Here is a 56,201-nt window from a genome sequence, read left to right as displayed (position 1 = left end):
CAGACAGGTAAGGCTTGGCCTGCATGCCGGTGAAGTTGACGGTGTAGTGATAACGGTAGGCGCGGCCGAGCTCGGGTTTGATAAACCACTTGTCGGTTTTCTTCGGCCCCGGATCCTTCGGCGTAAAGGTCAGCGTGCTCTTGAGATTGTCGTCGTACACTGCGGTGACCACGATATTGGCGATATCATACTTGGCCATGTCTTCGGTGACGAAGAACTCCGGCTGGATGTACTGATAGAACGGGTCGTGGAGATCGTACTCTTTGAAGTACTGATCCAACTCGGCTTCGCCGACGATTGAGCGTATCGACGGCAGCTGAGTTTGCGGGTAAATGGTGGAGGACACCACGGCGTTCTCTTCATATTCGCGGGTGAAGCTCTGAGTTTGCGAGATTTTGGACTGGAATTTTTCAAAGCTGCCGGCGTCGTTCAGCAAATTGAGACTCATATCGATGCCGGTTTGGCTGCTCAGGATCTGCTCGACCTGCTGTTGTCCCCAGTTCCGCAGACTTTCCTTCCATTTATCATAGGCGCCGGGTTCCATGCCCATCTCTTGCGCCGTCAACCCGATCCGCACGTCCACCTTGATCGCTTCCTTGGCGTAAAACTCCTGCTCGATCTTTTTCTCGTCGGCCGACCAGGTGTGGTAGTTGATGGTTTGCGCTACGGACTTGGCCTGCTCGCTGTTGTAGGTGACGATCACTTTGGCCGCCGACATGGAGGCATCCAGGGAGAGATCGAAGCGCACGCCGACGCTGGCGTTTTTATCGGTGCCTTTCAGTACCTGTTCAAACAGCGTGGCGCCTTCCCCGGTCAGCGACAGACTGAACACGGTATTGTTGTCGCCGAGACCGGAGGGGGACAGCGGCGTTGGGATCTGGCGATAGAACTTATCGTTGCCGTCGAGGATCAGCATGGCCTGCGCCGAGGTGTAGCGCGGTTGCATCAGTTCGATTTTCGCAGCGTCCGCCGGCATCAGTTCGCTGAGGAATTGGTCGTCGCCCTTGTTGCCGTCGTAGAGCGCGACAAACCGGTTGAGCTGTTCATCGCTCAGGCCGGTATTCTTCTGCGCCTGGTCCATCGCGGTCTTCTTGGTGTTGTTTTCCGGGTCCGCCTCATAGGCCTGTTTCGCCTTGATGTAGTCGACAATGAGTTTGGATTTTTTATCCAGAGGGCCGCCTTTTCTGCCAAGGCCGTTATACAGCTGCAGGCGGATGCGGTCTTTCATTTCCGCATTCGGCTGCGGCAGCTGCACGGTGAATTGCGCGTAGCCGCCTTGCGTATCTTCGCTGCGGTATTTGTAAAACATGAAGCTCGGCGTATTGGTATCCCGTTTGGCAAACACCGGGATCTCCGGCACCACATAGAAGGTATCCTTGCTGTCGCTGTCGCCGTAGCAGGTATACGCGTATTCCTTGACGCCCAAATACTCGTTGACGTCGATTTTTATCGATTGCTGCAAAGCGGTGGTTAACATAGGGCGGTCCTCTTGTTTATGTCACTTGTGGTATTGCAGTTTGATGGGGCCGGTGGTGGCCTGCAGGGGGCCGGAGTCGTAGTTTTTGGGGAATAGCGCCGCCGTTTTCCCTTGCCAGCGATAGTCCACCCGGCCGTTGAGGCCGGCGGCATGGGCGTTGATCCACCAGGTGGCCTGCCACTGCGCGGCGGAAAAGGCGAAGGTGAAGCTTTGTTTCTTGCCCTGGCCCGCCGGGAGATAGCTGGCGCTGCCGGAGATCGTTTTGAATTCGGCCTTCAGAGACTCGGCGTCGAACAGCAGGCTATAGAAACCCACATCCTGCGGCGTCAGCGCGATGGCGTTCTGCCACGCCAGCCGGCTCTCGAAGCGGGTGTAATCGGCGAAGGTCACCTTGAGTGCGATATCGCTCACCGCCGCTGTCGTTTCCAGCGTCACTGGCGGGAAGCTGGGCCATGCCATCGGCATCTGTTGATCTGCCCAGTGCAGCTCTATCGCCATGATATTGAAGCCTTTTGGATCAAATCCCAGGCTGACGGTGCAGCGTTGAGGCTCGATCGGCTTATCCGGCCTGCTGGGTTCCGGCAGGGGCGTCGCGGTAAAGGAGATGATGCCGTCGGCTGGCAGCCGATTGAGCAGTTCGGCAATGTCACGTTGCTGCTCCAGCAGATAGCGCTGGGGCACGGTGTCGTCGTATTCGATTTGGTAATTCAGCTTGTTGGTGATTTGTTCTGGCGACGAGATGTTGCGTAGCGTGTTGGCGATCAGCAGTGAGGCGGTGTTTACCAACGCCTGGCGAACGCGAGCTTTCGTCTGCTCTGAAGGCGCATTGTCGAACTGCGCTTGCACAATGACGACGCCGGCGTCGATTTGTTGGTTCAGCAGCCTGGCGATCGCTTCCGGTTGCCGTGCCTGCTCGTTGAAGGCCAGGGTGACAAACGCGACCCAATCGGCCTGCAAACGGGCATTGACGCGGCTGTCGACGCTGAATCGGTTGCGGGTGAGAAAATAGACCTGGTCTTTTGTTCCCTGGATCGCGCCCGCCAGCCGGCCAGACTCCTCATGGGTCAACGCCATTTTGGACTGTTCAAATTCGACGCTGTAGGCGGCAGTCGCCGGCCGTTGCGCGAAGTGCAGCCACAGCGATTGCTGGATCTCCTCCTGCTCCAGGGTGATGGTTTCCGGAGCGGGAACGAAATGGCGGCGGATATAGTCCTCGATCGCAGTCCTGTCGACCGGCAGCTTCGGTGCAATGAAGGTCGCCAGGCCACCGCCGGGGCTGGTCAGCAAATGCAACGAGCTGATCTTGCCGGCCGGCGTTTCCTGCACCACCTGCGGCGTATAGCTGCCGTAGGTGTAACAGCCGCTGGGGCGCGTTTGGTCGTGAAACGCCAGCGCGCGATCAAGAAGAAAGAAGTTTTGCAACGTACGTTGTGGATCCAATTCGTCGGTCATGGTGTATCACCCTTGATATCGATCGTTTGGTCGCCGGTGACATAAGGCGACCAGGGGCCAGTGGGAGTCTTGTAGCGGAAGCCGGCGGCGAAAATGGAGGTGACGTTCCATTTGTAGACGAAGCTCGGCTGCGAATGCGTAAAAGTGCGCTCGCTGGTGCGCTCGCTGTCCTGCGGCTGAAAACTCAATACGGCGCTGAGCAACTGCGGCGGCAGCCGAACGGTGATCGTCGCCTGTTGTGCGCCGAACTGCGGAAAACTGTAGGCGCCGATGGTGGCGTTTTGCACGATCGGGGCGGGTAACGGTACGGCGCCGCCGCCGGAAAGTGAGTAGGCGGTCGCTTCGGCAAAAGTAGGATCGCCCAAGATCGGTGCGCTGAAATAGGGCACCGATGCGCTGAGCGCCCACGTTTGGCGCCAGTCGGCGGAGTGATAGAGGCCGCCAAGTCGGCTTTGTTGGGCGAACGTTGGGTCGAGATATAGAGTCAGGAATCGGCAAGGCAGCGCGGCGTAATCCAGTACCAGGTTATCCTCGTCGTAGCGACGTTGTTCGCCTGGCAACGTGCGGTAAACGCCGTCTTGCGGGTAATTCACGCGGATCTGGTAGAAAAACGGCTGTGCATCCAGCGCACTGTTATGAAACTTGAAGGTTAACCAGGAGCGGTCGGGTCGCAGCGCCAGCGTTTGCGTTTGCTCGATCGGGTAGATATTGCCGGGCGGTACTGTCAGCTGAATATCGATCGAAACACCGGATTGCAACCCCAGCGGGTAGGCGTAAAAGACGTTGATCTCTCGCTCTCCCGCCGGCAGCGGCGGTGCGGTGCTGCGATGGATAATGGTATCGGGCGAAACTTTGGCGATCTGCTGCGCGGCGGCGAACGGATCCAGCGTGAAGCAAAGCGGCCGCTGAGTCAGCGCGACATTGGCCAGATCGCACCGGGTCCGGCCCGCATGCGGGGGCGGCGTCAGAAGGATCTGTGCCATATTGCCGGCGGCGGGACCGACAGATGGCGCACCGTACAGGTTGTATAGCCGATCGAGTAAAGCCTGACTGAGCAGCAGATCGCCGGCCGGATCGTTCGCCGGCGGCGGTGGGTCGATGTCGAGCGGCAAGCGGGTGAGGTTGCGGCTGAGGTAGAGGGTCAGCCCGTCGTAGGGAAAGACAATCCCGCTATCGCCCACGGCATGGGCGCCCTCCACGCCGGCGGCCAGGGCCAGGATCAGCGCACGGGCATCAAATTCCATCCGGTAGGCCAGACGCGGTGATACGCCTTCGACGAAACCGTCAAGACGCGCGTTGAAGCCTATCGTCTCATCGAGCAGGGTGCGCTCGATCAACTGAGTGCTTGTCGCATTGAGCAGAATGATGAATTGACTGCACTGTGCTGAATACCAGGTGGTGTCGTAGTGCCGGCCGTACAGATCGCTGTGGTAATCGATGGGCACGTCGAATCCCAGGCTGTCCGGCAAGACCGGCAGCGCCTTCACCGCGCAATCCGGATACTGTTGCTTAAATACTTGCAGGCTTTGTTCACCGGCGAACTGCAATTGCGTGGTGAAATTCAGCCAGCCGTAGAGGCTTTCGGTACTGTAGCTACGCACGATATCCAGCGAGAAAGCCAAAGGGTCGGCCGCCAGAATGCTGAGCGCCTGCGGATATAAATAATAGGCGTCGTTTTGCCGATATGCGGCGACGAAACGTTGATCATCGCAGATAATAATGCGCTGGAAGTCGGGATAGCCTTCATACATGATATTATTCGTCCGCTGCCTTGATCATATTGTGGTAATCCTGGTGCCACTCGGCGGGTAGCGTTTTCAGCACGTTTTTTGGGCGTTGGTGATATTCGTCTTCATAGAGGTGTTGAATCAGCGCGTCACCGACCAACACGCCGTTAGCATAAAAAGTACTGAGGGCACATTGGTTTTTTTGCAGCGGAGAGTCAGCGCTGAGTTGCAGGTTATAAACGGTTAATTCACCGGACTGGAGAGAGAGGGCGGTAATCTCGCACTCACCGTGCCGGGTTTTAAGACACATGCCTGAGGTCAATTCACGGGCGAGAAAAATACCGTTTGCGGTGACGAAAGGGTGCCCCAGGCTGGCTTTTATACGATATTCACGTGCCGCCAGGTCGCGGGCGGTAATGTCAATGTAATGCTGCTCCTGCCCGGTAGTGATATTCTCAATGCGTCTGGGGTGGTTATTGCCGCAAATAACGAATTCATCCGCCGTGAGAGCATTGATCGGCTTTTCTGTCCCATCCTGCATTAAAATCAACGTACCCTCTGCCAGGCAGCCATAAATAATCTGCATCGGTTTGATTTGTACGGTATTGAGCAGACGGCGATCCGGATCGCTTTCTTTGGGGGCGTTAGTAATAAAGGCGGCGATACTGCGGCCTTCGACATCAAGCGTAATTTTAAAAACGTAATAAACCATCTCGCCGGATTCAAAATCGACGCGGTTGAATTTCAGCCAGTCAAGATCCCAGGTGATGTTATTCCCGCTGATTCGGGTTGCGCTAGAATTAAAAATATTATAGCCGCCGTAAGGAGTGATCGGATCGCCGCCGGCGCGAGTGCGGATAAGATAAATGGTATTGCTGGCGTTGACCGGCTTGCCATTGCTGAGATCAATATTGCCAAAATAGGTGATATTGCCTTTTATCGGCACTTTAACCGTGCCGTCCTGATCGTAGCCGGTGCGATAATCACAGTCGCCATCGTCACGCGTCAGGCAAATCTTGATCATGCGCTGGTTATACAGATTCCTGGGGGAATCATTGATCATTTCTTTCGGGTAGCTTTGCGTCGTGACGATTTCGGCGCCGTAAACGGTTTGCTGGCCGACCGTTTGCGCGAAGGTATAGATCACCGTAACCGGAAAGCTGCCGCCGGTCTGGCTTTGCGGATAGTCACCGCTGGCACCGATGGTGCAGTCCGCCGTGTAAACGTAGTCGCTTTTGTATTCCACCTTGCCGACGTTATCGGCGCCGCCGTCGAACAGGCCGAGGGTTTGCGTCACATTGGTCGCCTGAACCGGCAGAGAGCCGATGGCGTCGGTTTGATAACGTTTACCGTCGGTGGAATCCAGCCTGACGATGCTGTACACCGGCTGAGCGCCGCTGGTGTTGGCCTCGCTCATCCGGCCCGCGACCCGTTTGACGCGTTTCGTCTGCTGCCAAAGTTGGCTGAATTGCGGTGCGGCGGCTGCGGTGACGCCGGCCAGTTTTAATTGAATATCATAAAATTCGGTTAAAACCGGATCGTCTGGCTCGATAAGAAATACGCCGCTGTTCTCGTATCGATCGATAACGTTTTTTACGATGCGTTTCTCATCTGACGTATAATCTTTTGCGAGCATAATATCGGCACCAATAAATTAATGGCATTGCCAGAGATGCACGCCATCATCATGGCGTGCCCATCGTTTTAACAGACGTTATTTGCAGGTTTCTTTACAGTAAGCGTAAATGGCGCTCAGGCAATCTGAAGATAAATACTGTTCGAACTCCGCATCAGTGGGTTCAATATCGACATCCAGCGTCATTGCGTAAAGCTCTTGAGCAAACATGTCTTTAGTGGCAGTGGGTTTGTTTTTAAAATAAGTTTTTATTTTTCCCTTGCTCACTTTTCGAATCCAGGCAAACTCACCGCCAATGGCCACTTTTCCGGTGAAAGTGAAGTCTTTACTGGTATAAACGCTGATGTCATTGGGGTAAACCTGATATCTTACCACCTGTTCCACGCCGATATTCTGGTTGGTTTCTTCCCAGGTTTCTCTTTTTATTACATTCAACGCAAAGTTTTTTCCATCGACCGGGCCATCTTTAGCGTCGGCGGTGCCGCCAAATAACATCGGACAACCTCTGGCAAAACCTTCGCTCTTTAACCCTAATAGAATAAAATCAGAATTACCGACAGCTTTGGGCGCGCTATCAAGAATGACATACTTTTTAATAGGCATAGTCAGATCCTTATACGCATGATGGTATAAAAATGAGGTGGTGAATCGCTTTGTCGCCGCGTTTTACTCACATTCAACAATAGCAATGGCGCTTGAAAAAGCAACACATACATAAAAATAAATTAAGTGTTTATTCTTGCATAACAGATAATCAATAAAATCACGGCGTTGTAAAAGAAGAGGAATAGTTTAAGAAATCAAAAAAACAGAATGTTTTTTGCGGTTTCTATTTTCTTATTGGCTTTAATTTTAATAAATCAATGTGTTGAGTGTGGTTATGGTTTTAAATAGCTCTAATCATTAGTTGTTTAATCTTTTATATATAGTGAATTAATTTATCATTACTGTGCGCATCATTGACGGAGTAATAAATAAAATTCACAGCGGAATGATTGCCACGGTAAACAATCAAGGCGGGAGAGGCGGGGCAGCAGGCTGCCCCAGGTCAGGGTTTAGGTTAACGCCCGCAGGCTGCCGATCTCTTCCCAACCGAAATGCGCCGCTTCGGCCAGTACGCCGCACACTTCATCGCCGGCGGCAACCACTGCCGCGTCGAGCGCAGCGCCCTGCAGCAGATGGCTGACCAGCAACGCGGTGAACAGATCACCGGTGCCTTTGACCGCCGATTTGAGCTTCGGATGAGTAAAGCACTGCGTTTCCTGCCGGGTGACCAGCATCAATCCCACTTCGTCTTCGTGTTGCGCTACGCCCGGTGCGCTGGTGACCAACACCCATTCGGTGGTGTCGTTCAACAGCGCCTGCGCGGCGTGTTGCGTCTGCTCGCGGCTGCTCAGTTGCCGGCCGCACAGCTGCTCCAGTTCGAAACCGTTCGGCGTCAGGCCGTTGGCCAGCCGCAGGAACGGCGAGCGATAGCAGTTGACGATGCGCTCATCCACGTAGATCCCTTCACCGTAATCGCCCATCACCGGATCGATATAGATTTTTATCTGCGGATTGAGCGAGCGCACCCGCTGCAGCCAGTTGGCCAGAATATGGCACTGCATCACGTCGCCCAGATAGCCGACGATCACCGCCCGCGCGCGCTTCATGACGCCGCGGGCGATCAGGTCGTCGAGAAAACCGCCGAACCAATCGCCGGAGATGACGCCGCCGTGCGGTTTGCCGTAATAGGGCGGGCAGCCGAACAGCACGCTGGGCACCTGCAGCGCCTCCAGTCCCTTTTTCAGCAGAGCGCGGTAGGCGATGCCGTTGCCGACGCTGCCGTAGACCACCTGAGATTGAATGCTGATCACGTCGATGGACGGTGACCGCAAAGGTGAAGCCTGTTGCATGAGTTACTTCCTTGGTTCGTTGTTATCCAGCCAGCGCGCGAACACCTGCCGCGCGCGCTGTTCCAGCTGCGCGCCGTGGCGTGCGGCCTGGTCGCGCAGGGTCTGGGGCGCGATGCCGGCCAGTTCCAGCTCGCAGGCATGGCCAATCAGCCAGCGTTCGATATCGCGATGATCCGCCTCCAAGTGGAACTGCAGGCCGAGCGCAAACCCCTGATAGTCGAAGGCCTGATGCGGGCATACCGCCGTGCCGGCCAGGCAGCGGGCGCCGTCCGGGATAGTGAACATATCCCCGTGCCAGTGCAGTACCGGCGTGTCGGCCAGCGGCGCCAGCACCGACTCCTCTTCCGCCGGCGGCGTGGTCAGCGGGGCGAAGCCTATCTCTTTCACGCCGAGCGAAATAACCTCAGCGCCCAGCGCCTGGGCGATCACTTGCGCGCCGAGGCAAACCCCGAGGGTTGGCCGCCGCTGCGCCAGGCGCTGTTTGACCAGCGCGAATTCATGGTCGAGAAAATCATACCGCTGCTCGCCGGAAAAGTGCTGAGCGGCGCTGATCGGCCCGCCGAGCACCACCAACAGATCGGTCTCTTCATTATTGATAGCACGAATATCATCGCGGCCGGCATCGTAATAATCGATCTGATAGCCGCGCAGCGACAGCAGGGAACCGAGGATGCCCAGGTTCTCAAAGTTGACGTGCCGAATGGCGACGGCTTTTTTCATTGTTTAACCTCGCTAGCGTGAGTGAAGGGGATCAGCGCCAGCGACTCGCCCAGCACCGTGATGCCCTGCGCGCCGCTCTGGTAGACGATGCGGCGTTCGCTGACCTGGCTGATCTGCACCTGATAACCCCGTGCGGCCGGGAACAGCGCGCAGGCCTGCTCCAGCTGATCGGCTGCCCACGGGGTGAACAGCTGCAGGCGGGCAAAGGCTTTTCCTGCATACTGAATGTCGAGCACGTAATGTTTATCCATGGAACCCCTTACTTTTGGCCGCAGAAGCTGCTAATCTTGTTTGAACTATTACAAAAGGATTTATGTATGACTTCATTGTATGCAAAAGGCGGCGGCGCTGTCCAGATTGCCGAGCAGATCGCCGCACGCATCAAAAACGGCGCGCTGCGGCCGGGCGAGCTGTTGCCGCCGGTACGCCAGCTGGCGGCGGAGCTGGAGGTCAATCCGAATACCGTGGCCAGCGCATACGCCAGATTGCGCGATGCCGGCCTGGTGGCGACGCGCGGACGAGCGGGCACGGTGGTGCTGGATCCGCCGCTGGCGGCGGTGAGTGAGGCCTATGCGCCGCGCCAGGTGCCGGCGGGGATGTGCGATCTGGCCAGCGGCAACCTGGATGCCGCTTTGCTGCCGGCGCTGAGGCTTGGCGCGGCGGAGGCGTTTCCGCAGCAAAACGGCTATGACATCAGCGGCGACCTGCCGGTATTGACCGGCCTCGGGCGTAAGTGGCTCGGGCGCCAGGGTGTGGCCCTGGGGGAACCGGCGGTGTTTTCCGGCGCGTTGGACGCGATGGAAAAGGCGCTGCGCTGCCATGCGCAGCCTGGGGCGGCGGTGTGGGTGGAAGATCCCTGCTGGCCGCCGCTATTGACGCTGCTGCGTCACCTGCGCCTGCGGCCGCTGCCGCTGGCGGTGGATGAACAGGGCTGTCGGCTGCCGGAGAGCGGCGCGGCTGACGCGGTGATCCTGACGCCGCGCGCCCATAATCCGACCGGCGCTTCGCTTTCAGCGCAACGTGCGCAGCAGTGGCGAGGTTTTCTGCGCGGCCATCCGCAGTGTCTGGCGATCGTCGACGATTTCTGGGGGCCGTTGTCGCAACAGCCGCTGCATCTGCCGTTCGACGGCGATCGCGGCCTGTACGTGCTGTCGCTCAGCAAGTTTCTCAGCCCGGATCTGCGCATCGCGTTGGCCTGCGGCAGCCCGACCTTGCTGCAGGCGATGCGCGCCGATCAGTACATCAGCGAACGCTGGGTCAGCCATATCTTGCAGCAGATCGCCGCCAGACTGTGGGAACAAGCCTTGCAGGAAGGGCAATTGCAGCGGGCGCAACAGGCGTATCAGGCCAGGCGGGACGAGCTGGTCCAGCGGCTCAATGCGTTGAATCACACGGCGCTGGCGGTAGGTGAAGGGCTGCATCTGTGGTTGCCGGTGCGCTCGGAAACCGCCGCCGCGCAGCTGATGGCGCAGCGGGGATGGCTGGTGCAGGGCGGTGAACCTTTCCGCCTGAAGTGCGGTCCGGCGCTCCGCGTCAGCCTGGCGAACGTCACGACGTCGCAGTTGGCGCCGCTGGCGCAGGATCTGTCCGAAGCCATGCGGGTGGCGGCGGCGATCAACTAAGCCGGCGTCAAACTCTCCTCCGCCAGTAACTGCAGCGAGGCTAACCGGGCGGCCGGTTCGGCGATTGGCGTGTCGATGATGAACTCTTCCACGCCGTACTGTTGCTGCAGCTGCGCCAGTTGCTGATGCACCTGCTGCGCGGTGCCTAGCAGAATATGGCTTTCCCGCGGCTCGATGCGGTAGTCGGTGGCGCTGGCCTGCTGCACGAAGCTCTCGGCCTGCGCCAGGCTGCCGACGGTCACACTCTGCTCACCGGCAACGTGCACGCGGTATTGCCGAATGTCGGCCGCCAATGCCGCGGCCTGTTCCTCGCTGGGGGCCACGATCGCCGCCACTGCCAGCAGCGCCTTGCGGCCGCCGCTGTGTGCGGCGTAGTGCTCCAGCGCGTCGCGGATATCCTGTGGATTGCCGTTCAAATGCGCGGCGAACACGAAGGCCCAGCCGGACTCGGCCGCCAGCGTCGCGCTTTCTTTACTGGCGCCGAGCAGAAAACGCTGCGCGCCCTGCGGCGGCAGCGGTGTGGCGCTCAGGCCGGGCTCGGCGTCGTCGTTCAGATAGGCGGTCAACTGCGACAGCTGCTGAGGAAAGTCCGGCTTGCGTTGCCGATCGTGGGCGGCCTGCAGCGCCTGGGTTGCGAGCGGCAGCCCGCCGGGCGCTTTGCCCACCCCGAGATCGACGCGCCCTGGCGCCAGCGCCGCCAGCAGGTTGAAGTTTTCGGCCACCTTGTAGGCGCTGTAGTGCTGCAGCATCACGCCGCCGGAGCCGATGCGAATGCGCGTCGTCTGGCCGAGCAGGTAGCCGATCAGCACTTCCGGCGACGGGCAGGCGAGCTGCGGCGTGTTGTGGTGCTCGGCCAGCCAGAAACGCCGATACCCCCAGCGTTCAGCCCGTTGCGCCAGCTGCAGCGTGCGCGCCAGCGCCTGCTCGGCGCTTTCCCCGTCGGCGATCGGACTTTTTTCCAATATGCTCAAGGCATAAGCCATTTTTCCCGCTCCTTTCGTCATCAGATATGCCTGACAAATACCATGCGGGCGGCGCGAGGCTTAATACTGATTGGCGATAGGATATTCCATTGATCCAAAACGGATTTGGATATGCGCAGAACGGTAAAGCGCCGTGGTGTTATCTCTCAAGCCAGGCCTTCAGACGAATGGCGTCACGGTAGTGGCCGTAGCGCGGCTGCGCGCCAAGCAAGATCATCACCACCGGCTGCCCTTTGATGGTGGTGCGCATCACCAGGCAGTGACCGGCCTCGTCGGTAAAGCCGGTTTTCTGCAGCTGGATCTTCCAGGCCGGGTTGTTGATCAGACCGTTGGAACTGCGATAGACCAGCTGGCCGCGGCCGGGAAAGACGATGTGCTGCCTGTCGGTGCTGAAACGGCGGATGGTCTGATAGCGATAGGCGTGGTTGACCATCTGCAGCAGATCGCGGGCGGTCGCGACATTGCGCGGCGTCAGCCCGGTCGGATCGTAGAAACGGGCGCGTTTCATGCCGATGGCGCGCGCTTTCTGGTTCATTTTCGCCACAAAGGCTCTGCGACCGCCGGGATAGTTGCGGCTCAGCGCCGCCGCGGCGCGGTTTTCCGAAGACATCAGGGCGATGTGCAGCATGTCGCGGCGGCTGAGCACCGAGCCGATGGTCAATCGCGAATGGGTTTTTTTCAGCAGATCGCGATCGGCAGGGGTGACTTTGAGCTTGCTGCCCATCGGGCGTTTGCTGTCCAGGGCGACCATCGCGGTCATCAGTTTGGTGAGCGAGGCGATCGGCAGCACGCGGTTCGGCTGCTTCTGATAAAGGGTCTTTCCGGTGCGTTGATTGACGACCAGCACCGATTTGGCATTCAGCACCAGCGGCGGTGCAGCGGCATGCACGGGCGCCAAAACGAACAGCAGGCTGAACAGCAGGGCGGCGCCGAAGCGCCGGACAGGCAGACGGAGAAAAGCTTGAGATAAAAGCATAACGGCGGCAATAGTGACCCTAAGTGATTAAAAAATATCAAAAGAGTCTGCCCGGCAAATGTGAAGGAAATAGGGCGATAATCGCTCAAACTGTTACAACAATCCCTTTTGCCGCAGGGTGAAGCGGGTGGCCTCGTTCAAATCGTAGTCCGCGAGGCGCTCGCGCGGCACCCAGGCGTAGTCATCGAACTCGTCGTTGATCGTCACGTCGCGGTTGGCGGCATGGCAGTCGAAAATCAGGTAAATCATGTAGATTTGCTCCTGGCTGCCGTCGGCGTAAGTTTTGACGCGCACATCATCGCGGAAAGTCCAGGGCGTGATGTTGTCGAGGATCAGCGCGGCGCCCAACTCTTCGCGCACTTCGCGCCGCAGCGCCTGTTCTATTTGTTCACCCGGCTCGACGCCGCCGCCGGACAGCGCCCACTGGCCGGGAAACACGCCTTTGTGGGCGGCCATTTTACACAGCAGGAAGGCGTTATCGTTTTCAATCAGCGGGCAGACAATGATGCGTTGGCGCATGGAAGACTCCTGTCAAAAATCAAAATGCGCAGGTTAGCAGGTTTGGCGGCGCAGGATAGAGGGGCCGATCGCGTTCTGCGTAACAGCAAAAATTTTTTGTTCCCTCGCGTTTAACGCCTTGATAAGGGAGTAATCTATCGGACTGGTTAATGGACTTAAAAGGGAACTTTATGAATTACCAAGTGGTGCCGTTTTGGTTTTACTCCGGCAAGGCTCTGCTGGCGGTGCTGGCCGCGATCGGATTGGGCGTGTGCGGCGTCAGTGCGGCGTTCTTCTATTGCCTGCTGCTCGCGCTCGTCTGGCCGGTCGCCGTTTCGATGCGGTTACACCAGCTGGCGGAAAAGGGCGTGGCGATGAATCCCCGACGGGCTTCGCAATGGATGGTCTATGTGCAAGGCATTCCGGTACAGGAAACCCGCCAGGTGTTAACCAACCCCTGTTTTGCGCTGGAAAACCGAATGCGGACCTTCTTTCTGTGCGCTTTCACCGCTAAAACCTTACTGCAGATGGCGCTGTTGCTGTTGTTGATCGCGCAGCTGGCAGCAACGGTCAATCTGTGGATCGCCTTGGCCGGCGTATTGTTCGGCGCCTGGCTGGTGTATAACACCGTCGACAGCATCCAGGCACTGCGCAGCCTGGCCCGGCGCCAGTGGGTAAGCGAGCAGTGGGTGAGCGACAGCGGCTCTATCTGGCATCGGGCGGCGCTTATCGGCCGTAAAGGGCCGGCGGCGGCGCTGGAACGTCTGTTGGCGTGGTGAGAATGTGAGGGCGCAGGAGCAAGCGGGCGGGCTTGCTTTTGCGTTTTGTTCCTCAACCGGGCGTCAATCGATAGTGTTATTGAGTATCATTTGCAATCACTTCTGGTCAGGATGAAGAAGAAATTTTCACCTGTCACGGAGATGATAAAAAATGCCTAATGGAATAAAACCCTTTGTATTGATGATGCTTCTGTTGCTGTCGGCCTGCCATAGTGCGCCGGTCAGAGAGCCACCTCAAGACGCCGTAGCGACAACCCCTATCGATGCGACCAAATCGCTATTCCCGCTGGGTAACTACTCGCAATCTGTCGATAAATGGATCCCCTATGGCCCGCAACGGCGGGTGCCCGTGATGGATGCCGCCGCGCAGCAGCGCCATTTCTCCGCCCTCAAATCCCACTATTTTGGCATGGGGCCGAACGATGAATCCCCCTGGAATCCGCATTACATCGCTGCTGTCCTGAACCGCGAAGCGCAAAGCCACCGTGATGCCGCAATGGATAAACACCTCGGCAGTGGAAGTGTCTCCTGGGGGGAAAACTTCAGGACTCACACCGACCGCTGGAAACAGCAAGTCAGAGATAATGCTTCTACGGACATTAGCCAGATTTATCATTCTTCGGCCCGAGGCATTGCGGTCAGGGAGACGCTGGTCAGGATCCTGCCGACGGACGATCCGGCTTATGACGATCCTCGCCTGGCTGGACAAGGTTATCCCTTTGATAATTTGCAGGATTCGTCTATCCGCCCCGGCACTCCGGTATACGTTATTACGCAAAGCCGCGATAAACGCTGGAAATACGTCATGTCGCCTGCGGTGATCGGTTGGGTGCATAGCGAAGACATCGCGGCGGCGGATCAGCGGTTTGTCTCCGAATGGCTGGCGCTGGCGGGGAAAAATCTGGGGGCATTCATTAAACAGCCGGTTTCGGTGCACACGGGCGGCCAGTTTTATTTTACGGCGCGCCACGGCACGATCCTGCCATTTTACCGTCACCGACAGGGTCTTTTTGTGGTCGCCGTGCCGGTACGCCGAGAGGATGGCCGCGCACAGATGCGCCGGGTCGTTGTCAAGATGGGGGAATTTGCCGCCATGCCGTGGAAAATGACGCCCGAACATTTTGCCGTACTGATGCGGTCAATGAGCGGCAGGCCTTATGGCTGGGGGAACTATAACTTCAATAATGACTGCTCCGCCGAACTGCGCAGTCTGTTGATGCCTTTTGGCCTCTTTCTTCCCAGAAATTCCGCCGCGCAGATACAGGCGGCCACCCGGGTGGTTGATCTTGTTCAAGCGAACACCCGTGAACGGCTACGCTATCTCAAAGATCACGGCAAACCCTTCACCACGCTGGTTTACATTCCGGGCCATATCATGCTGTATATCGGCAATGCGCTCGTTGACGGCCAGGTTGTACCGATGACGTACCAGAATATCTGGGGGCTGCGCCCGGCAGATTCAAAGCGCCGCAGCATTATCGGCGGCGCAGTCTTTTTCCCGCTGCTGGAGACCTATCCTGAAGATGCGAGCCTGATGTCGCTGGCGGGCAAGGCGCAGTTCAAACTGGGATTTATTGAATAGCCCATTCTTTAGCTGATAAAGCGACCGCGAATGCGGCCACGTTTGTGCGGTTGCTGAACGGGCTGGGGATGAAAACTTTTAAAATGAAATGACGTTTTTATGACGAAAATATTAATGAGCAAGAGCGTTGAAAATCATTAACGCTGAGCGATAAAGATTGTTATAACAGCGTGGACGATCTGGGCTAACGGCCATAGGCAGGATAAGGCGTTATGGTGCAAAGGGCAGCGGAAAAGATGCACAAGCTGGATTTTGATGATGAAGTGACCGGGCTGATCTACGGCCATGCATTTCGCTCCGGCGAGCCGCCGGCGCGCGTGAACTCGCAGCAGGTTTGCCAGGCTTACCAAACGTTGTCGCCCGGCGACGGTTTTATCTGGCTGCACCTCAATCTCAACCACGCGGCGGCGGAGAAGTGGCTGAAAAACCATTTCGCCATTTCCGATTTTTTCTTTCACGAAATTCGCCACGGTTCCCACACTACGCGCATCGAGCGGCAGGGCGACGATCTGTTCGCCGTGCTCAACGACGTGATCTTCCACCCTGAAGACAACAACCCGGAAACGGCGACGCTGTGGCTGTATTGCCGCCGTGGGCTGGTGGTGACCGTGCGCCATAAACCGGTGCGGCTGATCGAGCGGCTGCTGGGCCGCCTGACGGCGCTGCAGCTGGCGTCGTCCACCGAACTGCTGGCGCACCTGCTGGAAGAGCAGGAGGAGGTGCTGGAGCAGGTGGTGCGGCAGGCCAACCAGTATGTCGATACCATCGAGGATCGTCTGCTGACTCACCGCGTTAAGCGCAACCGCGCCGAGCTGGGGCGCATGCGCCGCATGCTGTTGCGCTTTCAGCGCCTGTTGGCGCCGGAGCCGGCCGCGCTGTTTCGCCTGTTGAACCGGCCGCCGAGCTGGCTGAGCCGTGAGGTGGTGCAGGATCTGCGGCAGTTTACCGAAGAGTTCACCGTAGTGTTGAACGATCTCGCCAGCCTGACCGAACGCATTCGGCTGCTGCAGGAAGAGCTGGGCGCCAAACTGATGGAGCAGAATAACCGCACGCTTTACACCCTGACGGTGATCACCGTGCTGGCGTTGCCGATCAACATCGTCGCCGGTTTTTTCGGCATGAACGTCGGAGGGATACCGCTGGCCAGCAATCACCACGGTTTTATCCTGCTGGTGTTGCTGGTCGGCAGTTTCACGCTGATCGCCGGTTATCTGGCGTTCAGGCGCAGGGACGAGTCGTAATTACAGGCGGGCGCGGTACTCTTCTTCCCGCCGGGCATGGGTGCTCCAGAACGGCTGCGGAGCACGATCGTGCAGGCGATCCAGCAGAATATCCAGATGGGTATGCCAGCCGCCGGCGACGCTGAGCATCTCGTCGCGGTTAGCCAGGCGCCGGTGGGTGACCGTCAGCAGCACCGCATTTCCCTGTTCCGTCAATTCGAATGTCACCTCGGAAGGGCGGCCCTGATCCTGTTCGGCCCAGGTAAAGCTCAGCAGGCGCGGCGGGAACAGGCAGGTGATGTGGCCGCGGTTGCTGACGCAGCCGCCATGCTGTTTGTATTTGGCCGGCGGCGGTTCGTGCTCGCCCGCCAGATCGGAGTTGCGAAACTCCAGCTCCAGCGCCGCGCCGTTTTCCAACTTCATGGCGCCGGCCGCCAGCCAGGTGGCGCGCTTGTCGGATTCGGTCAGGTAAGCCCACACCCGCTCGATGGGGCCGGGCAGCAGCCGCTGGATACGCAGCGTGCCGGGTTCGATAATCATGCCGTAATCATTCATGGTTCACTCCTTGGGAGGAAGCTGTTCGGGCTGCAGCAGCGCCTGTTCGAGCGCATCCAGCCGTTCAGTCCAGAAATGTTCATAGGTTTGCAGCCAGTGCATGGCCTGCGCCATAGGCTCGGGTTCGAGCCGGCAGATATGGTTTCTTCCTTGCACGGTGCGTTGCACCAGGCCCGCATGTTCCAGTGCTTTCACGTGCTTGGAGGCGCCGGCGAACGACATCTGCAGCGGCGCGGCCAGTTCGCCGATGCTGCGCTCACCGCCGGCCAGCGCGCGTAACATCGAGCGGCGGGTCGGGTCGGCCAGCGCATGAAAAATGGCGTCCAGCTGTGAGGAAGATAATTCAACCATATGGTTGAATATAGAACAGGCGGGCTAATATTCAACCGTTTTGTTGAATATTTTTTGCCCCGGCGCCAAACCGGGGCGAGGATCAGGCGTCGGCGTGCGCCAGCAGGGCGTTGAGCAACACGTCGGCGCCGGCGGCGGCCCAGGCGGGGGTGATATCTTCCCGTTCGTTGTGGCTGATGCCGTCCACGCAGGGAATGAAAATCATGGCGGTCGGGGCGACGCGACTAAGGTAACAGGCGTCGTGGCCGGCGCCGGAAATCATGTCGCGATGGCGATAGCCCAATGCCTGCGCGGCGTGACGCACGCTGCCAATACACCCCGAATCGAAGGCGATCGGGGGATACTGGAAGATGCGCTCGGCCCGGGCGGCCAGGCCGCCGCCGTTGACCTCGTTTACCGCTGTCAGCAGGCGCTGCTCCATCTGCGCCAGAATAGCCTCGTGCGGATGGCGGAATTCGACGCTGAAAAAGACGCGCCCCGGCACCACGTTACGCGAATTGGGGGTGATTTGCGCCATGCCCACCGTGGCGCGCGCGTCGGGAGCGAAATCCCAACCGATGCGGTTGACCGCCGTGACCAGCGCCGCAAAGCCGAGCAGGGCGTCGCGGCGCCGATCCATCGGCGTGGTGCCGGCATGGGCGTTGAAGCCGATGACCTCCAGTTCATACCAGCGCTGCCCTTGTGCGGCAGTGACTACGCCGATGTCGAGATGCTCCGCTTCCAGAATCGGCCCCTGTTCAATGTGCAACTCGAAGGCGGCGTGGATCGGCGTGCCGCCCACCGGATATTCGCCGGCGTAGCCGATGCGCTCCAGCGCGTCGCCGAGGCTGACGCCGTGCTCGTCGCGGCGCGTCAGGCCGTATTCCAGGTCGAATACCCCGGCGAACACGCCCGAGGCGATCATCGCCGGCGCGAAGCGCGCGCCTTCTTCGTTGGTCCAGTTGATCACTTCGATCGCGCGTTCGGTGACGATCTGCCGATCGTTAAGGGTACGAATAACTTCTAATCCGGCCAGCACGCCGTAGATGCCGTCGAAACGGCCGCCGCGGGGCTGCGAATCACCGTGCGAGCCGGTGACGACCGGCGCCAGCTCGGGGCGAGCGCCTTCACGCCGCAGGAACATGTTGCCCATTTGGTCGACGCGTACGGTGCAACCCGCCTCCAGCGCCCAGGCGCGCAGCTGATCGCGCGCTTGCCGATCTTCTTCACTCAGCGCCAGCCGGGTGACGCCGTTATTGGCGATGGCGCCGAACTGTGCCATCGTCTGCAGGCTTTGCCACAGGCGCTCGCCGTTGACTCGATACGTCATTGATCTTCTCCCGGCGTTTTAGCGGTGTAGCGGAAATCGCAGCAGGGGGCGCCGGACATGATGGTCTGGCTGCGCTGCAGGTCGACGTCAGGGGCATAGCCCACGATAAACTGACTGTCGCGAGCGCAGGAGAGCAGGTGGCCGATCTCCCCCAGCCCCATCTCGTGATACATCTCGGCGTAGCGGCAGCGGGTGACGTTATAGTCGAAGTGCTGCGCGTCCTGATTGATCACTTCGACGCGCAGCGCATCGTCTTTTTCCCACAGGTACTGCAAGGCGGCGAAGCTGCGCAGATCCGCGCCGTTCGGTTCCTGGGCGGCGAACTGTTTGCCCGCCTCGATGGCGGCATTCTCGATGGCTTCGCCGATCACCGCCTGAGCGCGCGCCTTGCCGATTTCACGCACCAGAATCTGGTAGATCGGCTTGATGATCTCCGCCTCGATCTTTCTGCGGGCCAAAATGCCCAATTCGTTTTTTGCACAGCTCATCGCCTTGTTCCTCTTGATTTATTGTGGTTTGGCGCCGCCCAACACGGTTTGCGGCTGCCATTTGCCGTCAACCACCCGGTACAGGGTGAAGCTCGGCTGTTGCAGGTTGCCTTGCGCATCGAAGGCGATGTCGCCGGTGACGCCCTGGTAATGTATGGCGCGCAGTTTCGGCAGATAATCGGCCGGATTGGCCGAATCGGCTTGCTCAATGGCGGCGATCAGCACCCGGGTGGCGTCGTAGGCGAAGGGCGCATGCAGTTCGATGTGGGTGTGATAACGATCGCGGTAGGCTTGTTCAAACGCCTTGCCGCCCGGCATCTGTTCCAGCGGTAGCCCCGGCTCCAGCGCGACGACGCCTTCGCCTTCCCGCTGCGCCAGCGTCAGGAAGGTTTGGCTGACGAAGCCGCCGGCGCCCATCAGCTGCGCGTTCATGCCCAGCTGTTTCAGTTTGCGCGCCAGCGGCGCCGCCTGCGAATCCACGCCGCCGAAGAAGATCAGATCGGCGTTTTTACTGCGCACGGTGGTCAGTACGGCGCTGAAATCAACGGTCTTGTCATCCACATACTCACGGGTGACCGGCTGCACGCCCTGGGCCTGCAGCGATTTGATAAACTCGTCCGCCAGCCCCTGGCCGAAAGCGGTGCGATCGTCTATCACTGCGATGCGCTGGGCTTTCAGCGTCTTCACCGCATATTGCCCGGCATAGTTGCCGCCGTCGTCGTCGTGGCCCATCACGCGAAAGCTGGTGTCAAAACCTTGCTGCGTGTAGCCGTGACCGGTCGCCACCGGCGCCACCTGAGCGATGCCGGCGTCGTGATAAATGCGCGCCGCCGGGATGCTGGTGCCGGTGTTCCAGTGGCCGACCACGCCGGCGACGCCTTCGTCGACCAAACGCTGCGCCACGGCCACGGCGGTGCGCGGGTCGGACTGATCGTCCTCGGACACCAGCTTGAAGGTGACCGGTTTGCCGTTCAGCGTCGGTTTCTGTGCGTTAGCGTCGGCGATCGCCAGCCGTGCGCCGTTTTCAAGATCTTTGCCGATGCGCGCGGAAGGGCCGGTCAGCGGCCCGGCAAGACCGATCAACACGGTGTCGTCCGCCAGCGCCGGGAGGCTCAGGATCATCGTCATGGCGGCCAGCGCCAACGGCTTGATGCGAATGTTCTGCTGCATGTCATACTCCTGGTGCGGTTAAAGGTAACAACGGTTATTCACCCAAATAGATCCGTTTGATTTTTTCATCGTCCAGCATGTCGGCGGAGCGGCCGCTGTGGCTCAGGCTGCCGCTGTCCAATACGTAGGCTCGATCGGTGGACGCCAGCGCCAGGCGGGCGTTCTGCTCGACCAACAGCAGCGTGACGCCGTCACGGGCTAGCTGCTTGATGACCGAGAAAATGGCCTCCACCACAATCGGCGCCAGCCCCATCGACGGTTCGTCCAATATCAGCAGCCGCGGGCGGCTGAGCAGCGCGCGGCCCATCGCTACCATCTGTTGTTCACCGCCGGAAAGCAGCCCGGCCGGTTGATGCAGGCGCTCGCTCAGCCGTGGGAAGGTGGCGCACACGCGTTCGAAATCTTGCCGCACCGCCGATGCGTCACGCCGCGCATAGGCGCCCAGCTGCAGGTTTTCTCGCACCGTCAGGCGGGTGAAAATGCCGCGTCCCTCCGGCACCATCACCAGCCCTTGTTGCAGCAAGCGGTGCGGCGGCATGCCGCGAATCGAACGGCCGTCGAACAGAATGTCGCCCTCAAACGGCTGCAGGCCGGTCAGCGCCCGCAGGCTCGAGGTTTTGCCCGCGCCATTGGCGCCGATCAGCGTCACCTGTTCGCCGGCATTCACCGTGAAATCGATGCCTTTGACCGCATGAATGCCGCCATAAGACACTTTGAGTCGTTTAACGCTCAGCAGGGCTTCAGACATGCGCGCCGCCTCCCAGATAGGCTTGAATGACCGCCGGTTCGCGCCGCACCTGAGCCGGTTCGCCTTCGGCGATCGCTTTGCCGTAATCCAGCACCGTCAGCCGATCGCACAGGCCCATCACCAGCTTGACGTCGTGTTCGATCAGCAGCAGCGTTTTGCCGCTGTCGCGGATGCGCAGCAGCAGTTCGCGCAGCGCCACTTTTTCTCCGGCGTTCATGCCGGCCGCCGGTTCGTCCAGCGCCAGCAACCGGGGCTCGGTCGCCAGCGCGCGGGCGATCTCCAGCCGCCGCTGATGGCCATAGGCGAGATCGCCGGCGCGGTAATGGGCGAATTGGCTGATGCCGACGTACTCCAGCAGCGCATGAGATTTATCGCGCACCGCCTGTTCCTCCTCCCTGGCGCGACGGTGCCGGGCGATCGCCGCCCACAGGCCGTTGCGGGTGCGCACGTGGCAGCCGACCATCACGTTTTCCAGCACGCTCATTTCATTGAACAACCGCAGGTTTTGGAAGGTGCGGGCAATGCCGGCCTGCGCCACTTTGTCGATCGCCTCGGGCTTATAGCGCTGGCCCGCCAGGCGGAACTCGCCCGCGTCGGCGCGATACAGGCCGGTGATCAGGTTGAAGCAGGTGGTCTTACCGGCGCCGTTCGGCCCGATCAGGCCGTAGATTTCCCCCTGGCGGATGCTCATGCTGACGTCATCCACCGCCGTCAGGCCGCCGAAGCGTTTGCTGATATGGTGTAAAGCGAGCAGCGGCGTCATGCGGCGTTCCCCCGTGCGTGGCGGGCCGGCCACAGGCCCGCCGGGCGATACAGCATCACCAGGATCAGCGCCAGGCCGTAAAACAGTTGGCGGATGATTTCCGGGTCGATCAGCACCTGGCCGAACAGCGCCTGCTGCAGCGGCCCCATGCTGCTGCGCAGCAGCTCCGGCAGAGCGGCCAGCAGCAGCGCGCCCAGGATCACGCCGGGGATGTGCCCCATGCCGCCGAGTACCACCATCGCCAATACGGCGATCGACTCTTGCAGGGTGAACGATTCCGGCGACACGAAGCCCTGGAACGCGGCGAACAGCGCGCCGGCCACGCCGCCAAAGGTGGCGCCGATGGCGAAGGCCAGCAGCTTGAAGTTGCGGGTGTTGATGCCCATCGCCCGCGCGGCATCCTCGTCTTCGCGGATCGCCGTCCACGCGCGGCCGATGCGCGAGTTTTGCAGCCGCAGGCTGATAAACAGGATCGCCAGCAGCAGGGCGGCGAACAGGTAGTAATACAGGTACAGGCCGGAAAAACGCACGCCGAACCATTCATGCATGCCGGAAAACTTCAGGCCGAACAGGCTGACCGGGTCAATGCCGGAAATGCCTTTGGGGCCGTTGGTGAGGTTGACCGGGCGATCCAGATTGCGCATCAGAATGCGCACGATTTCGCCGAAACCGAGCGTGACGATCGCCAGATAATCGCCGCGCAGCCGCAGCGTCGGCGCGCCGAGCAGGATGCCGCACGCCGCCGCCAGCAGCGCCGCCAGCGGGATCAGACCCAGCATTGACAGGTGCAGCCCGTCGGGGAACCACTGCAGCAGCAGCGGGAATTGCTGTGTCAGATGCGGTGACGACAGCAGCGCGGCCAAATAGGCGCCGACGGCGTAAAAGGCGATAAAGCCCATGTCCAGCAACCCGGTCATGCCTACCACGATGTTCAGCCCGAGCGCCAGCATCAGGTACAGCAGGGCGAAGTCGACGACCCGCACCCAGTAGTTGCCCCCGGCGGCGCCCGCCACCCAGGGCGCCAGCAGCAGCGCGAGAATGAACAGCGTCAGCCCCAGCCTGGCGCGGCGCGGCGTGGCCAGAGGAACGGGAGGAGTCAAAACGGTCATGGTGATGTCCTTATGCGCGCGTGGCGATGCGTTCGCCCAAGAGCCCGGAGGGGCGGAAGACCAGCACGGCGATCAGCACCAGAAACGCGAACACGTCCTGGTAGTTGCTGCCGAACACGCCGCCGGTCAGCTCGCCGAGATAGCCGGTGCCCAGCGATTCGAACAGGCCCAGCAGCAATCCGCCGAGCATCGCGCCGCGCAGGTTGCCGATGCCGCCGAGCACGGCGGCGGTAAACGCCTTGATGCCCGGCAGAAAACCCATCGAGAAACAGGCGTTGCCGTAGTTGCTGGCCATCATGATGCCGGCCACCGCCGCCAGCGCGCCGCCGAGCGCGAAGGTCAGAACGATGATGCGGTCAGGACTGATGCCCATCAGGCCGGCGACCTGCGGGTTTTCCGCCGTGGCGCGCATGGCGCGGCCGAAACGGCTGTGTTCGACCAGCAGCCATAAGCCGGCCATGACCGCGACGGCCACCGCCAGCGTAACGATCGCCGTGCCGGTGATCACCGCCGGCGCATGCCCGCCGCTGCCTGCGGTCAGGGCGAAGGGGGTCATTGGCAGCAGCTGCGGAAACATCAGGGGATTGCGTGACCAGATCAGCATCGCCAGGGTTTGCAGCAGCAGCGAGACGCCGATACCGCTGATCAGCGGGGCCAGGCGCGGTGCATTGCGCAACCGGCGGTAGGCGAGACGCTCGATCGCCATCGAGGTGATGGCACAGACCGCCATGGCGAACAGGGCCGCCAGCAGCAGCATGGCGTACGGCGGTAACGCGGGAAAGTGGTGTTGCAACACGCTTATCGCCGACAACGCGCTCAGCGCACCGACCATCAGCACGTCGCCGTGCGCGAAATTGATGATGCGCAGGATGCCGTACACCATGGTGTAACCGAGCGCGATCAGCGCATAGATGCTGCCGAGCATCAAACCGTTGACGGTTTGCTGTACCAGCGTATCCATAGAGAGAGTCCGGAGATAATGAGTCAGGAGGGTCACAGTAGAGAATTTAAAAAAATTGTAAAATACGGAAAAATGCTTTCTTATACAAAAAACGAGTGATTTTAATGCGTTGATTTTTATGTATATTGAATACATTCCTTCAGTGTCGATTTCCCAAAAACAGTCAATATATGAAAAAAACAGAACAGTACGATGAGCCATTGCCGATGCTGCCGAACGATCCGCCGCTGCGCGCCGTGCGGGCGTTCGAAGCCATCGCGCGCCTGGGTGGCATCAGCGCGGCGGCTAACGAGCTGATGATTTCGCCTTCGGCGGTCAGTCATCAACTCAAAACGCTGGAGGCATTTTTGCAGATGCCGTTGACCGAACGGCAGGGGCGTAACCTGGTGCTGCGCAGCGAGGGGCGGGAGTATTACCGTTCGATTCGCTCGGCGTTCAACGTGCTGCGCCAGGCGACCGAACACGTGCGCGAGCAATCCGCGTCGCGGCAGGTGACCATCAGCCTGATCCCGCTGTTCGGCATGGGTTGGTTCATTCCGCGGCTGCGCGGTTTCCTGCGCGAAAATCCGGATATCGACATCAATGTGGTCTACGCCAACCACCGCAATTACCTGAGCGACGCCGCCGACCTGTCGATCCGCTTCGGGGTCGGGCAGTGGACCGGCTATCGCAGCGAGAAGCTGATGTCCGGCAAAATGGTGCCGGTGTGCAGCCGGGCATTCAGTAAACTGCATGGTTTGCTCGATACGCCGGAGCAGCTGGCGACGCTGCCGCTGCTGCACGACGAGGAGCGCAATACCTGGATGCAATGGTTTCAGCAGGCCGGCGTCAAGCGCCCGCTGCGCAGTATCGGCCCGATGTTTGAGGACGGATTGTTGACGTTGGCGGCGGTGCAGGCGGGGTTAGGGTGCGCGTTGATGCGTGAACCGTTAATCGCCCAGTACCTTGAAAGCGGTGAGTTGATTAAAATGTTCGATCTGCCGATCGACGACGGCCGCGATTATTACCTGTGCGCTCGACTGGATAGCGAGCTGTCGCAGGAAGGCGAAAATCTGCGGCAGTGGCTGCGCCGCGAAGCCGATGAGAGCCGGCTCGCGTAACGCCGGGCGGAAACAGGGGGGGAGCCGGACGTTCATTTCACTTTCCCACGACGCACGCCACGCCAACAGGAAAGTAATAGGCCCTCCGGGGTGGGCGTTTTTAAACCGTTGCTCACCGGCGATGATTGCTGAAGCTTCAACGCGCGATGCTGTCACTGGCGAAGATGACGGCTATGCTTAACTTGCCGATCACGTGGCGCGACGGCCACAAAGTGACAATAATTCCCACTCTCAGCGCAACGTCAAGGAGCGAGCAGATGTCTGTCGGCAATGATACGGAAACCGTGAATAAGACGGGGCTGGCGCCGCTGGCGTTGGGCGCATTGGGCGTGGTGTTCGGCGATATCGGCACCAGCCCGCTGTACACCCTGAAAACCGTGCTGTTTCTCTCCGGCGACGCGCCTTCGACGCCGGTGATCCTTGGCCTGCTGTCGCTGATATTCTGGACGCTGGTGATCGTCACTTCTCTCAAATACGCCATGTTCGCCATGCGCATCGGCAACCGCGGCGAGGGCGGCATCATGGCGCTGATGTCGCTGTTGGTCAGCAAGCGAAAATCCCGGCCGCTGGTGCTGTTCGCCGGCCTGTTCGGCGCCGCGCTCATTTACGGCGACGGCGCCATCACGCCGGCCATCTCGGTGCTCTCGGCCCTCGAAGGGCTGAACATCGTGCTGCCGGCGTCGCAGCCCTTTATTCTGCCGGCGGCGGTGGTGATTTTGCTCAGTCTGTTCGCCATTCAGCCGCTGGGTACCGCGCGCATCGGCCGCGTGTTCGGGCCGATCATGGCGCTGTGGTTCCTGTCGATCGCTGCGTTGGGCGTGTGGGGCATCATCCAGCATCCGGCGGTATTGCTGGCGCTGAACCCGCTCTACGGCATTCACTTTCTGTTCTCCAACGGACTGACCAGCTTCCTGGTGCTGGGCGGCGTGTTTTTGTGCGTCACCGGCGCCGAAGCGCTGTATGCCGATATGGGGCATTTCGGCAAACGGCCGATTTGGCTGGCCTGGTTCGGCATCGTTTTTCCCAGCCTGTTGCTTAACTACGCCGGTCAGGCCGCGCTGATCCTGAGCGGCGCCGATGTCACGCAGAACATCTTCTTCCGTTTATGCCCGCCGGCGCTGCTGATCCCGCTGGTGATCCTGGCCACGCTGGCGACGATCATCGCCAGCCAGGCGATCATCAGCGGTGCGTTTTCCATGACCCGGCAGGCGATCCAACTGGGGTGGCTGCCGCGGCTGCGGGTCAAGCAAACCACCGAGGAAAGTTACGGGCAGATCTACATTGGCGCCATCAACTGGCTGCTGATGGTGGTGACGCTGTTCCTGACCGTGTTCTTTAAGTCGTCGGACAATCTGGCCGCCGCCTACGGCATCGCCGTCTCGTTGACCATGATCATGACCACCGGCCTGCTGTTCGTCGCCATGCGCGAGGTGTGGCGCTGGGGGCCGATCGCCAGCCTGTTGGTGGCGGGCGGTTTCTTCGTGGTCGATTTGAGCTTCCTGACGGCCAACATGACTAAAGTGCTGCAGGGCGGTTATATCCCGCTGCTGTTGGCCGCCGCGGTCTATACCGTGATGCTGGTCTGGCATCGCGGGGTGCTGGCGGCCGCGCGCACCCTCGGTGAAACGACAGTGCCGGTAGAGGATTTCCTGGAGAAAATCCGCCGCGAATCCGTGCCGCGCGTGCCGGGCACCGCGGTATTCCTGACTCGCAGCCTGCAGGGGACGCCGCCGGTGATGAAATGGCAGGTCAAGCGCAACGGTTCGCTGCACGCCAACGTGCTGGCGCTCACCATTGCCATCGTCAATGAGCCGCGGGTCTCGAATGCTGAACGGTTGGTGATGCGTGAGCTGGCGCCGGGCTTTTGGTGCGGCGTGGCCAGCTATGGCTTTATGGAGCGGCCTAACATCCCGCAGCTGTTGCAGCACGTCGAGGCGCAGAAATCCGGTCTGAACTTCGACGAGGCGACCTACTATCTCGGCCACGAGACCGTGGTGCGCCGCGAAGCGAACGACCGGTTGCCATCCTGGCAGCGCAACCTGTTCGCGCTGATGGTGCGCAACGGCATGCACGTCACGGATTATTACTACCTGCCCAGCGATCAGGTGGTGGAGATTAGCCGCCGCGTGCCGGTATAGGGCGCGAAAAAGGCATCGCCGCAATTGCGGCTTGCATCACACAACGCGGTTTGCATTTCATTGCTGGCCGCCATAACCTGACAAGAAACGGATTGTTACTGACGCGATCAGGCAAAACCTAACTTCTCTCCCGGCATCAAACATGGCCGGACGGGCGGTTAGGTTTTTTTTTTGCAAAAAGGAGAAGGGAATGAAACTTGTCGTCGCTAATGACTACCAGGAAATGAGTGAGCTGGCCGCCAGCCTGTTGTTGAGTTACATGCTGCGCCCGCAGCGCGTCAATCTGGCTATCACCGCCGGCTCGACGCCTAAACGGATGTATGAGTTGTTGGCTCCGCGCGTCAAGGGCCACGCGGAATTCGCCAACGCGCATTACTATAATTTCGATGAAATTCCTTACGCCGGCCGATCGGGCTATGGCGTCACCATGGAGAATCTGCACCGTATGTTCTTCGGCCCGGCGGCGATCCCCGAGCGGCAACTGCACGTCTTGAATTCGGACAACTACCTGCAGCACGATCGGCGTATCGCCGAGGATGGCGGGCTGGATGCGATCGTGATGGGCGTCGGGGCGGACGGGCATTTCTGCGGCAATCTGCCGGGCACCACCGCCTTCGAAGACCGCACCTGTCGGGTGCCGGTTTCCGCCAGGCCGGATATGGCGGACATTTTGCTCAAAGAGGTGGGCGGCCGCACTGAATGGCTGCCCGATCATTACGTCACCCTGGGGCCTGCAAGCGTGATGGCCGCCAAAAAGCTGGTGCTGCTCGTCAACGGTTCGCACAAAGCGGACATTTTGCGGCGCATTGTCAGCGGGCCGGTGGAGAGCGGGGTGCCCGCCAGCATTTTGATGCTGCATCCGGACCTGTTGATTATCGCCGATCGGGAGGCCGCGGCGCTGCTGCCTTAAGCGTTCATCCGGCGCGTCTCGCCTCAGAACCAACGGTCATAACCTGCAACCAAAGCGTCTTTCCCTGCGGCGCAGAATCAGGCTAGAGTGCGTTTTTTCATGCACCTGGGGGATTCCGATGCTGTTCGATTTAAACCAGCAGGCGGCCGAACTGCCTGAGGCCTGGCGCTCTGCCGTGCTGGGCCGCGTCGGTGCGGCCAATATCAAAGTGCTGCGCATGGACGCGCGCAGCATTGCGGATGAAGTGCATGATTACAGCGAAGGGTTGCTGGTGATCAGCGGCCACCTGCGGCTGCAGGTGGCGGGGGAAGAAGTGGTGGTGCGAGCCGGTCAGCTGTATCAGGCCGCGGCCGGCGTGCCGCACCGCGTGTTGCCGGGCAGCGAAGGCACGCTGGTGATTGTCGATTTGCCGGAAGATCAAGTGCCGTCGTTGGGCTGAGGCTGCGCCAGAAATCTGACAACGCCCTGGAGAAAGCGTTGTCTGCCGGCGTTATCTCTATCGAGATGGACAAAATGTGTCGCTTCAGGAATGACCAGCTTTTCGGCTGAAGGGGCATCTTTCATGATGGCGTCAACATCCTCGGGCCGGCTCCAGAAATCCCGCTCCGAGCGAACAACCAATACGGGAACGGTGGTTAAGGCGGTTGCCGACCACTGTTTTCTGCCCATCGCCAGTTCAAAGCTGTCAGCCATTGCACCGGTCGGTGCGCGGAAGCTGTGTGGCGTTCTGCGCTGCGAGGTGTTGTCCGATGCCAGTGCGGCATCACCGTAAGCGCGTTTAACTGTTTCATCACGCCACTGTGTTTTATCCGCCACGGGAATGCTGTTATCCCAGGCGACAAACAGACTGTCTCGCGTGTTGAGGCTCCAGCCGCCAAATTTGGCGGCGTTGAAGTGCCCGTGATTTTGAGGATCGTCCAGCGGCGATCCCTGGCCCAGCAGCGGGTGGTGAGCGGTTCCGCCATAAAGCGTGTTATAGAGCACCAGCCGTTCCACATTCTGTGGATATTGGGCTGCATAAGCGCCCGCCCAGTGTCCTCCCGTCGCCCATCCCAGGATATTAATGCGGGGCGCTCGACTCCATGCCTGAATAGCCTGCACGGCGCGATCGATATCGGTTATGGCGTCCGCAGTGCGGATCAACGGCGCTGACTGGTTAGGAGGGCTGTCCATCGCGGCCGGCCGGCTGGATAACCCGTATCCCCGCAGATCGAGGATATATACCCGAAAACCGGCTAATGCCAGATCTGCAGCCAAAGAGCCGCCCTTGACGGGCAAATCAAAAGAGGCCAGGCCGGGAACCCGTGCGCCATGAATCAGCAGTACAGGTTTGCCCTCAGATTTCAGGCTGACTTCCCTGACGTGCAGTTGCTCTCCGCCCGCAAGCAAAATGTATCTGTCTGTTCGATTTACCGGTGTGGGGATTTCATTTTCTTTTGATGCAGCCAGCGTTGACGACGCTGACATGATAAGGAGGGCTAGCAACGTATTTAGATTTCGATAAGTCAGTGACAACGATCTGAGTATGTTCATTGTTATTTCTGCTCCACGAATATATACAGGAAGCATCTTCATGTGCTCCCCTTTATGTGTCTAATACTATTGTGGCGCTTTCTTAATACATTTAAGGTATCACGATATGCTTACTCTGCGTCAGCTCCGCCAATTTCTTGTGGTTGCGGAAACAATGAATGTCCGGAAAGCGGCCGAGCGTTTGCATATGGCTCAACCCCCGCTGACAAAAGCGATCCGTCAAATGGAAGAGGTTTTGGGCACCCGGCTTTTTGAGCGAACCAATCGAATAACGGCATTGACTCCCGCAGGGGCAGTGTTGCAGAAGGAAGCGGTTACGACGCTCATGCAGATGGAACGGTCGATGTTACTGACACGACGCGCCGGCCGGGGAATGACGGGGGCTTTGCGCATCGGTTTTGTCGCTTCCGCCGTCAGACATCTGCTTCCCGAAATGGTCGCTCGTTTTCACTTTTCCTGTCCGCAGGTTGTTCTTGAATTGAAAGAAATGACGACGGCGCGACAGGTTGTGAGCCTTTTGGAAGACACGCTTGATATTGGCATTGCGGTTTTACCTGTTCCTGAATACGCCATACCGAAACTGTCTTGCCATCCATTTTTTAGCTGCCCGCTGATTGCCGTTTTGCCGAGTAAACATCCTGCCGGAACAAGCGGCGTTCTTTCGCTTTCTGCCCTGGCCAGGGAGCCGTGGGTATTGTTTCCTGAGCAAGAAGGGCCAGGTCTCTATCGCGCTATCATTGAGGCCTGCGAAAAGGCAGGATTTGCTCCTGAGGTTGTTCAGCGAGCCGTGCAGATGGAAACGATAGTCGGCCTTGTTGCTTCGGGATTAGGAGTTAGCCTGGTCCCTGAATTCATGCAAAAAAGCGGCTGGGCAAACGTTTCTTTTTGTCGGCTTAGTGGAGAACAGATCCCGTATCAGGTTGCTTTGATTCATAAGCCGGAAAATACTAATCCTCACGTCGCAGATTTTGTCACAAACGCGGTTCCTTCACCGCCATTCGTGCCCACATAGAAGGCGCGCCTGAGGATCGATCAAACACGGCTATCCAAAGCCGTAAGCGCCACCGTGACCGCGGCCAACAACCGCGCTTGCGTGACGCCGTCACGCGCCTGAATCGACAGGCCGTGCAGGAAGACGGCGAAATAGTCACCCAGGCTGTCGGCGTCGGTGTCGGCCGGCAATTCGCCGGTTTGCACCGCCTGCCGCAGCCGTTCGACGATCTGCTGCGTGCGCTGCAGCCGATGCTCTGCCAGCCAGGCTTTTAGCCCGTCGTTTTCTGCGCTGACGCTGGCGGCGGCGGAGACCACCATGCAGCCTTGCGGCAGATCGGACCGACTATAGAGCCGTACGGCGTCTTCCAGCAGGCGTTTGATCGCCGGCCGAATGCCGCTTTCCTGCGCGAAGGCGCGATCGGCAAAGCCGCCTTCTGCGGTTTCGTAACTGGCGATCGCCTCGCGGAACAGCTGCTCTTTGGAGCCGAACGCTTTGTAGATGCGTGCGGAAGCGATGCCCAACTCCGCCACCAGATCCGACATCGAAGTGCCTTCGTAACCTTGCCGCCAGAATAAGTTTCGCGCCTTCAATAGCGCCTGTTCGCGATCGAACTCGCGCGGTCTGCCTGCCATTCGCTGCTCCAATTTACCTGCCATTCAGCGACATAGGATCGCTTAAATCGGCGGGAATACCAATGCCTTTATAAATTTCGCTTGCGGTCGCCGCGCTTTGCTCCTATTGTTTGTCAATCGACAACCAATAGGAGTTTACGATGAAAACCCTCAAAGGTCCAAGCCTGCATCTCGCGCAATTCAGCGATGACGCGGCGCCGTTCAACAGCTTGCCCGCCATTGCCGAGTGGGCGGCGCGGACCGGTTTTACCGCCTTGCAGATCCCCGCCTGGGATCGGCGTTTATTCGACGTGGCCACCGCTGCGGAAAGCCAAAGCTACTGCGACGATTTGACCGGCATGTTGGCGGAGCAGGGGTTGGTGGTCAGCGAACTGACCAGCCATATCTTCGGCCAGCTGATGGCGGTGCACCCGGCTTACGATGCGCTGTGCGACAGCTTTGCGCCGCCGGCGCTACAGGGCGATCCCAAGGCCCGCGGCGAGTGGGCGCTGCAGCAAATGCTTTTGGCGGTGAAGGCGTCGGCGCGGCTGGGGCTCAGCGAACTGGGCACCTTTTCCGGTTCGCTGGCCTGGCCCTATCTGTTCCCGTTCCCGCAGCGCCCGGCCGGGCTGATCGACACCGCGTTCGGCGAGCTGGCCAAACGCTGGCTGCCGGTGCTCGATGCCTGCGAGGAGCAGGGCATCAATCTGTGTTATGAAATTCACCCGAGTGAAGATCTGCATGACGGCGTGACCTACGAGATGTTTCTGGAACGCGTCGGCCACCACCCACGTTGCCGGGTGCTGTTCGATCCGAGCCACATGGTGTTGCAACAGCTGAACTATCTGGAGTTTATCGATGTTTATAAGGACGTTATCGGCATGTTCCACGTCAAGGACGCCGAGTTCAATCCGACCGGTCGGCAGGGCATTTACGGCGGCTATCAATCCTGGACCGATCGCGCCGGCCGCTTCCGCTCGCTGGGCGACGGCCAGGTCGATTTCAACGGCATTTTCTCCCGTTTGACGCAGTATGGCTATCAGGGCTGGGCGACGCTGGAGTGGGAATGCTGCCTGAAAAATCCACAGGACGGCGCTCGCGAAGGCGCGGCCTTCATTCGCGATCGCATTATCCGTGTCACCGACAAAGTGTTTGATGACTTCGCCGGTGCGCCGGTCAATCCTCAGCAGATCAATGCGCTGCTCGGCATTCGCTGAGCCTGACCCCACAGGGAGTTAACCCCATGAAACACAGTCAAAACGAGATCCTGTTGCAGGATCTCGCGGCGGAACACGTCTATACCCAGGTCAACGGCCGGCGCCTTCACTGCGTGGTGGCCGGCGAAGGGCGGCCGGTGCTGCTGATCCCCGGCTGGCCGCAAACCTGGTACACCTGGCGTTATGTGATGCGCGCCCTGGCGGCGGCCGGTTTTCAGGCGATCGCCGTCGATCCGCCGGGCATCGGCGACTCTGACAAGCCCGCTGGCGGCTACGACACCGGCAACATCGGTGCGGCGTTGCACGCGATGATGGCGCAGCTGGGCCATCAACGTTACCAACTGGTCGGCCACGACATCGGCATGTGGATCGGTTATGCCATGGCGAGCGATTTCCCGCAGGCGGTGGAGCGTCTGGTGCTGACGGAGGCGGTGATCCCCGGGCTGGCGCCGCCGCCGCCGATTTTCGTCGCGCCGGAGGAGAATATCTTCCTGTGGCATTTCATGTTCAACCAATTGGCGGATTTGCCGGAGACCCTGACCCAGGGGCGCGAGCGGGAGTATCTTGGCTATATCTTCAACCGCTGGTCTTATCGGCGCGATCGGGTGGCGGCTGAGGTCTATATCGCCGCCTATTCGGCGCCGGGCGGCCTGCGCGCCGGATTCGACTATTACCGGGCGATCCCGGAGACCGTTCGCCAGAACCGGCTGCGCGCCGCCACGCCGTTGACGATGCCGGTGTTGACGGTGGGAGCGGAGCACGCCACCGGCGACGCGCCGCTGACGACGCTACGGGGCAATGCGCGCGATCTGCGGGGCGAAACGGTCGCCGGCTGCGGCCATTTCATCACCGAGGAGTGTCATGAGGCGTTTATCGCGCTGATTACGCCGTTCCTGGCGGGAGAGCAACATGCCGCTTGATGAACGCATCGCCGCCTTTCTGGCGGCGTCGGCCGACGCGCCGCCACCCGCTTCGTTGGCGGACATGCGGGCGGCCACGGAAAGCGGTTTGCGTCTGCTGCAGGGCGCACCGCAACCGAGCGGCGGCGTCAGGGATTTTACGCTGGTCGCCACCGATGGGCACCGGATTGCGCTGCGCGCCTATCTACCGGCGGGGGAAAGGCGCGCTGCCGCACAACCGGCGATGCTGTTCGCCCACGGCGGCGGCTGGTGCCTCGGTTCGCTGTCGCTGTATGACCAGCCCTGTCAGGCGCTGGCTAACGCCACCGCTCGGGTTATCCTGTCGGTCGAATATCGACTGGCGCCGGAGTTTCCTTTTCCACAGCCGCTGGAAGATGTCTATCAGGCGCTCTGTTGGGTGGCGCAACAGGCGCCGCAGTTAGGGATTGACGCTGACCGTCTGGCGGTGGGTGGCGACAGCGCCGGAGGCAATCTGGCGGCGGCGGTCGCGCTGTTGGCGCGGGATCGCGGCGGCCCGCACATTGAACGTCAACTGCTGCTGTACCCGGCGCTCAGCCGCGAAATGGCGACGAAGAGCTATCGCGAATTCGCCGAGGGGCATTTTTTGACGCGCGACGCGATGGTGTTTTGTTGGCAGCAGTACCTGGCCCAGCGACGCGATCCGAGCGCCGAGCCGCTGCACGCCGCCACGCTGCGCGGATTGCCGCCGGCCACTATCCTGAGCTGCGAATATGATCCGCTGCGCGATGAGGCCGAACTGTATGCGCAGCGGCTGCGTGAGGCGGGTGTGGCGGTACGCTGTGAACGGTTGCCGGGCATGGTGCATGCCTGCATTCACATGTTGGGGCTGACCCCGGCGGCGCGGCGCCTGTTCGAGCTGGCCGGTGAGTAAAAAAAAGCCCCGCATTGCGGGGCTTCTGGCTATTCATCCGAGGTGCGATTAACGGCCGGCGACGGTGACAAAGCGCGTTTCCAGGTAGGATTCGATCGCTTCGCTGCCGCCTTCGGTGCCGTGGCCGGAGTCCTTCACGCCGCCAAACGGCGTTTCCGGCAGGCCGAAACCGATGTGGTTGATGCTCAGCATGCCGCTCTCCACGTCGCGCCCCAGCGCATTGACGGTGGCGATGTTGCGGCTGTAGGCGTACGCGGCCAGCCCGTACGGCAGGCGGTTGGCTTCGGCGATCGCCTCGTCGTAGGTGGCGAACGGGCGCAGCAGGGCGACCGGGCCAAACGGCTCTTCCGACATGGCGCGCGCGCTCAGCGGCACGTCGCGCAGCACCGTCGGCTCGAAGAAGTTGCCTTTGCCCGCCACGCGTTTGCCGCCGGTGCTGGCCTTCGCCCCGTGGGCGATAGCGTCCTGCACCAGCGCCTCGATATTGTCGACGCTGCGGCCCAGCACCATCGGCCCCATCGTCACGCCGTCTTCCAGCCCGTTGCCGAGCTTGAGTTCACGCACCGCGGCGGTGAATTTCTCCACGAAGGCTTCATAAACGCCTTGCTGGATCAGGAAGCGGGTCGGGGCGATACAGACCTGGCCGGCGTTGCGGAACTTGGATTGCGCCAGCTCTTTGGCCGCCGCGTCGAGATCGGCGTCGTCGAAGATCAGCACCGGCGCGTGGCCGCCCAGCTCCATGGTGGCCTTTTTCATATGCTGGCCGGCCAGCGCAGCCAGATGCTTGCCCACGCGGGTGGAGCCGGTGAAGGAGATCTTGCGAATGGTCGGATGCGGGATCAGGTATTCCGAGATTTCCGCCGGGGTGCCGTACACCAGCGCGATCACCCCGGCCGGAATGCCGGCGTCGGCGAAGGCTTTGATCAGCTCAGCCGGTGAGGCCGGCGTTTCTTCCGGACCTTTGACGATGATTGAACAACCCGCCGCCAGCGCGGCGGACAGCTTGCGCACGATCTGGTTGATCGGGAAGTTCCACGGCGTGAAGGCGGCCACCGGGCCGACCGGCAGTTTCAGGGTTTGCTGCTGCACGTCGCGAGCGCGGGACGGAATAATCTGCCCGTAGGTGCGGGTGGCTTCGCCGGCGAACCAGTCGATCACGTCGGCGGCGTTGAGAATTTCGATTTTGGCCTGCGCCACCGGCTTACCCTGTTCCTGCGTCATGATGGCGGCGATGGCGTCGGCGCGTTCGCGCAGCAGCGCAGCGGCTTTGCGCATCAGGTTGGCGCGCTGGTGTGCGGCGGTGTTTCGCCAAACGTTAAACCCGCGTTCGGTGGCGGCCAGCGCCAGATCGAGATCCTCTGCGGCGGCGTGCGCCACTTGACCGATGATCTCGTCGGTAGCGGGGTTGGAGACCGGCAGGGTTTTTCCGGCCAGCGCGCTGCGCCATTGTCCATCGATATACAGTTGAGTATCCGGATACATTGTTGCCTCTTGTTTGCGGAGTGTCAGGGGCCGATGAGCTTCGCGATGCGGCCCGTCTGAAAGGGACAGGGACCTTAACCCTACGCCGAATGGCGCCGATCGTCCAGGCGAGGGGCACGAAAGGACCAGGGCGGCTACTCAACCGGCGATGTTTTGGCTATGCTGAGCAGATTGTCAGCACGGATGAGGAGGTCGGGTGCAAGGGGTTCCACAACAGTTTTCGTTCGAGAAGGACTGCGCGCAGTTCCGGCATTTGTCGCATCTGCCCGGCGTCGAACTCTATCAGGCGCATATCGAACGCTATGCCTTCGAGCCGCATACCCACGACGCCTTCGCCATCGGCACCGTGGACACCGGGGCCGAGCGTTTTCGCTATCGCGGGGCGCAGCACCTGGCGGCGCCGGGCGCGCTGGTGCTGATGAATCCTGACGAGCTGCATACCGGCGAAGCCGAAACGCCGGGCGGTTGGTGTTATCGCATGCTCTATCTGGCCCCCGAGGCGCTGGAGCAGCTGTCCGGCGATCGGAGCCAGTGGTTCACCGATGCGGTGCGCCACGATCCGCGGGCGGCGCAGCGCCTGTCCGCCATTCTCGCCGCGCTGTGGCAAACCGACGATCCGCTTACGCTCGACGGCCTGCTGTTGGAAGCGGTGGCGTTGCTGCAACCGCACATCCGCACAGGGCGCCGGGAGAAAGCCGAGGCGGCGCACCGTTTCGAGGTGGTGAAAAGCTACCTGCACGATAACTTCGCCGAGGCCATAACGCTCAACCAACTGGCCGAGCTGGTATCGCTCAGCCCGTACCATTTCCTGCGCAAGTTTAAGGCCGAATATCACGTCTCGCCGCAGCAGATGCTGATGGCGATCCGGCTGTCGCAGGCCAAACGCATGCTGGAGCGCGGCATGCCCGCCGCACAGGTGGCGGCGGCGGCGGGGCTGACCGATCAGGCGCACCTGACGCGCGCCTTCGCCAACCGTTACGGCGTCACGCCAGTGCGTTTCCAGAAACAGGTGAAATTGGGCTAAAACAGCAACCTGCTACAATAATTCCTCCCCGCGTTTTCGTTACTCTGCCGCTGTCTTGTCGGGCGGGTTGGCCGCACCGGCCGTTTGTCGGAGTCGTTATGTTCATTGGCGTTGTGTTTGCCCTGGCCGCCGGGCTGATGTGGGGATTGATTTTCGTCGGTCCGTTGCTGGTACCGGACTATCCCGCTGCGCTGCAGTCCACCGGGCGCTATCTGGCCTTCGGGCTGATCGCCTTGCCGCTGGCGTGGTTCGATCGCCGCCGCCTGCGCAAGCTGCGGCGCCAGGATTGGTGGGAAGCGCTCAAGCTGACGGCTATCGGCAATCTGCTGTACTACCTGTGCCTGGCCAGCGCCATTCAGCGTACCGGTGCGCCGGTGTCGACCATGATCATCGGCACCTTGCCGGTAGTGATCGCCATTTGCGCCAATCTGTTTTACGGCCGGCACGACGGGCGCCTGGCCTGGGGCAAACTGGCGCCGGCGCTGCTGTTGATCGTCGGTGGATTGGCGTGCGTGAACGTCGCCGAGCTGCGCGGCAATGCGGTGCCGATCGACGGCTGGCGCTATCTCAGCGGTCTTGGGCTGGCCGTGTTGGCGGTGGCGTGCTGGACCTGGTTCCCGCTGCGCAATTCACGCTGGCTGCGGGAGAATCCGACGCAGCGTCCGGCCACCTGGGCCACGGCCCAAGGGCTGGTGACGCTGCCGCTGGCGCTGCTGGGCTATCTGGCGGTCTGCGGTCAGTTGGCGCTGAGCGAGCCGGCGTTCGCCTTGCCGTTCGGCCCGCGCCCTGAGGTGTTTATCCCGCTGATGCTGATCATCGGCGTGTTCTGTTCCTGGCTGGGGGCGCTGTGCTGGAACGAAGCCAGCCAGCGGCTGCCGACGGTGTTGGTGGGGCCGCTCATCGTGTTCGAAATTCTGGCGGGGCTGGCGTATACCTTTCTGTTGCGCCAGACCTGGCCGCCGCTGCTGACGCTGGCGGGCATCGTCTGTCTGATCGCCGGCGTGGTGTACGCCATGCGCATCAAACCGCAGCCCGTGGTGGTGGCGCTGGAGGACAAGCCGAGGTGACGCCCGCCGTGGCGGCGGGCGTGAGGGTTAACGCTTGCTGTGGTGAATGATTTCTTCAGCCACGTTGCGCGGCGCTTCGGCGTAGTGGCTGAATTCCATGGTGTAGGTGGCGCGGCCCTGTGACATCGAACGCAGGGTGGTCGAGTAGCCGAACATCTCGGACAGCGGCACCTTGGCGCGAATTTCCTTGCCGCCGCCGCCCGGGATCTCTTCCATGCCCTGCACCAGACCGCGGCGTGAGGAGAGATCGCCCATCACGTTGCCGGCGTAATCTTCCGGCGTTTCCACTTCCACCGACATGATCGGCTCAAGGATCACCGGATCCGCCAGGCGGCAAGCGTCCTTGAAGCCGAAGATCGCCGCCATGCGGAACGCCTGTTCCGACGAGTCGACGTCATGGTAAGACCCGAAGGTCAGGTGCACCTTGACGTCCACCACCTGATAACCGGCCAGCACGCCGTTATTCAGCGCCTCGAGCACGCCTTTTTTCACCGCCGGGATAAACTCGCCGGGAATGACGCCGCCCTTGATCTCATCGAAGAACTCGAAGCCTTTGCCGGGTTCGTTCGGCTCGACGGTCAGCACCACGTGGCCGTATTGCCCTTTACCGCCGGACTGGCGCACGAACTTGCCTTCCACGTCGGCCACCCGTTTGCGGATGGTTTCGCGGTACGACACCTGCGGCTTGCCGGTGGTGGTCTCCACCCCGAACTCACGGCGCATGCGATCGACGATAATCTCCAGGTGCAGCTCGCCCATGCCGTAGATAATGGTCTGGCCGGATTCTTCATCGGTGCGCACCCGGAACGACGGATCTTCCGAAGAGAGGCGCTGCAGCGCGATGCCCATTTTCTCCTGGTCGCCCTTGGTTTTAGGCTCGATCGCCTGGGCGATCACCGGCTCGGGGAAGGTCATGCGCTCCAGCGTGATGATGGCGCCGGGATCGCACAGCGTATCGCCGGTGGTGACATCCTTCAGGCCGACGCAGGCGGCGATGTCGCCGGCGTGCAGCTCGTCGATGTCCTTACGATCGTTGGCATGCATTTGCACGATGCGGCCGATGCGCTCCTTTTTGCCCTTGATTGGGTTATAAACGCTGCTGCCTTTGGCCAGCACCCCGGAATAGACGCGCACGAAGGTGAGTTGGCCGACGAACGGGTCGGTCATCAGCTTAAACGCCAGCGCCGAGAATTTTTCGTTGTCGTCGGCTTTGCGAGTGATGATTTCATCGTGTTCGCCGTGGCCCTCCATCGGCGGCACGTCGAGCGGCGAGGGCATCAGCTCGATCACCGCGTCCAGCATGCGCTGCACGCCTTTGTTGCGGAACGCCGATCCGCACAGCATCGGCTGGATTTCGCCGGCGACGGTGCGCACCCGCAGCCCGTGAACGATCTCCTCTTCGCTCAGCGGTACCTGATTGAGGTATTTCTCCATCAGTTCTTCCGACGCTTCGGCGGCCGCCTCAATCATGTTTTCACGCCACTCCTGCGCCGATTCGCGCAGGTCGGCCGGGATTTCTTCGAAACTGAAGTTCATGCCCTGCGAGGCTTCGTCCCACAGAATGGCTTTCATCCGCACCAGATCCACCACGCCGCTGAAGCGGTCTTCGGCGCCGATAGGAATAACGATCGGCACCGGGTTGGCTTTGAGGCGCTCGATCATCATTTTGCGCACGCGGAAAAAATCCGCGCCGATGCGGTCCATCTTGTTGACGAACGCCAGCCGCGGCACTTTGTATTTGTTGGCCTGGCGCCAGACGGTTTCCGACTGCGGCTGCACGCCGCCCACCGAGTCATAGACCATGACGGCGCCGTCCAGCACGCGCATCGATCGCTCCACTTCAATGGTGAAATCGACGTGCCCGGGAGTGTCGATGATATTGATGCGGTGCTGCGGATAATTATGCTGCATGCCGTTCCAGAAGCAGGTGGTGGCCGCCGAGGTGATGGTGATGCCGCGCTCTTGTTCCTGCGCCATCCAGTCCATGGTCGCCGCGCCGTCATGCACTTCGCCCAGCTTGTGGCTGACCCCGGTGTAAAACAGAATCCGCTCGGTGGTGGTGGTCTTGCCGGCATCGATATGCGCGGAGATGCCGATATTGCGGTAACGTTCGATAGGGGTGGTGCGAGCCATAATCAACCTTTCTTAGCCGCGTGAAAGAGAGCGGCTTAAACAGCATGGATAATGATGATAATCCTCATAGGGTTATCCGCCGGATCGCAGAGCCTTGCTCTGGTCACAAACTAATCGTAGTTGAAGGCGTTGGTTTTTTTAAGCGATGGTTATGATAGATGAAAATTTGCACGCACAACGGCGCCGGCGCAGAAAAGGGCGAAAAAAAGGCCCGTAACGGGCCTATTGTCGTAGGGCGCATTCGCCGCTTATTTGCGTCCCAGCAGGAAGCCGAAAACGATGCCGACTGCCGCCGCAACGGCCACGCCGGCCAGCGGGTTGGCTTCCACCTGCGTTCTTACGCTGTCCGCTGCGTCACGGGCGGCATAGCTGGCCTGGGAGGCGTACTTGCGCGCCGCGCCGCGCACCTGATGCTCCGGCGAATCGACGGCTTTACCGAACGCTTCTTCTACCGCGCCTGCGGCTTCATTGGCTTTGTCTTCCGCTTTACCAAACATGCTGCTCTCCTGTTCCTTGTGGGTTAACGAACTCTAAGCCTAGCAGGTGAACGGCGTTTTTTGCAGCATTCTGTGCGTTATAAGATCAATCCGAGCAAAGAAAAGTCTTTCCATACGCACGGCGTCGGCTTCACCCGCGCGTTTTTTTATGTTCTATTGGCTAGCGGTTTAACCGAATATCGTTACCCTTTGACCGATTCGTTGAGTTGAAAGGACTCCCCATGTCAGTACTGCGTATTCTGGCGCTGCTCGCCGCGACCGCCGCCGCGTTGCCCGCCCAGGCCAAACCTGCGGCTCACGGCGCGGCGCCCGAGAACGGCGTTCGTTGGCAATCTTGTCTCAACAGCGGCTTTCAGCGTTGGTTCGATGAAGCGCCGCCGGCGGGGCTGCGCTGCGGCTACCTAGACGTGCCGTTGGCTTACGCCACGCCTCCCGCCCATTCGGCGCAGGCGGGGGAACCGACTGTGCGTCTGGCGCTGACCCTGCTGCCCGCGACCGGGCCGAAAAAGGGCAGCGTCGTGGTGATCAGCGGCGGGCCGGGCCTGCCGGGGATCAATCCTTATCTCGGCAACGACGCCCACGTCGCCAAACTGCGTAAATCCTACGACATCATCGGTTACGATCCGCGCGGCGTCGGTCAATCGACGCCGAAAATTTCCTGCCAGCTGGCCGAAGGCGACGAAACCCCGACGCCGGACGACAACGACGTGGCCGGTGCGGAGAATCAGACGCGCACCCTGATCGCCGCCTGCATCAAACAGACCGGCGCGGACGTGCTGCAACATATCGGCACCGACGAGGCGGTCAACGATCTGAACGCGATCCGCCATGCGCTGGGCGAACCGGGGCTGACGGCGGTGGCATATTCTTACGGCACCAAGGTGGCGGCGCTGTATGCCGAACGTTTTCCGAAGAAAACGCGCGCGCTGGTGCTGGACGGGGTGGTGGATCTGGCGGAGGACGATTTCACCCAGCGCATGAATCAGGAGCGAGGCTTCCAGCAAAGTTTCCTGCGTTTCGCCGCCTATTGCGGAAAAACCGACAGCTGCCAGCTTGGCGGCGGCGCCAATCAGGCGCTTCAGCGTTATCACGCTTTGCTGCGCAAGCTGCATGAGCAGCCGTTCGTCACTGCGGCGGGCTATGAAATCTCCGCCGACGATGTGCTGACGGTGACGCGTTCGCTGCTGTTGTGGCCGGAGCGCTGGCATGAACTGGCCACCTTACTGCGCCAGCTCGATGCCGGCATCGCCGGGCAACAGGTTGCCGATCTGATCGACGAAAGCTATTCTCCGGATGCCGATGATGCCCTGAACGTCATCACCTGCGCCGACGTCGCCAACCCAACGGCCGATCCGCAGCTGTTGCGCAGGCAGCGGCAGGAGATCAATACCGCCGCTTTATATGCCCACTATCTGCCGCTGCACGAGTATCCGCTGGAAATGTGCGATCTGTGGCCGTACCGCGGCAAAGATCGGCCGCACATGCCGGTGGCGTCCGCCGCGCTGCCGCCGCTGCTGTTCGTCGCCCAGCGCTACGATCCAACCACGCCGTACCGTAATGCTCAGGTGATGGCCTCGGCCTTTAAAAGCCCGCTGATCACCCGCGAACGCGACGGACATACGTTGGCGCTGAACGGCATCGACAGCTGCGTCGACGAAAGCGTGGTGGAGTATCTGCTGGCGCCGAAAAAGCCGCGCCGCGACAAGGTTTGCCGCTGAGGAAGCCGGGCGTTGGCCCGGCCTTCAAGCCTTGCTCCCCACACTCTCAGCCGGTGAAAATATGCGCTTGCCCCATCACGTTGAGACTGACCTGCGCCCCGGGCCGCAGGCCTTCGCGGCTGACGGTTTTGATCTCGAGCTGCGCGCCGTCGGCGGCCATTTGCAGATTGAGGGTGGAGACGAAGCCGGCGAAATCGATGCCGGTGATCACCGCCTGACCGCGCTGCGTCGGATCGGACAAACCGATTTGAATCTGCTCCGGACGCAGCATGATGCGCGCCGAACCGCTGCGTTGGCGATCGTCGACGGCGATGCGCCCCAATGCGCAGTCGGCCCAGCCGTGCGCCAGCTCGGCGGTCAGCACCAGCGTTTCGCCAAGGAAACTGGCGGTCGGTTCATCGACCGGGCGCAGATATAGATCCTGCGGCGCGCCCACCTGCGCCAGCCGACCGTTGCGCATGACCGCCACCTGATCGGCGAACGACAGCGCCTCGCTCTGATCGTGGGTGACCAGGATCGACGCGACTTTGGCCTCCGTCAGGAGTTCGGCCACCGCTTTGCGGGTGGCGGCGCGCAGGCCGGTATCCAGCGCCGAGAACGGCTCATCCAGCAACATCAGCCGCGGTTGCTGTGACAAGGCGCGCGCCAATGCGACCCGCTGTTGCTGTCCGCCGGACAGCTCGTGCGGCCACAGGGCGGCCAGGCGACGATCCAGCGCCACCATCTCCATCAGCGCCTCGATGCGACGCTGTTTCTCGCGCTTGCTGCCTTTGAGGCCAAAACCGATGTTGCCGGCGACGGTAAAATGCGGGAACAGCGCGCCATCCTGCGGGACGAAGCCGATGCCGCGCAGGTGCGCCGGCACCCAGCCGCCGCCGTTGCCCATCGCTTGCCCCTGCAGCAGAATTTGTCCGCCGTCGGGGATTTCAAAACCGGCGATGATGCGCAGCAGGGTGGTTTTGCCGGAGCCGGAAGGGCCGACGATCGCCGTGCGGCTGCCGGCGGCAACCTGCAGGTCGATGTGTTCCAGCACCCTGATGGCATTGTAAGATTTTCCGATACCGTGCAGTTCGAGCGTGCTCATAGTCCCGCCGTACGTTTAGATTGAGAGTAAAGAAGCCAGGTGAGCGGCAGCGACAGCGCCACCATAATCAGCGCATAAGGCGCGGCGGCGACATAGTCTATCTCGCTGGTCAGCGCCCAGAAACCGGTGGCCAGCGTGCGGGTGCCGTTCGGCGCCAGCAGCAGCGTGGCGGTCAATTCATTGGCGATCGCCAGGAACACCAGCGCGGCGCCCGCGGCGGCGCCCGGTGCCGCCAGCCGCAACGTGGTGCTCCACAGCGCCTGCGCCGGCGACTTGCCCAGGCTGCGCGCCACGTTTTCCAACTCCACCGGCGCCTGCGCGATGCCGGCGCGCAGGTTGATCAACGCTCGCGGCATAAACATCAGCAGATACGCCAGCAGCAGGGTGATCTCGGTTTGGTAAATCGGCCGGAAGCTGTGAATGGTGATGGTCACCAGCGCCAGCGCCACCACGATGCCGGGCAGCGAACTGGTCACGTAGTTGCAGCCTTCCAGCACCCGGTACAGGCGGGCCGGATAGCGCACCGACAGCCAGGCCATCGGAATGGCGCACAGCGTAATCAGCAGCGCGCCAGAGGCGGACAGCGACAGCGTTTGCCACAGCGCGGGCCACAGATCGGCGTTGCGCCAGACGTCGAGGCCGCCCAACCACAGCCAGCGGACCAGGGTGATGAAAGGCACGCCCAGCGCCAGCGCGGTCAGCGCGATCGGCAGCAGCAGCGCCAGCGCGGCGAGCGGCGCTGACAGGCGACGCGGCGTTTGGCTGCGGGCGCTGCCGGAGCCGACGCGGGCATAGCGCGCGCGGCCGCGGCTTATCGCCTCAAGCAACAGTAGCCCCAGGCAGCACAGCACCAATACGCCGGCCAGCATGTTGGCCGCCGGGCCGTTGAAGGTTGACTGGAACTGATCGAAGATGGCAGTGGTGAAGGTATCGAAACGGATCATGGCGTACAGGCCGTACTCCGCCAGCAGGTGCAGCGCGATCAGCAGCGAACCGCCCCAGACCGCCAGCTTCAGCTGCGGCAACACCACGCGGAAAAACACCGCCGGCGGCCGGGAGCCGAGCGAGGTGGCGACGTCTTCGATACCGGGATCCAGACGGCGCAAGACCGCGGCGGCCGGCAGGTAGATAAACGGAAAATAGGCGAGCACCGAGATGAAAACGCCGGCGCCCAGGCCGTGCATCGACGGCACCAGACTGATCCAGGCATAGCTTTGCACAAAGGCCGGCACCGCCAGCGGTGCGGTTGCTAATACCGCCCAGAGACGGCGGCCCGGCAGCGTGGTGCGTTCGGTCAACCAGGCCAGGGCCACCCCCAGCACGGCGCAGATCGGCAGCGTCAGCACCACCAACAGCAGGGTATTCAACAGCAGTTCCGCCACGCGCGGGCGGAAAACCAGGGCTTTGACCGTTTGCCAGCCGGTTTCAAACGCCACGCCGATAACGAATCCCAGCGGCAGCAGCGCCAGCAACGACAGCAACACGGCGCAGGCCACCACGATCGGCCCCGGCCGCGGGTGACGAGGAATAGCGGAATAACGCCGCGCGGTCTGCGCGGCGTGGGTACTCAGGTTTGACATAACGATCAAAAACTCTCGGTTTGCCGGCGGGCCTTACAGCAGGCCGGCCTCGGTCATCAGTTCGACCACTTTCTTACTGTTCAACTGCGCGGCGTCTACCTTCGGCGCGTCCAGATCTTTCAACGGCACCAGTTTCGGGTTGGAGGCCGCACCGACGCCGACGGCGTATTCGAAGGCATTGTTGGTGCGCAGGATCTCCTGGCCCTGTTTGCCGGTGATCCACTTGATGAACGCCTGCGCCTGCTGCTGATGCTTGCTGGAAGCCAGCACGCCGCCGCCGGAGATGCTGACGAATGCGCCCGGATCCTGATGTTTGAAGTAATACAGCTTGATGTTTTTGCTGTTCTCGCCGGTTTTAGCGCCGTCGACGAACGGGTAGTAATGATAGATCACGCCGCTGTCGATCTGGCCGGTATTGACCGCTTTCATCACCGTGCTGTTGCCTTTATAGGCGGTAAAGTTGGTTTTCATCGCTTTCAGCCAGTCCAGCGTTGCTTTCTCGCCTTTCAGCGCCAGCAGCGCGCTGACGATCGCCTGGAAATCGGCGCCCGATGGCGAAGCAGCCCAGCGACCTTTCCATTCCGGCTTGGCCAGATCCAGCAGCGACTTCGGCAACTGCGCGTCGGTCAGCTTGGCCGGGTTATAGACGAATACGGTAGAGCGGGCGGCGATGCCGATCCACCGGCCGTGGCTTGGGCGATATTGCGGCTCTACCTGGGCCAGCGTGGCGGCGTCGAGCGGGGCGAACAGCTTGGCGTTATCCACCAACACCATCGCCGGGGAGTTTTCCGTCAGGAACACGTCGGCAGGCGAGGCGCTGCCTTCCTGCACCAGCTGATTGCCCAGTTCGCTGTCGCCGCCGTTGCGCAGCGTGACTTTGATGCCGGTGTCTTTGGTAAAACCGTCGACCCAGGATTTCACCAGATTTTCGTGCTGGGCGTTGTAAATAACGATGCCCTGGTCGGCGGGAGCCGCCTGAGCGCCGAAGGCCAGCATCATCGAGGAGGCGAGCAGGGCCACGGGGCCGAGGGATGAAATACGCAGCTTCATGCAGTTATCCTTTTTAGCGTTCGAATGAGGAAAACGAATATCGCCTGGCAAGCGCAAGCAGCCCGATTTTAGCCAAGAACATCCATAATGATAGTGAAAACGATTCGTATTAAATTATTTTTGACGATCGCTCACAAAATGAATTGCCCTAAGGATACGTTAAGCTTCGGCTGGAATAATCTGGAATGATTGCCCGCATTATTTCTCTCCCTGCTTTCAAGATGTTGGTTCGGCCATGCCGGCCCTTGCGCCCGCTCTGTTGTTTATCGCCATCCTTTATCCAGTACTTCTTTGATAATGAAAGAAATTCAACACCGTTTTTGGTTATGACTCATAGCAATTAATGATTTAATTTATTCCACTGCCACATTGCATATTGAACGCGATAAAACACTCATCAGGGATATCGACGTGAAATATTCATTCAATGGCAAGAAACTGGCTGGTTTAATCCTCCTGGCTTTAAACGCTACGATCGCTCAGGCGGCGGAGGTGCCGGCGGGCGCTAAGCTGGCGCCGGTACAGGAATTGGTGCGCGCCAACGGGTATGAACCGGCGACGCTGGATCCGAACCTGGCCGAGAGCAATGTGGAGTTCTACATCTTCAACGATCTGTTCGAAGGTCTGCTGCGAGTCGGAAAAGATGGCGAGGTGATCCCGGCGCTGGCGCAGAAATGGGAGCACCAGGGCAACGTCTGGACTTTCCATCTGCGGCCGCAGGCCAAATGGTCGAACGGCGAACCGGTGACCGCCGACGATTTCGTTTACAGCTGGCGGCGCCTCACCGATCCGAAAACCGCGTCGCCTTACGGCAGCTATCTGGCCTCGGCCTATGTGCTGAATGCGGCGGCGATCAACGCCGGCAGCAAACCGCCGAGCGAGCTGGGCGTTAAAGCGCTGGACGCGCACACCTTGCAGGTGACGCTGTCTGAGCCCAACGCCTACCTGCTTAAACAACTGGTGCATTTTCCGGTTCTGCCGGTCAACCGCAAGGTGGTTGAGCAATACGGCAAAAACTGGACTCAACCGGCGCATTTTGTTGGCAACGGCGCGTTTCGCCTCAGCGAGTGGGTGGTGAACGAAAAAGTGGTGGTGGAACGCAATCCGCTGTATTGGGATAACGCCAACACCGTGCTCAACAAGGTGACCTTCCTGCCGATCCAGGGGTTCCCGGAGGTGGCGCGTTTCCGCGCCGGCGAGGTGGAGTTGGGCTATACCACGCCGCCGGAACTGTATCAGCAGCTGAAAAAAACGCTCGGGGATCAACAGCTGGTGACCTATCCGCTGCTCTCCACCAGCTATTTCGCCTTCAATAACCGGCAGACGCCGTTTAACGACGTGCGGGTGCGCCAGGCGCTGAACCTGGCGCTGGACAAAGAGATTATCGCCGGCAAGGTGTTGGGATACGGCCAGCAGCCGGCCTGGACCTTTACCCCAACGGGGGCGGGCGGCTATCGCCTGCAGGCCGGCGCAGCGGCCGGTTTGACGCCGGAACAACGCCACGCCCAGGCGAAAAAGTTGTTGGCGGAGGCCGGTTTCAACGCCGAGAATCCGCTGCGCTTTACCGTGTTGTACAGCAATGACGCCACCATCAAGAAGATCGTCATCGCCGCCGCCGCCATGTGGAAAAAGAACCTCGGGGTGGAGGCCGGCTTGCAAAGCCAGGAGCGCAAAGTGACGCTGGATAATATCAACCGCGGCCAGTACAGCGTAGCCTTTACCCGCTGGCTGGCGGATTACGACGATCCTTCTACCTTCCTGAATGTGTTCCGCGCCGACAGCAGCGAGAACAGCCCCAAATACCGCAACCCGGAATACGATCGCATTCTGCATCAGGCGACGGCGGCGCCGACACCGCAGCAGGTGCAGCAGTATTTCCAGCAGGCCGAGGCGGTGCTGGCCGTAGATACGCCGGTCGCGCCGGTGTACTACGAAGCCAACGCCACGCTCATCAAACCCTACGTCAAGGGGATCGACTTCACCCGACAGGGCGCCCTATACGATAAAAACGTCTACATTCTCGCGCACTGATAAATAAAAAAACGGCTGATTTATATCAGCCGTTTTTATAGATTCACGTTTAATAAAAATATCCTAAATACTCCATAAACGACGGGCAATCTTTTCTTCCCGCCGGATAAAACAACGCCTATACTGCGCCGGTAGTTTATATGCAGTATCTCGTTTGGCGAGGCTCCTATACAAACACAGGTTACTGATCTGACGACATCGAGAGATGCCCAAGGTTAAGACAGGCTTTATCGGATTAAGGTTCAGCCCAAAGTAACTTCCGAGCAACAATTCGGATACGTTGTATAGTGCTAAAACCTGGACGCGGAGATAGGCAGTCTGCACTCCCTCTGTGGTTACGCCCCTATGCGATTCGCTGTTGAAGTTCACAACAGAAATAGGGACTGACAAAATGATCAAGTCACATCAATACTCTTCTTCTCCGGCGCTGCGCGCGACTGAAACTCTCGATGAAACTTCGGTCGCCGGTTATATGAACGCCGATTTTATTACCGTTCCCGCGACGATGACGGTCACGCATGCCCGGGAATATTTACTTTCACAGCTAAAAACGGACGAAATTCCCACCCGGGTCTTTATTACCGCGGACGATTATCATTTGCGCGGCACGCTGTCGGTGAAAAAACTGCTGCAGTGCGAAGAACAGGATAAAGCGGTCGGCGTAATGATGGATTACAGCTATTTCCAGGTGTCACCCGACGACGATCGCAACGACGTGGCGCATCTGCTGGGCAAAGGCGGTTTGGACGTGGTGCCGGTCGTGGCGAACAACACGCTGGTCGGCGTGCTGGGCGAGCGCGAGATCGCTCGGTTGGTCGAAGATGAAAACACCGAAGACGCGCAGCGTCAGGGCGCGAGCTTGCCGCTGGACAAGCCTTATCTGGAGACCAGCCCGTGGGCGCTGTGGCGCAAACGCTCGGTGTGGCTGCTGATGCTGTTCGTGGCCGAAGCTTACACCGGCAACGTGCTGAAAGCGTTTGAAGATCAGCTCGAAGCGGCGATTGCGCTGGCGTTCTTCATCCCGCTGCTGATCGGCACCGGCGGCAACAGCGGCACCCAGATCACCTCGACGCTGGTGCGCGCCATGGCGCTGGGCGAAGTCAGCCTGCGCAATCTGGGCGCGGTGATCCGCAAAGAGGTCACGACCTCGCTGCTGATCGCCGTCACCATTGGTCTGGCGGCCTGGGTGCGCGCCTGGATCATGGGCGTCGGCATGGAGGTGACGCTGGTGGTCAGCCTGTCGCTGGTGGCGATCACCGTGTGGAGCGCCATTGTTTCGTCGATCATCCCGATGCTGCTGAAACGGCTCGGTATCGATCCGGCGGTGGTGTCGGCGCCGTTTATCGCCACCTTTATCGACGGCACCGGCCTGATTATCTATTTCAAAATTGCCCAGCACGTCCTGGGAATTTAAACGGGTCCCGCGCTTGAAAGCGCGGGAATGTTGCAAAAAAGAGGAGGACGTTAAAAAACCATGGATACCGACCAACCCCGATATTTAACGCAAGGGGATTTTATCGATAACATTTAACCTGAGGACAAAACAATGGGAAACATGACTATTTTTATGGGATTCCTGGCAATGATCAGCTCACTGGGCCTGTTGGCGGCCTATATGAGCACCAAATGGGATGATTGATGAACGCTAAAGATCCGCCTAGATGCGTCCTCCCCGTAACCGCTATTTATTATGGGGAGGATTTAGCGGCGCGCTGAACGCGTGGCCTGATACGGGAGTTGATAATAATGACGATTCTTATTCTAGGATTGCTCTACGCCATTTTAATGATTTCGGTGGGGGTGAATGAGATTTATTTTTATTCCACCGGAAAATCCAATTTTCTTACTAGCCTCATGCTGACTTTCTCTGGCAGTATGCTGTTGATCGCCTTTGTCTGGCAATTATCCTCTAAAGTAAAAAAATAAATCACCGTCCGAATGTGAGCAGCATAATGCAAAATGAAAAACAGGCCGTGGCCAGAAACTCGATGATCGCCAGCGGGTTGCTGGCCACGGGCAAATTCGTCGCCGGCATTTTTACCGGCAGTATTGGCCTGATATCCGAAGGGATCCACTCTTTCACCGATTTTATCGCCACCAGCATCACCTGGCTGGCGGTGCGCATCAGCGATAAACCCGCCGATGACGATCACCACTTCGGCCACGGCAAGGTGGAAAACCTGGCGGCGCTGTTCGAGGTATTGCTGTTGCTCGGCGCCGCCGGTTGGATCGTCTACGAGGCGGGCAGCAGCCTGCTCGGACAACCGCATGAGATAGTCGCTGCACCGGCGGTGATCGCGGTGCTGCTGATTTCCATCTGCGTCGATTTTTTCCGCGTGCGGGCGCTCAACCGCGTTGCCAAGGCGACCGACAGCGCGGCGCTGGAGGCGGATGCGCTGCATTTCTTCTCCGACATGCTTTCGTCCGGCGTGGTACTGCTGGGCATGGTGTTTGTGCTGTTGGGGTTTGGCCGTGCGGACGCCATCGCCGCGCTGATCGTCGCCGGTTTTATCTTTGTCGCGGCAATCAAACTGGGGAAACGTTCCTTCGACTCGCTGATGGATGCCGCGCCCGCCGGGGCCACCGAGGCGATTCGCGCCACGCTGGACAGCTTCCCGGCGGTGCTGGCCTGCGACAGCGTGCGTATTCGCAACGCCGGCGCCGTACTGTTTGTCGAGATCACGGTGGCGGTGTGCCGCACCTTGCCGCTGGAGCGCATCGATGCGTTGAAGCGAGAAATCGTCGAACGGCTGCGGCAGCAGTATGCCAAGGCGGAGTTTACCGTCATCGCGGTGCCGCAAACCCGCAGCGACGAAGACATGGCGACGCGCATTCGGGCGATCGCCGCCAATCACGGCGCGCAGGTGCAGAACGTCACCTTGCAGCAGTTGCCGACGCACATGGCGATCGGCATGGATCTGGCGGTGCCGGCCAACGCCAGCGTGGCGCAGGCGCATGATATCGCCACGGAGATAGAAGGGATCCTGCGTCAGGCGATCGGCGAGGACACCGAGATAGAGACCCATCTGGAGCCTCAGACGCCGCACTGGCTGGCCAGCGAGGATGTTTCCGCCGCCGAGCTGGCCGATATCCGGCTGATTTTGCAGTCGGCGCTGGAGCAGGGGGATAAGGTGCAAGACGTGCACAACATCCGGGCGCGCAGAACCGACGGCGGCATCATCGTCAACTTCCACTGCCGGGTGTCGCCGGCGGTAACCATCGCCGCCGCGCACGATGCGGTCGATCGGGTCGAGCGGCGGCTGCGCGCGCTTTATCCGGCCATCTCACGCGCGATAGGGCACGTCGAGCCGATCAAGCCCGGCGTTTGAATCAGCTCGGCCAATTGCGGATAGAGCGCCGCGTTGGCCAGCAGCAGCGGGTTGCCGCGTCGCAGCCCGTCATTGTGCATAAAGTCATTCGCCACGCCGCCGGCTTCGCGCGTCAGCACCAGTCCAGGCAGGCTGTCCCAGGCATTCATGTGCGGTTCGTAATAGCCCAGCAGCCGACCGGCGGCCACCTGGGCGGTCATCAACGCGCCGGATCCGCTGCGCACAAACATTCCTCCCGCCTGCAGCAGGCGACAGAGAAAACCGCTGAATTTCGCCGCCGAAGCGCGCGGTGAAATCCCGACGCCCATCACGCCATCCGCGACGCTGCGCCCGGCATGCACGCCGATCGGTTCCCCGTTGAGGAAGGCGCCTTGGCCGCGGCAGGCGCGGAACATCTCGCGGTGATTGGGATCGTAGACCACGCCGATCGTCGGCTCACCGTCGATCACCACGCTTATCGCGATACACCAGGTATGCAGCCCGTTCAGGAAGCAAGCGGTGCCGTCGATCGGATCGACCACCCAAAGGCAGGCGGCGTTATCGCCGCTGCTGCCGCTCTCTTCGCCGAGAAACCCATCCAGGGGAAAGCGCCGGTTAATCATACGGCGGATCAGTGCCTCGACGCGGCGATCGGCTTCGCTGACCACGTCCTGCAGGCCCTGTTTAAACTCGACGGCCAGACTCTGCCGGCGTTGATAAAAGCTGAAGGCGAGATCGGCGGCGGCGCGGGCGATCTCACGCGCGAAGCGGTAGCGCGCCTCGATGTCCCGTGGGGAAAGTAACGTCATGGCAGGCAGTATTCCAAACAAAGTTTAGTGTGCAGGGTGCCATAGTCAGATGACAAGACGGTGTCTATTCCTGCTTGATTTCAGGCTTGATTTTATTTACTTTACTGTAAAGTAAATTTAATTATTAAACGTACCATCAAAGCATCCGTCAGCAAGATAATCAGAGGGATCAGGCATGCTAGCGCATTTTTTCATCTTTCGACCGGTGTTTGCGGCCGTGCTGGCCATCTGCATTATGGCAGCGGGTGCTCTGGCGCTCTGGACATTGCCGATTGAGCAATATCCCGACATCGCGCCGCCTGGTGTCACGGTGACAGCCAATTACCCCGGTGCTTCGGCCAAAACGGTAGAGGACAGCGTGACTCAGATTATCGAACAACAAATTAAAGGCATCGATGGCCTGTTGTATTTCTCATCAACCAGCAGTTCGGCGGGCCAGGCTCGCATCAGCCTTAGCTTCGAACAACAAACCGATCCGGACATTGCTCAGGTTCAAGTGCAAAATGCGGTCAATCAAGCAACGTCGCGATTGCCGCAAGAAGTGCAGCAGCAAGGCATCACTGTGACTAAATCGCAGGGTGATAGCCTAATGGTGGTTGCCTTGTACGACACGCAAGGCCGTATGGACAGCGTTGATATCAATGATTTTCTGGTCAGTTCGCTGCAAGATCCGCTGAGCCGGGTGGATGGCGTCGGGGAGACGACGGTGTTTGGTGCCCAATATGCTATGCGCATTTGGCTCAATCCGATCAAACTGAGCGGCTATGGTTTGATGCCGTCTGACGTGCAGGTCGCCATAGAAGCGCAAAATGCCCAGGTCACCAGCGGTGAGATCGGAGCCTTGCCTACGATAGAAGGCCAGTCGTTGAACGCGACCGTGACCGCACAATCGCGGCTGGAAACGCCGGAACAGTTTGAGGATATTATTCTGCGTACCAATACCGACGGTTCGGCGGTGTATTTGCGCGATGTTGCTCGTGTTGAGATCGGGGCGGAAAACTATCAAAACCAAACGCGCCTCAATGGTCACCCGGCGGCGGGTATTTCGATTCAGTTGGCTTCCGGCGCCAATGCGCTGGAGGTGGCAGAGCGGGTACGGGCCGAAGTGAATCGCAGGGCCCCGCAGTTTCCACCGGGGTTGCAGGTGGCTTATCCACGAGACAGCACGCCGTTCGTACTGGTTTCCATTGAAGGCGTCGTACAAACGCTGTTGGAAGCGATCGCGCTAGTGATTGTGGTGATGTATCTGTTTTTGCAAAATTGGCGCGCCACGTTGATCCCCACCATTACGGTACCCGTAGTGTTGCTCGGCACTTTCGGTGTTTTGGCGCTGTTGGGTTACAGCGTAAACACCTTGACACTGTTCGCCATGGTGCTCGCGATCGGCCTGTTGGTAGATGACGCGATTGTGGTGGTTGAAAATGTTGAGCGCGTGATGGAGGAAGCGCAATTGCCACCGCGCGAGGCGACGTTGCTTTCGATGCGGGAGATCAATGGCGCTCTGATCGGCATCGCGCTGGTACTTTCGGCGGTATTTATTCCAATGGCATTTTTCGGCGGTTCAACCGGGATGATCTACCGACAGTTTTCCATCACGCTGGTCGCGGCTATGGTGCTGTCGGTTTTAGTTGCGTTGACCTTGACGCCGGCACTGTGTGCCGGTTTGCTGAAACCGCCGGTGCACCGACCGCGCAGCCGTTTTTTTCGCGGCTTTAACCGCCTGGTGGAATACGGGCAGCGGCGTTATGGACTGGGATTGAACCATGTGATGGCGCGCAAGGGGCGTTTTTGCCTGTTGGCGCTGCTGCTGGTTAGTTTCATGATCTGGCAATATCTGCGTATGCCTACCGGTTTTCTCCCGGTTGAGGATCAGGGCTCGGTAATGGTCCAGTTTTCTCTGCCGCCAGGTGCCCCGATGGCCAGAACGCAACAGACTGCTGACGCTATCGCCGACTATTTCATGACCGCCGAGCGGGACAACCTGAATGTAATCTTCATGGTTGTCGGGCGCAATAACGCCGGCAGTGGTCAGAATGTCGGTATGGCGTTTGCCGAACTGAAACATTGGTCGCTACGCAGCGGTGATGAAAATAACGCGCAGGCGATTATTAGCCGCGCCAATCGCCATTTCAAAAGCTATCGTGACGCGCAGATCAATGTGTTGTCGCCGCCGGCGGTGCGCGGGTTGGGGCAGTCCAGTGGATTTGAATTGTGGTTACAAGATCAAAACGGCGTCGGGCATGACGCGCTGCAAGCTGCTCAGAGGCAGGTGCTCGCTGCCGCTACCGAAGATCCGTTGTTAACGGCGGTGCGCATAAACGGCCTCGAAGATAAAGCGCAATTGCAGGTCGATATCGACCAGCAAAAAGCTAGCGCACAAGGGCTGCAGCAGGCTGACATCACCAACACGCTTTCTGCCGCATGGGGAGGCGCTTATATTAACGATTTTATCGATCGCGGCCGCGTGAAGCGGGTCTACATGCAGGGGGATGCGGCCTGGCGCTCGGCGCCGGATGATATCGATAGTTGGTTTGTACGTGGTGAAAGCGGCAGCATGGCGTCCTTTGCCAGCTTCGCGACTACGCGTTGGCTCTCAGGCCCACAAATGCTTCAGCGCTTTAACGGGCTGTCGGCCACGCAGTTACAGGGGGCGGCAGCCGGGGGAGAAAGCTCCGGCACCGCGATGGCGCGTATGCAGAGTATCATCGGCGATATAGACGGCTACCGCCTTGAGTGGAGTGGGCTCTCATATCAGGAGCAATTGGCCGCCGGGCAAACACTGGTGGTGTATCTAGCTTCGGTGTTGTTCATTTTCCTCTGTCTTGCCGCGCTGTATGAGAGTTGGTCTATTCCGTTGTCTGTGATGCTGATCATTCCCCTCGGGATTATCGGAGCCGTTGTTGCCGCACGCCTTGCGGGGTATGAAAACAATATTTACTTCCAGGTGGGAATGTTGACGACGATTGGTCTGGCGGCGAAAAACGCGATCCTGATCGTCGAGTTTGTTGAAACACAGCTAAAAACGGGATCCGCTTTGTTGCAGGCGACATTGGAAGGGGCGCGATTGCGTCTGCGGCCCATCGTGATGACTTCATTGGCGTTTGTCGCTGGTGTAATCCCGCTGGCGCTTTCTGTCGGTGCCGGGGCCGCCAGCCGGCGCGAAATCGGTATTGCTGTGATAGGCGGCATGATTTCTGGCACACTGCTGACATTATTGTTCGTACCGCTGTTTTTTGTTCTGACTAAACAAGGGTTGGCACGACTTAAAGCGCGAAAATGAGCCTCTGGGCAGGGGAGATAATATGATCAACCGTCAACCGGGAAGGCCGATGAAGGCCAGGCCACGGATACTGGAAACCGCCAGCGTTCTGTTTTTGCAGCAGGGCTTGGACATCTCTTTGGACGAGATAGCCAACGAGGCGGGAACCACCCGTCAAACCTTATATAATCATTTCCCGAGCAAGGATGCCTTGGTGTTGGAGACGTTCAACCATCTTATCGAAAAGATGCAGCCGCCAATTGCCACCATTCTGACACAGGAGAGTGTGGATTTACCGCAGGTGTTGGCACGTTTCGCCTCGGTGGTTCAGGCGCATTTTTTCAGCGTTGAGAACGTGCATTTTCAGCGGTTGCTGGTGCAACTGCTGTTGCAGAAACCTGAGTTGTACGCCACGTTGCGCGAACGCAATGCCGGGCGAGTGCTTCAGGCGTTAGCGAGGATATTGGAACAGGCGCGGCAGCATGGGCAAATCCAATTTGTCCATGCGCAGCCGCAGGCGATGGCATTTCTGGGCGCGGTTATGGGGTATCCGTTGCCCGCGGTTTTGCTATCCGACCAGTGGCCGACGCCGGAACAATTGCAACACATGACCGAAGCGGCTATCACCGCGTTTCTTTTGGCCTGGCAATATTCGCCGTCTGCCATTACCGAATAACGAAAGAGAACGTGAGCCTGGTGCTTTGTTGCATATGTAGAGCCTCGGCTGGTATCGCCGCCCGCCAAAACGCCAGCCCGCGCGGATTATCCTGGCTGACCGACAGCGACCAACCGCCGGGATGCTGCGCGAACAAGGCGCGGACAG

General features: G+C 60.0%; 52 protein-coding genes and 1 riboswitch (2 of these 53 cut by a window edge). Of the genes, 22 read left to right on the top strand and 30 right to left on the bottom strand.

Features of this window, described 5'->3' with window-relative positions; translation table 11 throughout:
• The 8 genes from J9788_RS04995 to J9788_RS04960 all read right to left on the bottom strand — a co-directional run.
• Positions 1–1,477, bottom strand: partial view of a hypothetical protein gene (locus J9788_RS04995; RefSeq protein ID WP_046898257.1) — the 5' portion only. 680 nt of this gene lie to the left of the window's left edge; the window shows 1,477 of its 2,157 coding nt (coding positions 1–1,477); its start codon is at positions 1,475–1,477; the stop codon falls past the left edge of the window.
• Positions 1,478–1,498: 21 nt separating this feature from the next.
• Entirely contained in the window at positions 1,499–2,929 is a 1,431-nt protein-coding gene (locus tag J9788_RS04990) for a hypothetical protein (protein WP_182264397.1), read from the bottom strand.
• Entirely contained in the window at positions 2,926–4,680 is a 1,755-nt protein-coding gene (locus tag J9788_RS04985) for a hypothetical protein (protein ID WP_182264398.1), read from the bottom strand. Before J9788_RS04985 ends, J9788_RS04990 begins: the two co-directional genes overlap by 4 nt.
• Positions 4,681–4,684: 4 nt before the next feature.
• Positions 4,685–6,292 (bottom strand): hypothetical protein, encoded by a 1,608-nt coding sequence (locus J9788_RS04980; RefSeq protein ID WP_182264399.1) that lies wholly within the window; start codon positions 6,290–6,292, stop codon positions 4,685–4,687.
• Positions 6,293–6,370: 78 nt separating this feature from the next.
• Complete coding sequence (locus tag J9788_RS04975; RefSeq protein WP_046898261.1) at positions 6,371–6,895, bottom strand: hypothetical protein; 525 nt, start codon at positions 6,893–6,895, stop codon at positions 6,371–6,373.
• Between the two features lie 452 nt (positions 6,896–7,347).
• Positions 7,348–8,187, bottom strand: coding sequence for a PfkB family carbohydrate kinase (locus tag J9788_RS04970; protein ID WP_182264400.1), 840 nt, complete (start codon positions 8,185–8,187; stop codon positions 7,348–7,350).
• 3 nt (positions 8,188–8,190) lie between these two features.
• Positions 8,191–8,907, bottom strand: a complete 717-nt coding sequence (locus J9788_RS04965) for a glutamine amidotransferase (protein ID WP_182264401.1) — start codon at positions 8,905–8,907, stop codon at positions 8,191–8,193.
• A complete protein-coding gene (locus J9788_RS04960) occupies positions 8,904–9,158 on the bottom strand; it encodes a hypothetical protein (protein ID WP_182264402.1) in 255 nt (84 codons plus the stop codon). The genes J9788_RS04965 and J9788_RS04960 overlap by 4 nt, the downstream gene beginning before the upstream one ends.
• 66 nt (positions 9,159–9,224) lie before the next feature.
• On the opposite strand from J9788_RS04960, the gene J9788_RS04955 reads away from it, so the two are divergent.
• Complete coding sequence (locus J9788_RS04955) at positions 9,225–10,529, top strand: aminotransferase class I/II-fold pyridoxal phosphate-dependent enzyme (protein ID WP_182264403.1); 1,305 nt, start codon at positions 9,225–9,227, stop codon at positions 10,527–10,529.
• On the opposite strand, the gene J9788_RS04950 is transcribed toward J9788_RS04955, so the two are convergent.
• The 3 genes from J9788_RS04950 to nudI all read right to left on the bottom strand — a co-directional run bounded on the left by J9788_RS04950 (position 10,526) and on the right by nudI (position 13,007).
• On the bottom strand, positions 10,526–11,512 hold the full coding sequence (locus J9788_RS04950) for an MsnO8 family LLM class oxidoreductase (protein WP_182264404.1): 987 nt from the start codon (positions 11,510–11,512) through the stop codon (positions 10,526–10,528). The two genes, J9788_RS04955 and J9788_RS04950, sit on opposite strands and share 4 nt — an antisense overlap.
• A 139-nt stretch (positions 11,513–11,651) precedes the next feature.
• On the bottom strand, positions 11,652–12,488 hold the full coding sequence (pbpG, locus tag J9788_RS04945; RefSeq protein ID WP_182264405.1) for a D-alanyl-D-alanine endopeptidase: 837 nt from the start codon (positions 12,486–12,488) through the stop codon (positions 11,652–11,654).
• Positions 12,489–12,581: 93 nt separating this feature from the next.
• A complete protein-coding gene (gene nudI / locus J9788_RS04940; RefSeq protein WP_015377966.1) occupies positions 12,582–13,007 on the bottom strand; it encodes a nucleoside triphosphatase NudI in 426 nt (141 codons plus the stop codon).
• 170 nt (positions 13,008–13,177) lie between these two features.
• Between nudI and J9788_RS04935 the strand changes: the two genes are divergently transcribed.
• From J9788_RS04935 to J9788_RS04925, 3 genes are all read left to right on the top strand, one after another.
• Positions 13,178–13,765 (top strand): hypothetical protein, encoded by a 588-nt coding sequence (locus J9788_RS04935; protein ID WP_046898269.1) that lies wholly within the window; start codon positions 13,178–13,180, stop codon positions 13,763–13,765.
• Between the two features lie 151 nt (positions 13,766–13,916).
• Complete coding sequence (locus J9788_RS04930; protein WP_182264406.1) at positions 13,917–15,347, top strand: SH3 domain-containing C40 family peptidase; 1,431 nt, start codon at positions 13,917–13,919, stop codon at positions 15,345–15,347.
• 212 nt (positions 15,348–15,559) lie between these two features.
• Positions 15,560–16,588 (top strand): transporter, encoded by a 1,029-nt coding sequence (locus J9788_RS04925; RefSeq protein WP_182264407.1) that lies wholly within the window; start codon positions 15,560–15,562, stop codon positions 16,586–16,588.
• On the opposite strand, the gene J9788_RS04920 is transcribed toward J9788_RS04925, so the two are convergent.
• From J9788_RS04920 to J9788_RS04880, 9 genes are all read right to left on the bottom strand, one after another.
• Positions 16,589–17,122: an SRPBCC family protein gene (locus tag J9788_RS04920; protein ID WP_046898272.1), complete on the bottom strand. Its 534-nt coding sequence runs from the start codon at positions 17,120–17,122 to the stop codon at positions 16,589–16,591.
• 3 nt (positions 17,123–17,125) lie between these two features.
• Entirely contained in the window at positions 17,126–17,473 is a 348-nt protein-coding gene (locus J9788_RS04915; protein WP_004938187.1) for a helix-turn-helix transcriptional regulator, read from the bottom strand.
• Between the two features lie 82 nt (positions 17,474–17,555).
• The gene (locus tag J9788_RS04910) at positions 17,556–18,782 is read right to left on the bottom strand and encodes a Zn-dependent hydrolase (RefSeq protein WP_182264408.1); all 1,227 of its coding nucleotides are present in this window, start codon (positions 18,780–18,782) and stop codon (positions 17,556–17,558) included.
• Positions 18,779–19,270 carry an L-2-amino-thiazoline-4-carboxylic acid hydrolase gene (locus J9788_RS04905; protein ID WP_033643188.1) on the bottom strand — a complete coding sequence of 164 codons (492 nt, stop codon included), beginning with the start codon at positions 19,268–19,270 and terminating at the stop codon, positions 18,779–18,781. Before J9788_RS04905 ends, J9788_RS04910 begins: the two co-directional genes overlap by 4 nt.
• 18 nt (positions 19,271–19,288) lie before the next feature.
• Positions 19,289–20,398, bottom strand: a complete 1,110-nt coding sequence (locus J9788_RS04900; RefSeq protein WP_288446232.1) for a branched-chain amino acid ABC transporter substrate-binding protein — start codon at positions 20,396–20,398, stop codon at positions 19,289–19,291.
• Positions 20,399–20,474: 76 nt separating this feature from the next.
• The gene (locus J9788_RS04895; protein WP_046898276.1) at positions 20,475–21,188 is read right to left on the bottom strand and encodes an ABC transporter ATP-binding protein; all 714 of its coding nucleotides are present in this window, start codon (positions 21,186–21,188) and stop codon (positions 20,475–20,477) included.
• Complete coding sequence (locus tag J9788_RS04890; RefSeq protein WP_046898277.1) at positions 21,181–21,951, bottom strand: ABC transporter ATP-binding protein; 771 nt, start codon at positions 21,949–21,951, stop codon at positions 21,181–21,183. The genes J9788_RS04895 and J9788_RS04890 overlap by 8 nt, the downstream gene beginning before the upstream one ends.
• Positions 21,948–23,060 carry an ABC transporter ATP-binding protein gene (locus J9788_RS04885; protein WP_033643184.1) on the bottom strand — a complete coding sequence of 371 codons (1,113 nt, stop codon included), beginning with the start codon at positions 23,058–23,060 and terminating at the stop codon, positions 21,948–21,950. Before J9788_RS04885 ends, J9788_RS04890 begins: the two co-directional genes overlap by 4 nt.
• 10 nt (positions 23,061–23,070) lie before the next feature.
• A complete protein-coding gene (locus J9788_RS04880) occupies positions 23,071–24,021 on the bottom strand; it encodes a branched-chain amino acid ABC transporter permease (RefSeq protein WP_182264409.1) in 951 nt (316 codons plus the stop codon).
• Between the two features lie 170 nt (positions 24,022–24,191).
• Here J9788_RS04880 and J9788_RS04875 point away from each other — a divergent pair, with 170 nt between their 5' ends.
• The 4 genes from J9788_RS04875 (at position 24,192) to J9788_RS04860 (ending at position 28,608) form a co-directional block, all read left to right on the top strand.
• Positions 24,192–25,121, top strand: a complete 930-nt coding sequence (locus tag J9788_RS04875) for a LysR substrate-binding domain-containing protein (RefSeq protein WP_033643182.1) — start codon at positions 24,192–24,194, stop codon at positions 25,119–25,121.
• Between the two features lie 257 nt (positions 25,122–25,378).
• Positions 25,379–27,259 carry a potassium transporter Kup gene (locus J9788_RS04870; RefSeq protein ID WP_182264410.1) on the top strand — a complete coding sequence of 627 codons (1,881 nt, stop codon included), beginning with the start codon at positions 25,379–25,381 and terminating at the stop codon, positions 27,257–27,259.
• Positions 27,260–27,449: 190 nt separating this feature from the next.
• Positions 27,450–28,169: a glucosamine-6-phosphate deaminase gene (locus J9788_RS04865; RefSeq protein ID WP_021503752.1), complete on the top strand. Its 720-nt coding sequence runs from the start codon at positions 27,450–27,452 to the stop codon at positions 28,167–28,169.
• Positions 28,170–28,287: 118 nt separating this feature from the next.
• On the top strand, positions 28,288–28,608 hold the full coding sequence (locus tag J9788_RS04860) for a cupin domain-containing protein (RefSeq protein ID WP_089194796.1): 321 nt from the start codon (positions 28,288–28,290) through the stop codon (positions 28,606–28,608).
• Here J9788_RS04860 and J9788_RS04855 read toward each other — a convergent pair.
• Positions 28,587–29,744, bottom strand: a complete 1,158-nt coding sequence (locus J9788_RS04855) for an alpha/beta fold hydrolase (protein ID WP_209333052.1) — start codon at positions 29,742–29,744, stop codon at positions 28,587–28,589. The genes J9788_RS04860 and J9788_RS04855 overlap by 22 nt on opposite strands.
• 64 nt (positions 29,745–29,808) lie before the next feature.
• Here J9788_RS04855 and J9788_RS04850 point away from each other — a divergent pair, with 64 nt between their 5' ends.
• Positions 29,809–30,714 carry a LysR family transcriptional regulator gene (locus tag J9788_RS04850; protein WP_182264411.1) on the top strand — a complete coding sequence of 302 codons (906 nt, stop codon included), beginning with the start codon at positions 29,809–29,811 and terminating at the stop codon, positions 30,712–30,714.
• A 20-nt stretch (positions 30,715–30,734) separates the two neighbouring features.
• Here J9788_RS04850 and J9788_RS04845 read toward each other — a convergent pair whose 3' ends face one another.
• Positions 30,735–31,328 (bottom strand): TetR/AcrR family transcriptional regulator, encoded by a 594-nt coding sequence (locus tag J9788_RS04845; protein ID WP_182264412.1) that lies wholly within the window; start codon positions 31,326–31,328, stop codon positions 30,735–30,737.
• A 140-nt stretch (positions 31,329–31,468) separates the two neighbouring features.
• Here J9788_RS04845 and J9788_RS04840 point away from each other — a divergent pair, with 140 nt between their 5' ends.
• From J9788_RS04840 to J9788_RS04830, 3 genes are read left to right on the top strand one after another with little or no spacing between them, the layout of a single operon-like run.
• Positions 31,469–32,524 carry a sugar phosphate isomerase/epimerase gene (locus tag J9788_RS04840; RefSeq protein ID WP_182264413.1) on the top strand — a complete coding sequence of 352 codons (1,056 nt, stop codon included), beginning with the start codon at positions 31,469–31,471 and terminating at the stop codon, positions 32,522–32,524.
• 26 nt (positions 32,525–32,550) lie between these two features.
• On the top strand, positions 32,551–33,444 hold the full coding sequence (locus J9788_RS04835) for an alpha/beta fold hydrolase (RefSeq protein WP_182264414.1): 894 nt from the start codon (positions 32,551–32,553) through the stop codon (positions 33,442–33,444).
• Complete coding sequence (locus J9788_RS04830; protein ID WP_046898286.1) at positions 33,434–34,336, top strand: alpha/beta hydrolase; 903 nt, start codon at positions 33,434–33,436, stop codon at positions 34,334–34,336. The genes J9788_RS04835 and J9788_RS04830 overlap by 11 nt, the downstream gene beginning before the upstream one ends.
• A 48-nt stretch (positions 34,337–34,384) precedes the next feature.
• On the opposite strand, the gene J9788_RS04825 is transcribed toward J9788_RS04830, so the two are convergent.
• On the bottom strand, positions 34,385–35,818 hold the full coding sequence (locus J9788_RS04825) for an NAD-dependent succinate-semialdehyde dehydrogenase (RefSeq protein ID WP_042784596.1): 1,434 nt from the start codon (positions 35,816–35,818) through the stop codon (positions 34,385–34,387).
• A 196-nt stretch (positions 35,819–36,014) separates the two neighbouring features.
• Between J9788_RS04825 and J9788_RS04820 the strand changes: the two genes are divergently transcribed.
• On the top strand, positions 36,015–36,842 hold the full coding sequence (locus J9788_RS04820; RefSeq protein ID WP_182264415.1) for an AraC family transcriptional regulator: 828 nt from the start codon (positions 36,015–36,017) through the stop codon (positions 36,840–36,842).
• A gap of 98 nt (positions 36,843–36,940) precedes the next feature.
• Positions 36,941–37,909, top strand: coding sequence for a DMT family transporter (locus J9788_RS04815; RefSeq protein ID WP_046898288.1), 969 nt, complete (start codon positions 36,941–36,943; stop codon positions 37,907–37,909).
• 27 nt (positions 37,910–37,936) lie between these two features.
• On the opposite strand, the gene fusA is transcribed toward J9788_RS04815, so the two are convergent.
• The gene (gene fusA / locus J9788_RS04810) at positions 37,937–40,042 is read right to left on the bottom strand and encodes an elongation factor G (RefSeq protein ID WP_033650331.1); all 2,106 of its coding nucleotides are present in this window, start codon (positions 40,040–40,042) and stop codon (positions 37,937–37,939) included.
• Positions 40,043–40,290: 248 nt separating this feature from the next.
• Positions 40,291–40,539, bottom strand: coding sequence for a DUF883 family protein (locus tag J9788_RS04805; RefSeq protein WP_004938127.1), 249 nt, complete (start codon positions 40,537–40,539; stop codon positions 40,291–40,293).
• 221 nt (positions 40,540–40,760) lie between these two features.
• On the opposite strand from J9788_RS04805, the gene J9788_RS04800 reads away from it, so the two are divergent.
• Complete coding sequence (locus J9788_RS04800; RefSeq protein ID WP_182264416.1) at positions 40,761–42,257, top strand: alpha/beta hydrolase; 1,497 nt, start codon at positions 40,761–40,763, stop codon at positions 42,255–42,257.
• A gap of 46 nt (positions 42,258–42,303) precedes the next feature.
• Here the strand turns inward: J9788_RS04800 and J9788_RS04795 are convergent, their stop codons facing one another.
• Genes J9788_RS04795 through J9788_RS04785 form a run of 3 tightly spaced genes read right to left on the bottom strand, consistent with a single transcriptional unit; the run spans position 42,304 to position 45,971 of the window.
• Positions 42,304–43,341, bottom strand: a complete 1,038-nt coding sequence (locus J9788_RS04795) for an ABC transporter ATP-binding protein (RefSeq protein WP_047026070.1) — start codon at positions 43,339–43,341, stop codon at positions 42,304–42,306.
• Complete coding sequence (locus tag J9788_RS04790) at positions 43,338–44,921, bottom strand: iron ABC transporter permease (protein ID WP_047575116.1); 1,584 nt, start codon at positions 44,919–44,921, stop codon at positions 43,338–43,340. Before J9788_RS04790 ends, J9788_RS04795 begins: the two co-directional genes overlap by 4 nt.
• 33 nt (positions 44,922–44,954) lie before the next feature.
• Positions 44,955–45,971: an iron ABC transporter substrate-binding protein gene (locus J9788_RS04785; protein WP_182264417.1), complete on the bottom strand. Its 1,017-nt coding sequence runs from the start codon at positions 45,969–45,971 to the stop codon at positions 44,955–44,957.
• 411 nt (positions 45,972–46,382) lie between these two features.
• On the opposite strand from J9788_RS04785, the gene J9788_RS04780 reads away from it, so the two are divergent.
• The 5 genes from J9788_RS04780 (at position 46,383) to J9788_RS04760 (ending at position 51,331) form a co-directional block, all read left to right on the top strand.
• Positions 46,383–48,002 (top strand): ABC transporter substrate-binding protein, encoded by a 1,620-nt coding sequence (locus tag J9788_RS04780; protein ID WP_182264418.1) that lies wholly within the window; start codon positions 46,383–46,385, stop codon positions 48,000–48,002.
• A 142-nt stretch (positions 48,003–48,144) separates the two neighbouring features.
• Positions 48,145–48,318, top strand: a riboswitch (M-box (ykoK) riboswitch).
• Between the two features lie 75 nt (positions 48,319–48,393).
• The gene (locus J9788_RS04775; RefSeq protein WP_033643160.1) at positions 48,394–49,416 is read left to right on the top strand and encodes a magnesium transporter; all 1,023 of its coding nucleotides are present in this window, start codon (positions 48,394–48,396) and stop codon (positions 49,414–49,416) included.
• Between the two features lie 132 nt (positions 49,417–49,548).
• Entirely contained in the window at positions 49,549–49,641 is a 93-nt protein-coding gene (gene mgtS / locus J9788_RS04770) for a protein MgtS (RefSeq protein WP_004938109.1), read from the top strand.
• 107 nt (positions 49,642–49,748) lie between these two features.
• On the top strand, positions 49,749–49,928 hold the full coding sequence (locus J9788_RS04765; protein WP_004938106.1) for a hypothetical protein: 180 nt from the start codon (positions 49,749–49,751) through the stop codon (positions 49,926–49,928).
• Positions 49,929–49,954: 26 nt separating this feature from the next.
• Positions 49,955–51,331 (top strand): cation diffusion facilitator family transporter, encoded by a 1,377-nt coding sequence (locus J9788_RS04760; protein WP_182264419.1) that lies wholly within the window; start codon positions 49,955–49,957, stop codon positions 51,329–51,331.
• Here J9788_RS04760 and J9788_RS04755 read toward each other — a convergent pair.
• Positions 51,274–52,119 (bottom strand): inositol monophosphatase, encoded by an 846-nt coding sequence (locus tag J9788_RS04755; RefSeq protein ID WP_182264420.1) that lies wholly within the window; start codon positions 52,117–52,119, stop codon positions 51,274–51,276. The two genes, J9788_RS04760 and J9788_RS04755, sit on opposite strands and share 58 nt — an antisense overlap.
• A 175-nt stretch (positions 52,120–52,294) precedes the next feature.
• On the opposite strand from J9788_RS04755, the gene J9788_RS04750 reads away from it, so the two are divergent.
• Both J9788_RS04750 and J9788_RS04745 read left to right on the top strand, forming a co-directional pair.
• On the top strand, positions 52,295–55,399 hold the full coding sequence (locus tag J9788_RS04750; protein ID WP_046898296.1) for an efflux RND transporter permease subunit: 3,105 nt from the start codon (positions 52,295–52,297) through the stop codon (positions 55,397–55,399).
• Positions 55,400–55,421: 22 nt separating this feature from the next.
• On the top strand, positions 55,422–56,054 hold the full coding sequence (locus J9788_RS04745; RefSeq protein WP_227414461.1) for a TetR/AcrR family transcriptional regulator: 633 nt from the start codon (positions 55,422–55,424) through the stop codon (positions 56,052–56,054).
• Here J9788_RS04745 and J9788_RS04740 read toward each other — a convergent pair.
• A protein-coding gene (locus J9788_RS04740; protein WP_046898298.1) for a GNAT family N-acetyltransferase crosses the window boundary here: on the bottom strand, positions 56,044–56,201 show its 3' portion. Its footprint extends 268 nt past the window's final position; the window shows 158 of its 426 coding nt (coding positions 269–426); its start codon lies off the right edge, out of view; it ends in the stop codon at positions 56,044–56,046. The genes J9788_RS04745 and J9788_RS04740 overlap by 11 nt on opposite strands.

It is taken from the genome of Serratia sp. X10, from assembly GCF_017811775.1.
Lineage (GTDB): Bacteria > Pseudomonadota > Gammaproteobacteria > Enterobacterales > Enterobacteriaceae > Serratia > Serratia ureilytica.
The sequence above is the reverse complement of the archived record's forward strand: the minus strand, read 5'-3'. Positions and strand labels throughout refer to the sequence as shown.

What these genes read in the sequence shown, in the direction of transcription:
- J9788_RS04990 (WP_182264397.1), bottom strand. Translation starts at nt 2,929, where the DNA reads ATGACCGACGAATTGGATCCACAACGTACGTTGCAAAACTTCTTTCTT.
- J9788_RS04985 (WP_182264398.1), bottom strand. Translation starts at nt 4,680, where the DNA reads ATGTATGAAGGCTATCCCGACTTCCAGCGCATTATTATCTGCGATGAT.
- J9788_RS04980 (WP_182264399.1), bottom strand. Translation starts at nt 6,292, where the DNA reads ATGCTCGCAAAAGATTATACGTCAGATGAGAAACGCATCGTAAAAAAC.
- J9788_RS04975 (WP_046898261.1), bottom strand. Translation starts at nt 6,895, where the DNA reads ATGCCTATTAAAAAGTATGTCATTCTTGATAGCGCGCCCAAAGCTGTC.
- J9788_RS04970 (WP_182264400.1), bottom strand. Translation starts at nt 8,187, where the DNA reads ATGCAACAGGCTTCACCTTTGCGGTCACCGTCCATCGACGTGATCAGC.
- J9788_RS04965 (WP_182264401.1), bottom strand. Translation starts at nt 8,907, where the DNA reads ATGAAAAAAGCCGTCGCCATTCGGCACGTCAACTTTGAGAACCTGGGC.
- J9788_RS04960 (WP_182264402.1), bottom strand. Translation starts at nt 9,158, where the DNA reads ATGGATAAACATTACGTGCTCGACATTCAGTATGCAGGAAAAGCCTTT.
- J9788_RS04955 (WP_182264403.1), top strand. Translation starts at nt 9,225, where the DNA reads ATGACTTCATTGTATGCAAAAGGCGGCGGCGCTGTCCAGATTGCCGAG.
- J9788_RS04950 (WP_182264404.1), bottom strand. Translation starts at nt 11,512, where the DNA reads ATGGCTTATGCCTTGAGCATATTGGAAAAAAGTCCGATCGCCGACGGG.
- pbpG (WP_182264405.1), bottom strand. Translation starts at nt 12,488, where the DNA reads ATGCTTTTATCTCAAGCTTTTCTCCGTCTGCCTGTCCGGCGCTTCGGC.
- nudI (WP_015377966.1), bottom strand. Translation starts at nt 13,007, where the DNA reads ATGCGCCAACGCATCATTGTCTGCCCGCTGATTGAAAACGATAACGCC.
- J9788_RS04935 (WP_046898269.1), top strand. Translation starts at nt 13,178, where the DNA reads ATGAATTACCAAGTGGTGCCGTTTTGGTTTTACTCCGGCAAGGCTCTG.
- J9788_RS04930 (WP_182264406.1), top strand. Translation starts at nt 13,917, where the DNA reads ATGCCTAATGGAATAAAACCCTTTGTATTGATGATGCTTCTGTTGCTG.
- J9788_RS04925 (WP_182264407.1), top strand. Translation starts at nt 15,560, where the DNA reads ATGGTGCAAAGGGCAGCGGAAAAGATGCACAAGCTGGATTTTGATGAT.
- J9788_RS04920 (WP_046898272.1), bottom strand. Translation starts at nt 17,122, where the DNA reads ATGAATGATTACGGCATGATTATCGAACCCGGCACGCTGCGTATCCAG.
- J9788_RS04915 (WP_004938187.1), bottom strand. Translation starts at nt 17,473, where the DNA reads ATGGTTGAATTATCTTCCTCACAGCTGGACGCCATTTTTCATGCGCTG.
- J9788_RS04910 (WP_182264408.1), bottom strand. Translation starts at nt 18,782, where the DNA reads ATGACGTATCGAGTCAACGGCGAGCGCCTGTGGCAAAGCCTGCAGACG.
- J9788_RS04905 (WP_033643188.1), bottom strand. Translation starts at nt 19,270, where the DNA reads ATGAGCTGTGCAAAAAACGAATTGGGCATTTTGGCCCGCAGAAAGATC.
- J9788_RS04900 (WP_288446232.1), bottom strand. Translation starts at nt 20,398, where the DNA reads ATGACGATGATCCTGAGCCTCCCGGCGCTGGCGGACGACACCGTGTTG.
- J9788_RS04895 (WP_046898276.1), bottom strand. Translation starts at nt 21,188, where the DNA reads ATGTCTGAAGCCCTGCTGAGCGTTAAACGACTCAAAGTGTCTTATGGC.
- J9788_RS04890 (WP_046898277.1), bottom strand. Translation starts at nt 21,951, where the DNA reads ATGACGCCGCTGCTCGCTTTACACCATATCAGCAAACGCTTCGGCGGC.
- J9788_RS04885 (WP_033643184.1), bottom strand. Translation starts at nt 23,060, where the DNA reads ATGACCGTTTTGACTCCTCCCGTTCCTCTGGCCACGCCGCGCCGCGCC.
- J9788_RS04880 (WP_182264409.1), bottom strand. Translation starts at nt 24,021, where the DNA reads ATGGATACGCTGGTACAGCAAACCGTCAACGGTTTGATGCTCGGCAGC.
- J9788_RS04875 (WP_033643182.1), top strand. Translation starts at nt 24,192, where the DNA reads ATGAAAAAAACAGAACAGTACGATGAGCCATTGCCGATGCTGCCGAAC.
- J9788_RS04870 (WP_182264410.1), top strand. Translation starts at nt 25,379, where the DNA reads ATGTCTGTCGGCAATGATACGGAAACCGTGAATAAGACGGGGCTGGCG.
- J9788_RS04865 (WP_021503752.1), top strand. Translation starts at nt 27,450, where the DNA reads ATGAAACTTGTCGTCGCTAATGACTACCAGGAAATGAGTGAGCTGGCC.
- J9788_RS04860 (WP_089194796.1), top strand. Translation starts at nt 28,288, where the DNA reads ATGCTGTTCGATTTAAACCAGCAGGCGGCCGAACTGCCTGAGGCCTGG.
- J9788_RS04855 (WP_209333052.1), bottom strand. Translation starts at nt 29,744, where the DNA reads ATGAAGATGCTTCCTGTATATATTCGTGGAGCAGAAATAACAATGAAC.
- J9788_RS04850 (WP_182264411.1), top strand. Translation starts at nt 29,809, where the DNA reads ATGCTTACTCTGCGTCAGCTCCGCCAATTTCTTGTGGTTGCGGAAACA.
- J9788_RS04845 (WP_182264412.1), bottom strand. Translation starts at nt 31,328, where the DNA reads ATGGCAGGCAGACCGCGCGAGTTCGATCGCGAACAGGCGCTATTGAAG.
- J9788_RS04840 (WP_182264413.1), top strand. Translation starts at nt 31,469, where the DNA reads ATGAAAACCCTCAAAGGTCCAAGCCTGCATCTCGCGCAATTCAGCGAT.
- J9788_RS04835 (WP_182264414.1), top strand. Translation starts at nt 32,551, where the DNA reads ATGAAACACAGTCAAAACGAGATCCTGTTGCAGGATCTCGCGGCGGAA.
- J9788_RS04830 (WP_046898286.1), top strand. Translation starts at nt 33,434, where the DNA reads ATGCCGCTTGATGAACGCATCGCCGCCTTTCTGGCGGCGTCGGCCGAC.
- J9788_RS04825 (WP_042784596.1), bottom strand. Translation starts at nt 35,818, where the DNA reads ATGTATCCGGATACTCAACTGTATATCGATGGACAATGGCGCAGCGCG.
- J9788_RS04815 (WP_046898288.1), top strand. Translation starts at nt 36,941, where the DNA reads ATGTTCATTGGCGTTGTGTTTGCCCTGGCCGCCGGGCTGATGTGGGGA.
- fusA (WP_033650331.1), bottom strand. Translation starts at nt 40,042, where the DNA reads ATGGCTCGCACCACCCCTATCGAACGTTACCGCAATATCGGCATCTCC.
- J9788_RS04805 (WP_004938127.1), bottom strand. Translation starts at nt 40,539, where the DNA reads ATGTTTGGTAAAGCGGAAGACAAAGCCAATGAAGCCGCAGGCGCGGTA.
- J9788_RS04800 (WP_182264416.1), top strand. Translation starts at nt 40,761, where the DNA reads ATGTCAGTACTGCGTATTCTGGCGCTGCTCGCCGCGACCGCCGCCGCG.
- J9788_RS04795 (WP_047026070.1), bottom strand. Translation starts at nt 43,341, where the DNA reads ATGAGCACGCTCGAACTGCACGGTATCGGAAAATCTTACAATGCCATC.
- J9788_RS04790 (WP_047575116.1), bottom strand. Translation starts at nt 44,921, where the DNA reads ATGTCAAACCTGAGTACCCACGCCGCGCAGACCGCGCGGCGTTATTCC.
- J9788_RS04785 (WP_182264417.1), bottom strand. Translation starts at nt 45,971, where the DNA reads ATGAAGCTGCGTATTTCATCCCTCGGCCCCGTGGCCCTGCTCGCCTCC.
- J9788_RS04775 (WP_033643160.1), top strand. Translation starts at nt 48,394, where the DNA reads ATGATCAAGTCACATCAATACTCTTCTTCTCCGGCGCTGCGCGCGACT.
- mgtS (WP_004938109.1), top strand. Translation starts at nt 49,549, where the DNA reads ATGGGAAACATGACTATTTTTATGGGATTCCTGGCAATGATCAGCTCA.
- J9788_RS04765 (WP_004938106.1), top strand. Translation starts at nt 49,749, where the DNA reads ATGACGATTCTTATTCTAGGATTGCTCTACGCCATTTTAATGATTTCG.
- J9788_RS04760 (WP_182264419.1), top strand. Translation starts at nt 49,955, where the DNA reads ATGCAAAATGAAAAACAGGCCGTGGCCAGAAACTCGATGATCGCCAGC.
- J9788_RS04755 (WP_182264420.1), bottom strand. Translation starts at nt 52,119, where the DNA reads ATGACGTTACTTTCCCCACGGGACATCGAGGCGCGCTACCGCTTCGCG.
- J9788_RS04750 (WP_046898296.1), top strand. Translation starts at nt 52,295, where the DNA reads ATGCTAGCGCATTTTTTCATCTTTCGACCGGTGTTTGCGGCCGTGCTG.
- J9788_RS04745 (WP_227414461.1), top strand. Translation starts at nt 55,422, where the DNA reads ATGATCAACCGTCAACCGGGAAGGCCGATGAAGGCCAGGCCACGGATA.